This is a genomic window from Actinocorallia longicatena (assembly GCF_039534125.1).
Taxonomy (GTDB): Bacteria; Actinomycetota; Actinomycetes; order Streptosporangiales; family Streptosporangiaceae; genus Actinocorallia; species Actinocorallia longicatena.
Map to the genome: position 1 here is coordinate 55,581 of NZ_BAAAUV010000021.1, position 57,671 is coordinate 113,251.

The window sequence follows — 57,671 nt, forward strand, 5'->3', positions numbered from 1 at the left end:
GAGATCCGCGGGTTGGAGTAGAGGGTCTCGAGGATCTCCTCCAGCGTCTTGTTGAGCAGCGCCTCATGGGCCTCCATCGACTTGGAGACGTCGAGCACGACATAGGTCGGCAGGCCTTTGCCCCGCGAGACGGCGGGGGCTGCGTCGGAGGTGGACATGTCGCTCCAGGGTCGTCGGGGAAACGTCGTCAGGGGAACAGGGAAACAACCACGCCGCCGAGGGCGAGCAGCAGCAGGACCACCGCGCAGGCGGCGATGGCCGTGGGCACCCATTCGCCGTCGAGCGTCTCGGGGCCGTCCGGCTCGGGCTCGGGTTCCGGTTCGGGCGCGAACACCGGATCGGGCTCGATCCGGTGCGGAGCGGGCCGGGACGCCCGGCGCGGCTCGGGCACCACGGCGCGGGACGGGGCCGTGTCCGGGACCGGAACCGGGGTGACCGGCCGCCGCGGCGTGCGGGCCTCCTGCTCGGCGTCGAGGACGGCCAGCAGGTTCGCCGAGGACGGCCGCGCGGTGACGTCGCCCTCGGTCAGGGTCTGCCAGAGGGTCTTGCCGACCGGCCCGTCCCGCAGCGCGGCGGGCAGCGCGTCGAAGGCCGCGGGGAAGTCGCTCCCCCGCGTCCCGGACAGGCAGCGGAGCACGGCCACCGCGAGCTTGTACCGGTCGGTGTGGACGGTCAGCGGCGTCCCGGCGGGCGCGAAGGGGTCGTCCCAGGTGTTGCACTCCACCCAGGCGCGTTCGCCGAACCCGCAGGAGTCCATGTCGATCACGAACACCCGCCCGCTGCCCCGCGCCCACAGCGCGTTGGCGTAGGACCAGTCCCCGTAGACCACGCCGTGCCGTTCGAGCAGCGCGCCCGCGGCGGCGAGGTTCCGCGCCACCGCCAGCCGCTCCCGCGGGGCCGGGACCTCCCAGCCCCGCCGGGTGAAGAACCCGGGCTCGGTCTGGACGAGCTGGTCGATGTCGAGCAGCCGCGAACGGGTCTCCCCCGAGATCCCGCGCATGCCGACGGAGAAGTCGGCGGGTGCCATCGCCATCAGCACCCCGACCGTCCCGCCCGCCTTGACGATGCGCGCCGCCGGCCAGCAGAAGGCGGTGTCGACCAGGGCGCGGTCGGCGGGCGTCATCGCGGACGGCAGATCGATCAGCCGGTCGAGCTCCTCGATCGGCTGGAGGGGGAATCCCGGCCGGTAGCGCTTCACCAGCCAGCCCGGATGACCGGCGCTCTCGTAGATCATCTCGGACTCGCCGTTCTCGCCCGCGATCATCCGGCCGCGGGCGGCGACCTCGGAGAACGGCACGACCGGCGGGACGGGCCGATCCGACCACGCCCTCATGGCCCGCACCAGACCACGACGGCCGTGCGGTCGTCGAGATGACCGTTCGCCTCGAACCCGACCTCCTGGAGGAACAGGGAGATGTGCGGCGGCCGGGTCCAGCGTTCGGCGAACCAGGCCGAGGTGGCCTCGGCCTGGCCGAGCGCGTCGCCGACCCCGTCCGAGGTGAGCGCGACGACCGCGCCGGGCTCCAGCACGACGGTCGTCGCCGTGGCCCGGTCGGGATGGAACGGCAGGAACTCCGTCAGGGTCCCGGCGTCGAAGCCCGTCTTCTCCGCGCCCGCCAGCCGGCGCCAGCCGCGCGGCTCGCGCAGCCAGCCGCAGACGTCGGCGACCGAGGCCAGCCAGATCTCGCGCCGCCCCGAGCCGTCGGGGAGGACCGGGATGACGGCCGCCAGCGCCGCGGCCCTGACGTCGTTCTCCGTCACCCCGAACTGCTCGGCCGCGCCCGACATCTGCCGGGCCGCCTCCAGGAAGATCTCGGGCGCCCGCAGCGGCGCGTCACGGTTCAGGTCCGCGCGCAGCCTGCCGACCAGGGCGCTCACCGCGACGCTCGCCCCCAGGTGGGCGCGGCTGCTGTCGGACATCCCGTCGGCCACCGCGACGATCAGATACCGCCCCGCGGCGTCGCGGCCCAGCTTGTAGGCGTCCTGGCGGGGCCCCGCCGGTTCGGCGCACCGGTGCCCGGGACCGACCAGCGACGCCGCCCGCACCGTCAGCCCGCCCACGCTCGCGGCGTCGGCGGCGATGCCGGAAAGGGCGGGCTCGTCGGGCAGCCGCCAGGGCATCCTGGCGGCCGCCGGGGTCTGTCCGAACGGGCTCGGGAAGGCCATCTGGTCGCCGGTGAGCGTGTCGTCCTCGCCCCTCCGGAACGGCCACGGCATCACTGACCACCCCGCTGCCACGGCGGCGGACGCCAGTCGGCCACCCCGTCGACCGACCCGCCGATGACCCGGTCCGGCATGACGTCCTCCTCCTCGTCCTCGTCGTACGAGGCCGGCGGGGGCGGCGGGAGGGCCTGGCGCGCCTCGGACGGCCCCGGCTGGATCGGCACCTGCTCGGTGAAGAAGGCGCCGGTCGGGTTGTTGCCGACGAACCCCTCGATCGGAGTGATGATCATCTTGCGCAGCGGCTCGATGTCGGCGTCCTGGATGAGGTCGTTGTCGACGAGCTTGTTGAACAGCTCGATCCGCTGCTGCCGGTCCAGGGTGCCCCGGGTGCGGATGTCGCCGATGACCTCGCCGACCTGGTCGGGGTGGCGCTGGAGGAACAGGAACAGCAGATCCTCCTGGCCGCTGACCTGGTTCCTCAGGTCGGCGATGCCCTGGGCCGTCATCTCCGACTGGAACGTCGCGTTGACCCAGGCGGCGTTCCGCGCGGCGGCCCCGGCGTCGTGGTCGACCTGGGCGATCAGCCGGAACAGCGTGATGCCCTCGTCGAAGGTCACGTTCCCCCGGGACAGCACCTCACCGACCTTCTCCTCGAAGGCGGCGTCCCGGTCGATGGTGTAGCGGCGGGCGATCGGCTGGAGCAGCTCGATCAGCCGGGTCCTGACGAACTCGTTGCCGTCGGGCATCCGGGCCCTGACGATCCGCGCGGGATCCGTGACCCGCCAGCCGACGTGCACCGTGAGCTGGAACTTCGCCGCCATCGACGCGCTCGGCACCTCCAGCTGCGCCGACATCGAGTGGTCGCCGATGTCGACCTCGTAGCGGAACTTGTAGCGCACGGTCGTGAACGCCAGGGGCGGCCTGGCCAGCTCGACCAGGGCGCCGTTGCGGTCGAGGTACAGGACGGCACGGCCGGGGACGGCGGGGACCCGCCCGGCCGTCGCCATCGGCTGCTCGTTCAGGATGAGCGGCACGGGCGGGACGGGCGGCGGTGGCGGGGCCGGCATCACGGCCTGGATCGGCGGCATCCCCTGCGGCGGGCCTCCACCGCCCGGCATCCCCTGCATCCAGGGCTGCTGGAGTGCTCCCGTCCACGGCTGCTGCGGGGCGGCCTGCTGTTGTTGCTGCTGCTGCGGGTCCTGGCCGCCCTGGGGCTGCTGGTGCCGCCTGTCGTCGCGGTGCGGCTCCGACTCGTCCGGAAGCTGCTGCTGGTTCATCGGAACTGCCTTTCTGCGGTGAGGATCCGGAGCACCTCGGCCGAGCACTTCGGCGCTCCCCGCGCCCCCTCGGCCCAGCTCCTGGCTTCGTAAGCGATGACGTCCCAGGTCCTGCCGTCCCTGGCGGCGGCGACCGCCAGCAGGCGGGCCAGTGCCCGGCGCACCACGGGTTCCGGTTCGGCCGTGTGCGCCCACTCGGCCAGCACCTCCTTGGCGCTGCGGTGCAGGCCCGCGGCGTTCAGGGAGTCCGCCCACAGGGCCGCGATCCCCCGCTGCCTGATCGGGGCGACCGTGGCGATGTGCAGGAGCAGCGGCCACGTCGTGATCTCCCCGTCGAGCTTCGGAAGCTCACGGACCAGGTCCGCGGCGGCGTAGAGGAAGGCCAGGCGGGCGGTGTTGCGCTGGTCCTTCTTGCCCAGCCAGCCGAGCAGGAGGGCGGCGGCGTCGAGGCGCTCCCCCTCCACCTCCCACATCTCGGTGACGGTCTCGCAGACGGCCGCGGTCACCTCCTCCTCGTCGGAGGCGGAAAGGTCCTCGAGCGCCTCCAGCGCGGCGGCCGACCCGGACGCGTCGTGCTCCAGCCGCCAGGCCCGGGCGGCCGTGGCCTGGAGGGCGGGCGACACCTCGTCCACCGCCCACTCGCGGACCATGCCGCGGATCGTCTTGCGGAGCTCGGGATCCTGCTCGGCCGCGCCGCGCAGGGCCACGGCCGCAGCGTCGCGCAGCCGGGGATCCTCGTCCCTGGCCCACTGCACGATGACGTGCCGCCGGACGTGGTCGAAGGAGCGGGCGGTGAGGAATCCGACGGCGACCGCGGTCCGGACCCGGACGGTGTCCAGCTCGTGCCTGGCGTACTCGCGGAGCCAGCTCAGCAGCTTGGGACGGGCGTCGTCGTACTCGTTCCAGAAGTAGAACAGGTATCTGCGCTGGAGGTTCGGGTCCTTGAACCGCACCACTCCCGCGGCCGTCCCGCCGTGCCGGGTCTGCACCGTCGAGGGGACGACATGGGCGCGCAGCGCCTCCAGCCGCGCGGCCCGCTTACGGACGAGCGGGGCGTGGCGCGCCTGTTCGGCGCTCTCCAGCGCGTTCTCCGGTTCGAGGTAGGACTGGAGCAGGTCGGCGGAGGCCGAGGCGGTCTCGTAGGGCTCGCCGCCCAGCACCGCGATCGCCATGGCCATGCACTGGGTGGACAGGTCGGGCAGCGCGTCCGCCCAGCGCTCGAAGGCGGCCTGGTCCTGGAGCTCGATCCTGGCCCTGACGGCCGCCGCGAGCGGCTCGTCGCCTTCGAGCGCCTCGGCGAACAGGTCGGCGAGCGTCGCGGCGTGGACCGGCCGGACGTCCTTCTCCAGCTGCTCGGCGATCAGGGCCATGGCCTCGGCGTCGTCGAGGACGCGGTCGGCGCCCTCGAAACCGGAGCGCTGCTCGAGATGCCTGATCAGCATCTCCCGCCGGTCGCCGGCCGGGCCCTGCTCGTGGACCAGGGCGGAGAACTCCGAGCAGCCGAACCTCCGGCCGCGCGTCACGGTGATGACGAGCCGGGCGTCGCACTCCTCCAGGACGCCGACGAGGCTCTCCAGCTCGAACGAGGTCAGGGCGCGCGCCGCGGGCCCGGCCAGGTCGGTGAGGACGTAGCCCGCGCCCGCGGTCAGGTCCGCCGCGGTGAGCATGCCCAGCCGGGTCTCGGGCGCGAGCAGGAACACCCGCGGGAAGCCGGACAGCAGCCGCCGGGCGGTCATGTACCGTCCGGCGCCGTCGTCCGCGCACAGGACGGTCACCCGGTGCGAGGCGACGGCCTCGACCAGGGCGGTGAACCCCTGCGGCGGCACGAACACCCGGCCCAGCGCGTCCAGGTCGGTCAGCTCGCACAGCCTGACGGAGTCCTTGCCCGCGGAGGCGGCGTGGAAGTGGATGTCGCGGCCGGCCATCGCCCCGGCCTTGATGTCGTTGCCGGTGAAGCTCGACAGGGCGTCGGCCTCGGCGCCCAGCCGCTCGCCGACCGAACCGGCCTGGCCCGTCCTGGCCGAGAACCTCCGGCCCAGTTCCTGGTGCTTCGCCTTGGCCCCTTCGGCCCTTTCTCTGTCCTTCTCGCCGCCGGTGCCGCCCCCGCCGCCCTCGCCGTCGGGGGTGCTCTTGGCCGGTTGCTGCGGCTCGGCCGGGGAGTCGCTCATCCCTGGGCTCCGTGGATGTCGCCCACCGCGAAGTAGGTGGAGTTGATCGTGTTGCCGACGATGGAGACGGACGGGCCGCCCCCGGCCGGAGGCTTCGGCCGCTCCTGTCCGGCCCCCGCGGGACCCGGCCCGGCGGGTGGGGGTTCGGGCAGGGCGTGGCCCGGCAGCCAGAACCAGGCGTGGGAGCCGCGCACCTTCACCTCGCGCAGGTCACCGGGTTCGAGCGGGGTGAGCTGCCCGGCCACGGTGTCCTGGTACACCGGATCGGCCACGATCACGGCGAGGTCGGCGGCCGGGGCGGCGGCCAGCGCCGCGACCAGCTCGGGGCAGTCGCGCAGCCGCTCGGCGGTCACCGGGCCCGACCCGGAGAACCCGTGCGGGCCCTCGATGGTCTGACCGGAGTGGACGGCCACCCGCAACCGCACCCGGGCGGCCTCGGCCGCGGTCCGGTTCCGTTCGGTCAGCGCGGTCGCGAGCTTCTCGACGAACCGCCCGACGACCTCCGCCTCGTTCTCGGTCCCCGGCAGCACGGCCAGCTCCGACCCCGAGCTCCGCCGGATCCGCCAGGAGTCCCGGGCGAGCCCCGCCTCCCAGGCCGCGGCGTCCAGGACCCGGGCGAACCCCGCCAGCAGCTCCCCCTGCATCAGCGCGGTCCGCTCCGCGTAACCGTCGACGGCCGAGGCCACCAGCAGGAACCTCCCGTTCCACCGCTCGGCCATCACGCCCCCCTCGCCAGGAAGACGACCGTCAGGACGACGATCACCGTGGCGACCAGCGCGATCAAGCTCGCGTACCGGTCTACGAAGCCCGGAGGCTCCGGTTGCCCGTCCCGTCTCTCCCCTCTGTCGAGGAATCGTCGCGGTTGGGGCGCGGGCTGGACGACCAGCGGCGGCGCCACCGGATGGAAGGGAGCGGGCTTGTCCACCTGTACCGCCGTGCCCCTCCGGCCGAGCCACTCCAGCAGGGCGGGGAGCACCGCGGCCTCGAAGGCTTTGATGGACGATCCCGGCAACCGCCCGTAGAGCTCGCCCATCGCCAGATGCCAGCTCTCGGGGGCGTCCGGGCTCCGTGTCGTCTCGGCCAGCTTGGCGAACATCACGTCCTCGTTCTGCTGCCTGAGCACCATCGGGCCCAACAGGTCGGCGATGGAGCGTCCGGCGAGGTCCTCGTCCTGGCCGATGGTGCGCAGATCTTGATCGAACCACTGGTGCTCCATGGCCGTCGCCAGCGCCTGGAGGGCCGCCTGCTCCTGGAGGCGGACGCCGTGCCTGCCCGCGGCCGCGATCCACTTGGTCGCGACATGGATCGCCTTCTTGTCACCTTCGAGACGCCCCAGCTCCCGGTACAGGTCGGCCAGCGTGAACCCTCCCGCGGTGGCGGCGCCGTTGAAGGCGGTCGAGGTCCGCACGGGTTCGGCGACCCTGTAGTCCTCGTCCGCGCGGGACCGGACGGGCGGGTAGGAAGCCGAACGCGCCGGGGCGAGCTTGTCCGGCGCGAACCGCAGGAACTCGGCGTTGCTGAGGACCGCTTCCATTCGTGCGGTCAGGTCCTCCACGTAGGCGGTGGCCTCCATGAGGTTCTCGGCGAACTCCTTCGATGGAAGGGCCTCATAAGCCTTCACCAGGCACTGCGCGGTCCGATCCGCCAGGTCGCCCTGCTCGTCGCCCGGCGATTCGCTGAACGGCCTGAAAACCGCCTCGCGACGCTTGGAGTTCGGCGGCGTCTCCGGCATCTTCTCGCTCCGGAACATGATCCGCGGGGCTCCCTGGAGGCCTGCCCTGGAGTGCGGCTCGAAAGTCGAGAAGGACGGCCGCCATTCGTTGAGGAGGTCGCCCTTGGCACTGGTCAGCATCGGTCCGAGTACAGAGAACAGGCCACGGAGCAGCGGAAGCTGGGTCCCGTTCCGCAGGGGCATCCGGATCATGTCCTCGGGAAGCATGATGCCCAGCGGTATCTTCGGTTCCCGCAGCGCGGCGGCGACCATTCGCTGGATTCGAAGTTCTCCCCTGGTCTCCACCGCTCCGGAACGCGCGAACTCCGCCAGTTCGGCGGGGTTGATCCCCGGAAGGACGTCGTCGCGGGCGGCCTGACCGGGTTTCGCCCCCAGGAGGTCCAGGGGCGCACCCCGTGCCATCCAGGCCAGCGCGAGGTCCGTGGAGACCGCATCCATGCCGCCGACGATCGCCCGGGCGACCTGCACATTGCGATTTCCGTCCTCATGCGGCGCGTTCGTGTACAGCTTCCTGGCCTTCTCGTCGAAGCACCGGTAGATGATCGCCGCCTGGCGGGTCCCGGGGAAGACGAGGTAGACGAGGCTGTCGGCGCGCGTCTCCTCCGACAGAGGAGGGCTCGCGAACTCCGCGAGATGGACCCACCATCGCTGGAAGTACTGCGGATCCGCGGAGGCGGAGGTGGAGTAGGCGACGGGCCCGAAGTCGCTGTTCTGCCGCCAGCGGAGCTCGATCTGGTTGACCTTCGCGGTGCCCATTTCAGATCCCGATCTTCTTGGCTTCGGGCGTCGTGAGCACCCCGGTCATGGCCATCAGTGACAGCAGCGGCGCCAGCACCCGCTGCGGTTCCACCCCGCGCACGAACCGCCCGTCGGAGACGGCTCCCGAGCCGACCGCCGAGGCGAAGTGCAGGGTGGCGCGCTTGCACTCGCGGTACGGCCTGATCCAGGCGCCCGCGTCGCGCTCGTACAGGTAGGCGTAGACGTCGGCGCTCTCGGCCAGCGAGAGCTCCGCGTCGAGCTCGCGGCCCTCGTGGCGGAGCCAGAGGGCGGCCGGGTCCTCGAAGCGGAGCACGTCGGACTTGTTGAGGACCACCGCGGCGCTGACCTTCGACAGCCGCGGGGCGAGGAAGTTCAGGACGGTGTTGAAGGTCGGGTCGCCGAGCTTGGTCCGGTCGAGCCCCTGCGCGTCCACGACGAAGATCAGGCCGTCCGCGACGCTCAGGAAGCGCTTGGCCTTCCCGATCTCGGTCAGCTCGCCGCCCGAGACGTCGAACAGCGCGACCGGCCGCGGGGTCTTCCCGTTCTCCTGGATCAGGAAGGCGTCGACGAAGCCGTTCTCGCCGCGCTGGGTCGTGTCGAGCACCTTGCCGTCGTCGATGAGGGCCTTCACCTGGCCGTCGACGAGGCTCTGGTGCCGCACCAGGTCGATGGGCTCCTGGGTGAGGCCGTGGCCGAGGCCCCGCCGGACGAGCTGGGCGATCATCGCGGTGAGCAGGTGCGTCTTCCCCGACGAGGTGGCGCCCACGAACCCGAAGACGGCGGGCGGCCCGTACTCGCCGTAGGCGTACGGCAGGTAGTGGAACACCCCCTCGGACTCCTCGGTGCGGCAGCGCACGAAGGCCGTGCGGAGCTCCCGGTCGCGCAGCTCCTCCCCCGCGTCGGGGGGCAGCTTGAGCCGCACGTAGTCGTTGACGGTGTCGTCGAACTTGTAGAGCCTGGCGTCCTCCCAGCTCAGCGGGGTGAGGCACATGGGGCAGGTGACCTTCCCGCCCTTGGCGCCGCGTTCGGAATCCTTGGGCGGAGGGGCCATGTTCGCTCCGGTGAAGGTGGGCCAGATCTGGATGGGGGCCTGCGCCGGGAGCTGCGCCGGATCCCAGAAGTCCGCGACGCTCGGCACGGGCGGCGGCGGGGGTGGCGGCGGTTCGGCGGGCAGGGGCTGGAGCAGGCGTCCGAGCCGGGCGGACATGTCCCGCTCCCCGAGGACGCCCAGGTTCCGCAGCTCCGTGTCCAGCGAGCCCTCGACGTACCGCTCGGCGAGGCGCTGCGCGACCTGCGCGTAGTCCGGGTAGGGCACGGGATACGGCGCACCCGGCCGGAACCTCAGGAACAGCCCGGAATGGTCGACCGAGTTCCACCGGTCGTCGTAGGTCTCGAAGGCGAGGTTCCAGGTCCCCGTCCCCGTGAGGCCGACGGTCAGCGCCCCGAGGATCTCCTGGACGGCCCACAGGAGGCCGAGGGTGAACATCGACGACGGCAGGACGAGCGGAGCCGGGCCGTTGGCCAGGATGTGCGAGAGCGCCGGCCCGAGCCGTGCCATCACCTCCGCCGACCGTGTCTCGGCGGTCGGCGGGGTCCGCGAGCCGACGAACCACGCGGGCGACAGAGGGGTGAGGGTGCCGGGCAGCTGAGCCCACGACCAGCTGCTCAGTTCGAGGGCCAGCCGGGTGCTCAGCAGGGTGGACGAGCCGATGAGCGCATGGGCGTTCTCGCTGCCGGGACCGCCCGACTGGTCCCTGCGCACCAGGGCCGCCTGCTCCCCGAACGCTCCGTAGAACAGGCTCGGCTGGGCGGACTCGTTGGGATCGGTGCGCAGGAAGGGCTCGGTCCAGGTCTGCCACTTGGCGACGTCGTTGTAGTCGGTGAAGGTGTACTCGACCGGTCGGAAGACCCGGCCCTCCGACAGGCCGGTCGAGGCGTAGCGGATCTGGTGGAAGTCCACGTCAGGCACCGCCGCCGAACAGCCGGAAGGTCCTCGATCGCGGCGGGGCCGCGGGCGGGGTCGGCGGGGGTGGTGGCGGCGGCGCGGCGGGCGGCGGCTCGTCGTCGGGCCGTCCGCTTCCGGGATGCTTGGTCTCCCGGAAGCGGTAGAACTCGTCGAGGCCCTCCTGGAACCGCGGGCTCAGCCCCTGGCTCCGCGGGATGGGGTCGGTGCCGCCCAGCCGCCGCAGAAGCTCCCGGACGGCCGGACGGGCGTCGAACTCGCCGAAGATCCCGGCGAGCCGGACGGTGAGGTCCGGATCGTCGGCGAGCTGGGACCGGTGGTCGAGTTCCCTGCCGGTCAGCACGAAGTAGATCAGCCGCCCGGCGGCCCACACGTCGTCCTTGGCGGTCACCGCCCCGGTGGCCATCGCGGGCCGCTGCTCCGGCGGCTGCCAGGGCGGCGTCCCGAGGACCGCGCGGGGGGCTCCGACGACGGTCGCGCACGAGAAGTCGCCGATGCGGACCTGGTTGCCGTCCCAGGACACGCTGTAGGGCGAGATCGAACGGTGCGCGACGCCCGCCGCGCTCAGCCAGCGCAGCCCCGTCACGAGGCTGAGCTGGAACCGCTCCTTCTCGCTGTGCATCAGGTTCCCCGCCGCCTGGAGCACGGGGGCCGCGCTCTGGGGCTCGATCAGCGCGAACGCCTCGGAACCGTCGTCGGTGTCGCGGCCGATCAGCTTGGCGATCTCGGCGGGGTGACGTCCCTGCCCGCACAGCCGGCTGATCCTCAGCCGTGCGAGGATCTCGTTGTCGAGGGCCCGGTGACCGGCGCTCCCGTCGCGGGCGCCGGCGGGCACCTCCAGGCGGAGCACCTCCTCGTGCCGGCCGTTCGCGTACTCCAGCCGCAGCCGCCGGGCGCGCAGCGGGGACCCCTGGTAGACCGCGTCGTCCGGAAGCTCCTCGTACTTGGCCTCGACCTCGGTCCCGTACGGGTCGAGGAAACGGATCTCCTTCGTCATCGCCAGGCCTCCTTCTCATCCGTCCAGCTCGTCGAGGTCATGCCGGGACGGATCGGCACCAGGCGCAGGACCCCCGCGTGCTGCGCGGAGGAGATCCACACCATTTCGGCGGCCGACCTGCCCTCCGCCGCGGCGGCCAGCCCCGACCTCGGCGCGAAGCGCACGACGGGAACCTGGCCGTGGCCCGGATCGAGCAGCGCCAGGTCGTCGGCCGAGCACAGCTGCCACATGACGTCGTGGGGGTTCTGCGCGGCGGCCCTGAGGAGGTCCTCGGTGTGCGGGTTCGCCGCGACGGAAGGCTCGCGGTCCACCGCGAACGGCGGCGGCTCGATCGGGCCGTGCTCGCTGACGTGGTCGTCCCAGAGGCGCAGCAGATCCTCGGTGGCCCGCGCCGCCGCGTCGCCGTGCTCGCCGGGCGAACCCGACGACAGCTCCCTGAGGCGGGGCTCCAGCACGGCGAGGACGAGATCGCCGAGCTGCCGGCGGAGCGCGGGGTCGGGGTTCGGCGGGCCGGACAGCTCCCGCCGCAGGTCGGCGCCGCGCGCCTCCAGCTCCTGGGCGGCCCGGTCCAGCGCGACCCTGAGCCGGACGACGGCGTCCGAGGTGTTCAGCCGCGCCGTCGCCTGGGCCCACTCCCGGTCGGCCCGCCCGAGCACGGACAGCAGTTCCTCCAGCGACCTGCCCGCCTCGGCCAGGCCCGCCTCCGCGGCCCAGTGCGTGGCCCGCGAGCGCCACGACAGCAGCGTCCCGGTGATCGCCACGGCCAGCGCGCCCACCAGGGCGAGCGGCCAGAGCGCGGGAGAGGTGCCGGTGACGAGCACGCCCGCCGCGACGCCCCCGCCGACGGCGGCCGCCGCGTTCAGGCCGAGGCCGAGGTGCGCACGTCCCCCGCCCGGTCCGCGCACGACCGTCAGCGCGACGAGCAGCGTCCACAGGACGCCCATCACGGCGCCGCTGACCGGGCCGAACGGGGTCAGCCCCGCCAGCGCCCCCGCCACCAGGCCCACGCCGGGCAGCCAGGGTTCGGGGCCGGGGAACGGCTCGGGTGAGCGCAGCCGTTCGAGGAGGGAGTCGGGGCAGGCCTCGTCCAGGGCGGCCGTGTGCGCGCGGCTGCCGCGCGGCACCAGCTCGTCGGCGAGTCCGCTGAGGCGTTCCGACAGCTTCGGCAGCGGCGTCTCGCGGTCCAGCGCCTCCCGCAGGTAGCCGTCGAGGGCGGTCCTGGTCCTGGTGGCGTCGAAGTCCTCCGCGTCGAGCGGGACGATCCCCGCCCGGGTCAGGGTCTCGTACTGGGCCGCGGTCAGCCCGCTCGTGCTGTGCGCCTCGTCCAGCAGGATCCGCAGGTCCTCCCGGACGTTGAGCAGGTACTCGCCCGCCTCGACGACCAGCTCACGGACCGGCGAGGGCGAGCCGAGCAGCGCCGACGGCTCCGGCAGCGTCTCGGCCAGCTCGCCCGCCCCGGCGAGGGCCTCCGCGCAGCCGTTCACCCGCCGGGTGAAGGGGCCGGGCTGGAACTCCACCGGGCGGGACGCGCCCGAGCCCCGGCCGAAGCCGCCGAAGGCGGGGGCGGGTCCCGGACGCCGTTCCAGCGTCTGCTCGATCGCCGCGAGGAGGCCGAGCTGGAACTCCGACGGCCCCCCGCCCGCCCCGGCGAGCCGGTGACCGGGGTTCGCCACCCCGCCCGGGATCCGTTCGAGGAGCCGGTGCGCCTGGTCGAACACCTCCGGGATCGTGAGGACCTCGACCAGCCGGACCAGGCCGGTGTCGCGGTCCTCGCGGCTGTCGCGCCGGGTGGCGGGGGCGCCGGCGGCCAGCCGCCAGTTGACGCCGCCGGGGTTCAGCACCCACAGCACGCCCGCCCCCTGGGCGAGACTCCCCGGCAGCTCCAGCTTCGTCCCGTCGCCGTGGCCGACCGCCACGCTCACGATCGCGTCGGTGAAGCGCGACCTCAGCAGTTCCTCGTAGGCCTCCTGGTGGGCGTGGAGCGACCGCGCCTCGTCGAGGATGAGCAGCCGGGTGAGGTCGGGCTCCTCGGAGTTGGCCAGCAGGGCGCCCGCCCGTTCCAGCGCCTCGGCAGGCCCGATGCCGCGCAGCTGGAGCTGGACGACCCGGGCCCTCACGCGTAGCCGTCCTTGCGCTGGGCGGTGTAGGCCTCGAGACCGCGGAGGTTGTCCCGCGTGGCGGGGACCTCGAAGTGGTAGTCCAGGGCGGAGGGGAAGGTCTCCGCCCAGAAACTCCGCATCTGCCGGGCCCTGGCGCGGCTGGTCGCGTTGAGCTCGTCGAGCATCCAGTCGATGTGCCCGACCTGCTCCTTGGCCAGCTCCCGCACCACCTGGTAGAGCTTGGACGGCGGGTTCGCGCCCTGTTCCAGCCGGTGCGGGGTGATCTGCATCAGGTGCGTGCAGAACTCGCGGCGGGCGTCGTCGTTGTCGGAGAAGGTCCACAGCTCGTAGGCGTTCAGCAGGCTCCCCCACGACGACGCCTCCTCCAGGGGCGTCAGGTCGAGCGTCATCGACACCTCGTTGAGGGTGATCGTGACGCCGGCGGGCGACGTCTGGCTGCCCTCGACGGTCACGTCCCCGTTCCATAGCGCGCACAGCAGCCTGTGCAGGATCTTGATCCGGTGCTCCTCCCGGGTGGCGAGGTAGCCGAAGTCGTAGCCGGTCCGCTGCCGCCACGGCAGGAAGTCGGTCGGCCGCGGGTTCTGCAGCGCCTCCGACCAGCTCCGCAGGACGTCGCAGACCTCCCGCACCTCGGTGATCCCCATGGACGACCGGAACAGGACGACCGAGACCGACTCGGCGGTGCTGTTGGTGAACTCGAAGGTGACGCCCTTGCCGCTCGGCAGCCGCACCGACTCCTTGAGGTACTCGGCGATGGCCGGGTTGCGCGACCCCGGATAGGAGACGAGCACCTTCATCGGCCCGGTCCCCTGCGGGGTGAAGTTCGCCGGGACGAGGCCGGTGAGCTTGCTGCGGAACTCGTCCAGGACGTCGCCCGCCAGCCGGCCGATCGTCTGGCCCGAGGCCTCCGACAGCAGGTCGCGCAGCTTCGGCAGCAGGGTCGCCTTCCCCGGGACGTCCTCCTGGATGTAGGTCTTCACCTGCGCCTTGACCCGCTCGCGCATCTCGCTGATCGCCCGGTCCACGGTCGACTCGGCGGTGTGCAGGTACATCTCGCGCCAGCCGTCGCCGCCGATCAGCGCCTGGAGCAGGTCGGAGGGGGTCGCGGCCGGGTTGAGGTCGAGCCGGTCCAGCAGCCGGACGACGACGCTGCGGTAGAACTGCTCCAGATCGCCGCCCGGCGGCAGCAGGTAGGAGACGCCCACGCGGGAGCGGTAGAGGATCTCCGAGCGCTCCCGGAACTGGTCGGGATCCTGGAGGGCCAGATCGTTCAGCGCCTGGTTGAGCTTGATCAGGTTCTGTTCGACCTGCTCCAGGGGGCGCATCCACTTCGAGGCGAGCGTCGACCACGGCTCGGTCCACGCCACCCGGTTGCGCCAGCGGTACCAGACGTCCTGGTCCTCGCGGCAGGCGGTCGGCTCGTCCTCGGCCCACTTCACCTTGACGGTGCCGAGCACCCGGTCCTTCAGCAGCGGGACGGGCGGCGGCGCCTCGCTGAAGCCGTCCGGGGGCGCCGGGGGCTCCCTGCGCCGCTGCATCAGGCCCGCCGCGCCCTCCTTGTCCACGACGTCGTTGAGCGACCGGTGCCCGAAGAGCACGCGCTGGAGCCGCAGCGGATCCACCTGGGTCAGCAGCCGGTTCACCGCGTCGCCCGGGTGGAAGAGGCTGACCCGGTCGGGGATGTCATGGGCGAGGGCGGAGCGCAGGTCGCTCAGGGCGTCGCGCATCGCCTCCATCCGGTCGTTGAGGGTCGCCATGACCTCCCGCGCCCCCGTGGCGGGCTCCGGCTCGGCGAAGTCGAGCTGACGGCGGGCGAAGATCTCGTGGATGTTGGAGAGGGTGAAGAACTGCTCGATCAGCTCGCGGTTGGTCTCCACCCCGACGACCGGCAGCCGCAGTTCCTCGATGCCGCTGCGGATGATCCGGCCGGCGACGATGTCGGCGAGTTCCTCTACGGGGGTCGTCAGCGACGTCACCAGGGCGGTCGACACCCCCCGGTTGCCGATGCCGTTCTCGGCCGTGCTCTGCCGTTCGATCGCCGAGTTGATGAAGCTGTCGGCGAAGGACTGGCGCTCCTCGCCGTTGCCCTGGTTGCTCTGGTTGAGCTCCGTGCCCACCAGCGACATCACCAGCGAGACCACCGAGCGCCTCAGGTCGTCGGGCGCGGCGCCGACCGGCCGGGAGAACAGGAACGCCGTCTGCACGACCCCGGGCTTCAGGACGACCCGGCCGTCCTGCGGGTAGCGGACCGACACGTCGTCGGGGTCGGCCGGGCCGCCGTCGGGGCCGCGCAGGTCACGGACCGCGTCGCCGCCGTTCTGCTGGTCGACCAGGCGGAACAGGTCGAGGAGCGCGCGCCCGGCGTTCAGCTCCGCGGCCCGGCCCCCGCCCAGCCCGTCCGGGAACGCCGACGGCATGAGGACCAGCGGGTAGATCTTGGGTTTGACCTGGGTGTCCTGGAAGACCTTCCCGATGAGGTGCAGGTAGTCGTAGAAGATCCCGGCACCGGTTCCCCCGGCGATGGAGAACGCGACGAAGACGTCGACGGCCTTGGTGTTGATCCGGCTCCCGGTGTCGGCCAGCCGGTGCAGGTCGGCCGCGGCCTGCGCGCCGGCCAGGTTGCCCACCGCGTTCTGCAGGTCGCGGATGGCCGGGTTGATGCCCGAGCGGAACGTCTCGAACAGCGCCGCCCTGCCCACCGTCGGGAGCTGGCCCGCGCCCTTCTGCAGCGGCAGCACCCGGGGCTCGCCCTGCTTGGGCGGCAGCCATCCCTGGACGACCGGCAGCGCGGCGAGCCTGAGGTTCCGCGCGACCTCCGGATAGGTGTCGACCTGCGGCACCAGGTCGCGCACGTAGTGCGCGGTGGCCTGCGCGGCCGGGATGTGCTGGGCGCCCGGGACCACCCTGGCGGGCATCCGGTCCAGCTCGGCCTGGTTGACGTCGGCGTAGACGAACTGGAGGCAGTCCGGCAGCTGGTAGCGCAGGGCGCTCTCGCGCCTGTTCTGGAAGGCCGTCCCGTCGGGGCCGCAGATCTCCTCGCGGAGCCGGCGCTCGAACTCAGCGCCGATCAGGCATCCGGTGCCGCCCAGCCCGACGAACATCACGGGTTGATAGAGCTTCATCATGTCTCCCTGTAAGACCTAGAGCCAGGGGTCGTCGAGGTCGGGGGTCGTGCGGCCGGCACCGCCCGGCGGGGGCTGCTCGGTCCGGCCGCCGTCCTGCGGGCCGTCGCCGTGGCCGTGGCCGTCCCGGTGGCCGTCCCTCCTCGGGTCCGGCCGCCGCCGGGGCTGCTGCTTCTTCTTCTTTCTCTTCGCCAGGCCGATCGTTCGCCTGGGCCGCTCGTCGCGGAAGGCCAGCATCAGCCCGCCCTCGAGGGGCTGGCCGTCGGACCCGAAGGAGATCTCCATCTCGCCCTGCGGGGTCCGGACGACCACGCCGTCCCGGCCGCGGGAGGCGGTGTACCGGGGCGAGCCCGGCTGGTAGTGGCCGAGGGCCGCCTGCCTGCCGTCGGCGTTGTGGATGGTGAAGCGGAACTCCCTGGACCAGCGGGTGGGGGCCTTGAGCTCCCGGCCGACCCGTTCGCCGTCCCGGTTGAGCGACACGACGAGGCCGCGGGCGTTCACCCGGCTGCGCCAGGCCCGCCGGCGGAGCCAGAGACCGACGACCGTCGCGAGGAGCAGGACCAGCGCGCCGACGATCCACCAGCGGTGCCGCTGCGCCCAGGTCGGCGGCTCCTCGATCGTGACGGTCAGCAGGCCGTTGGCGTAGACGGACGCCGGGTCGCTCTCGCCCACGAGCCTGAGCGTCAGCGAGGTCCCGCCGAGTTTCGCGTCGGCCCCGAACGTCACGGAGAAGTCGTGGGCGGAGTCGCCGGGCGGCAGCTCCACCGCGGTGCCGGGCGCGACCGCCGCCCGGGCGGGCCCCGCGCCGTCCAGGGTGAGCACGGCGCGCTGTGCGGAGCCCGTGGCGTTCCTGGTCGTGATCTTGCCCTTCACGGTGGCGCCCGGGTTCACGTGCCCGTCGGTGACGAAGGCGACGTGCCCTTCGACGCCCGCCTTCTCGCTGGTCACCTGGACGGTGACCGGAACCTGCTCGGCGTGCAGCCCGACCCCCGACACCTCGCCGGTGAAGGAGAGGGTGCCGACCTCGTTCGGCGCCGTGAACTCCCCGGCGAACCTGCCGTCGTTCTTGACGTCGTCGGGTGCCTTCCCGTCGTCGTGCACCGGCACCTTCCGCGGCGCGGTGAGCCCGACTCCGGAGGCGACGACGTTGAAGTCGAGCCCGCGCAGGGCGTTGGCGTCGGTGAGAGCGCCCGTCCGGGTGATCAGCGACAGCCGGACGACGAGGTTCTGGCCGATCTGCGCGCTCGGCGGGTCGACGAGGATCGAGGCCCGCACCGCCCCCTGCCAGAGCGCGGTGGCGCTGACGAGCTGCTTGCCCATCGCCTCGGGCGCGCTCAGCCTGACCGTCCAGACGCCGTTCACCGGATTGACGATCCGCAGGCTCTCGGTCGCGGTGTTCTCACCGCTGCGGGTGAAGGTGGACTCCCCCGAGGAGGCGCCGACCGCCGTGCCGCTCGGGTCGAGGTAGTCGACGCGGATCTTCGGATCGCCCTTGGTCACCGTGATCGTCCCGTCGGTGGCTATCACCGGGATGGCGATCTTCAGATCGCGCTGCTGGCCCTTCTCGAGGGTCGTCGAGTCGGTCTGGCTCAGCCCGGAGCAGGTCGCCAGCGCGTACACCTCCGAAAGGGAGCGCAGCACGTCGCGCGAATCGCGGACGACCCTGGCCTTGGGCCGGGATTCGCTGCGCGGATCGCAGCCGTCCTGGGAACCGCCTTCGGAGAACTTGTCCAGCGCGCTCTGCTGCACACCGGAGCCGAAACCGAGCGGCCAGATCTGCACCTTGGTGTCCTTCGCCCGCTTCAGCCCGAGTGCGAGCTGGGTGCGCGCCTCGGCGTTGCGGTCGCCGTCGCCGTAGTTCGGGCTGTTCGGGACGTCGAGTTTCCCGTCGGTCAGCAGGAATACGACCTTGAGCGCGCCCACCGGTGAATCGTCGTACAGCGCCGAAAGCGACTTCGAGAGCGCCGCGACATGATCGGTATCGGCGCCTTCGGCGGCCGTCCTGAGGTGGAGGTCCTTTACACAGGAGGCCAGATACTGCCGGTTCATCTCGCTGTCGACGAGCGTCGGACGGCATACCTGGCGGGCGGCCACCTGATTCGGCCCGCCGTTGTTGCTGCCGAATCCGATAACGGTGACCCGGCTCTTCGGATTCAGCACGGCCTGCGCGATCGTGGACGTCGCCGCGATCTCCTGAACCACGTCCTCGCTGCTCAGACTGGCCGACTCGTCGACCGCGATGACCATGTCGAGAGGTGTGGTCTGCACTTCGGGATCGGCCGCGGCGGACACCGGAAGGAGAAACAGACCCCCCAGCATGATCGCCGTTACGGCATGCCTGATAGAACCTCGTTCGGTACCCATGGATCCCCTGCTAGCCCGATTAATTCGATCTTGACTCGTTCTCGAATTCGTGAATGTTGCCCCGCCGGGCAGGGTTTCCTGGGTTGCCCTGCAATATCCAACAAAGCCCTTAATGGTTACCCTAGTGTGACCTTGACGACTTTCGGGATGTTCGTTCGCAGCGCCAGAGATGTCCGTATCCCCGGCGTTCAAAGTCGTGACCAGGCCCCTCGTTTTCCCCAGGGACACATGGGCATAATGCTCGGCTTGGCACCCTCGGCAACCCGTATAGATGCGGGTAAGCGAAAAGATCCCCTTTAGCTCGCAAATTGCCCGTTCCCGAGACCCTTACGATCAAATGACATAAAGCCGTGAAAGCCACTGCTTCATGCCATACCGCCAGAATTCCGGCATGGCGGGCGTCAAGGCCGCGCGTGCCTGAACGGGTGCGGAGGGAGGGTCAGCGGGACAGTTCGGCCGCCGCCGCTTCGAAGATCTCGTGATGGAGGTCGACGTCGGCCTCGGTCGTGGCGGGGCACATCAGGGCCATGTTGTGGAAGGGGGTGAGCAGGATGCCCCGGTTGGCCAGGTAGAGGTGCAGGTAGTCGTCGAGGGCCGGGTCGGAGGCGGCGTGCGACTCCCCGCCGGTGCGCGGCGGCGACGGCGTGAAGCGGTACTCGGCGCGGGCGCCCAGGGTGGTGATCGACCAGGGCAGGGCGTAGCGGGTGATGACGTCCTGGACGCCGTCGGCGAAGCGGGCCGCGAGGGCGTGCATCCGCGCGAAGGCCTCGTCGGTGAGGACCTCCTCCAGGGTGGCGCGCATCGCGGCGACCGAGAGGGCGTTGCCCGCCAGGGTGCCGCCGACCCCGCCCATGTCGACCAGGTCCAGGCCTTCGAGGGCCTCGATCCGGGCGGCGAGGCCGGCGGAGAGCCCGTACCCTCCGGACGGGACGCCCCCGCCGATGGCCTTGCCGATCGTGAGGACGTCGGGGTCGAGGTTCCAGGCGGCGGTGCAGCCGCCGGGGCCCGCCGAGAACGTGTGGGTCTCGTCGATGATCAGCAGGGTGCCGTGCTCGCGGGTGAGGGCGCGGACGCCGTCCAGGTAGCCCGGTTCGGGCAGGACGATGCCGATGTTGGTGAGCGCGGGCTCCATCAGGACCGCCGCCACGTCGCCGTGGGAGAGCTCACGGGCCAGGGCGCCGAGGTCGTTGAACTCCACGACCCGCGAGGTGAGGACCGGATCGACGGGCGCGCCCACGTTCCCCTCGCGGGAGACCGCCCTCCCGGACGGATCGACGACCAGGAGGACCTCGTCGACGCTGCCGTGGTAGCAGTAGCTGTTCACGAGGATCTTCGGACGCCCCGTGACGGCCCTGGCCAGGCGGATCGCCCAGCGGTTGGCGTCGGTGGCCGTCAGGGAGAAGCTCCACAGCGGCAGGCCGAACCGGCGCGACAGCTCCGCGCCGACGCGGGCGGCGTCGGTCGTCGGGAGCATGACGGTCGCGCCGCCCTGCTCGCCGAACCGGCGCCGGACGGCCGCGACGACCGGCTCCGGCGAGTGCCCCGCCATCGCCCCGGTGTCGCCGAGGCACAGGTCGACGTACTCGTGGCCGTCGATGTCGGTGACGCGTGCGCCGTGTGCGCCGTCCAGGTAGAGGGGGAAGCCCCCGGCGGTCTTGTTCATCCAGGTCATCGGGACCCCGCCGAACAGATGGCGTCCCGCCTCCCGGTAGGCCGCGGCCGACAGCGGATGGCTCTGGAGGAACAGGGCCCGCTCACGCCGGAGCAGGCCGTCGAGCGAGACCGGCATCCGGCCTTTATACCCCGCCCGAGGCCGTCACGGTGGACCTGGAAGACCGCGCGGGGCGGAAGGCGGGCGCGGCCTGCGAGGAGGCCGTGCCCGCCGGGGAGGGAGGCTAGGGGCTGTTTCAAAGTCGGCGCCCGTGGCGAGCGGCGTCCAGGTGCGTGCCTCGCGGGGGCGGAGGAGGGAGTCGACCTGGTTGGGTCGGCGACCGACGACAACCTCGCGAGGTGCGTGCCTGGGCGCCGCGCAGTAGGGCAGTTGACTTTGAAACAGCCCCTAGGCGCGGAAGAGCTTCTTGGCCTGGCCCAGGGAGCGGAGGACGGTCTCGCCGGTGGCGTCGGTGAGGCCGTCGTTGTCGGTGGCGAACCAGACGGTGCCGTCGCCGAGGATGGTGAGGCTCTCGACCTTCTCCTGGGTCCAGCCGTTGGTGAGGCGGAGGTCGGGGAGGAGGTCGCGGACCAGGGTCTTCGGGACGACCGGGAGGCCGGACGGGGCGGCCGGGGTCAGGTGGAAGGAGTAGATCTTCTTGTGGGCGGCGGCGGGGCCGGAGGCCTTGTCGCGCTCGACGACCGCGAACGCGTCGCCGGAGACGTGGACGATCTCCGACAGGCCGTTCCAGTTGGCGGCCGAGGCCGACGGCTCCAGCTTGTAGCCCCAGAAGGCGAACGCGCCGGTGGCGGGGGTGTAGCGGCCGATCCGGACGGTGTCGGCCGGGTCGGCCGGCAGGGGGCGCTGGAGGGTGAAGTACACCTGCTCGGACGCGCCGGAGCCGGTGACCGTCACGCCTTCGAGGCCCTGCTTGCCGATCACCGAGGAGACCTCGGCCGGCAGCGGAACCTCCTGGGTGACCGCGCCCGAGGCGTCGACCGCGACGAGGAGGTTCTGCTTGGCCAGCGGCAGCTTCGAGGCGGTGTCGCCCTCGGAGGCGATCCACCAGCCGCCGCCCTGGCGGGCCGCGACGCCCTCGGCGTCGTACCCGGCGGGCTGGCCGTTCTTGGTGACGGTCAGCGCCGACTCCACCAGCGCGGGCGCCTGGCCGGTGTCGATCGTGTAGATGCTCGTCCGGTTGAAGGCCGCGTCACTGACGGCGTACAGCTTCTCCGGCTGCCCCGGCACCGGCGAGAAGCCCGACAGGGCCGCCCAGCCGAGCGCGTTCTGAGACCTGACCTGGGGGAACTCGGCCCGCTCGTCGTAGTCGAGGCGGAAGAGCTGGACGGTCGCCCGCAGCCCGACCGCGGCGTTGTCGGTCTCGGCGGAGACCGCGAACAGGCTCTTGCCGGGGATCGGGAGCAGCCCTTCGGGGCCGGCGTTGGTCGGCAGAAGCTGCTTGAACACCGGGTTCGCCGGGTTCTCGACGTCGTAGACGGCGACGAAGTTCGACCGCTCGGAGCCGACGAAGGCGTAGCGGCGTCCGTTGAAGGTGCCGACGGCCAGGCCCTCGGGCTCGCTGCCCTTCTTGGCGGCCCGGTCCTCGTTGTGCAGGCCGTGCTCGATGGCGAGGTGCTCGAAGGTGTTGCCGGCGTCCCAGACGACCGTGCCGGTGTCGCTGAAGACCGTCCAGCCGCGGCTGCCGCCCTTCCAGTCGCCCTCGTTGGCGGTGGCCAGGTGGTGGTCGTCGATCCAGCCGACCGCGTCGGGCTCGCGCGGCACGTCGGTGATGGAGCCGGTCGGGTTGATGAAGCCGTCCTTGGCGGAGTCGATCCCCGTCAGGGAGACCTTGCCCGCGGAGAAGACCTCGTCGATCGTGCCGGACGGACCGTCGACGATCACGACGCCGTTGTTCTCCTGGAGGGTGACGGCGATCTTGCCCTTGCCGTTGACGGAGACGTACTCGACCTCGGGGTCGGCCGGTGCGGCGATCCCGGCGGCGGTGAACGACGGGAGCGCCGCGCCGCCGGGCTGGGTGAAGGGGACGGCCCGCACGGCCCACGAGGCCGGGTTCGCCGTCGGCAGGTCGAGGATCTGGAGGAAGCCGCCGGGCGCCTGCGGCAGGTCGCCCGCCTTGCCGCCGGCCGGGGTGAACTCCTCGTCGCGCTGGTTCTCGATCGCGATGGCGGCGAACCTCCCGTTCTTGCTCAGCGCGATCGAGTCGGGCTGGCCGCCGAGGTCGATGCTGCGGACCACGGTCCGGTCGCTGATCCGGATGACGTCGACCCGCCCGGACGGAGCCGTGAACGACGGGCTGCTGTCGATGACGGCCAGCGCGTACCCGCCGACCACGGCGACCGAGGTGGGCGAGTCGCCGGGGCCCAGCGGGAGGACGCCGAGTCCCTGCGGGGCCTTCGGCCGCGAGATGTCCAGGAAGCCGATGTTCCGCCCGATCGCGTCGGTGTAGATGAGGGTCTCGCCGTCCTCGGTGACCGCCGAGATCTCCGCGACGGTCGCGGTGTCGGCGGGCAGGTTCTGGACCACGGGGTAGGTCGCGAGCCGCTCGAAGAACGGCTGGTCCTTCCCGGCCTGCGCCCCCGGGGCGAAGATCATCGGCAGGGCGACGGCCACGGCGGCCGCGGCCAGGCCTCGGCGCGGAATGCGGAACGGCATGCGAACTCCAGGAAGAACAGGCAGATCGGGGTGTGTCCGCCGAAATCTGCCACGTTCCAACGCTCACCAGATGAACAGCGGGCGAACGGGGATCGACACTGTCCCGCCGGAACGGATCACTTCTTCCGGGCCTGGGCGAAGACCTTCCGGTGCTCGGCCGCGCGGACGTTCTGGATGGCCGCCACGACCGCGACCCGGTCGACCGGCTTGCCGCCGCGCAGGGCGTCGTCCAGCCGGGCGGATTCCTTCTCCAGGGCTGCCGCGGCGGCGGTGGCCGCCGCCTTGAGCGCCGGATAGGAGTGCCAGCCGGCGGGCGCGTCGGGGTCCTTCTCCGCCGCGAGGGTGGTCCGCAGCACCTGGGCCGCCGTCGCCAGGCTCCCGGCCGTCGCGGCCAGGCGGGTGGGTTTGAGCTCGTCCGCCTTCTGCAGGGCGGCGGCCCGCAGCGAGGCCTTGTCGAAGACGTCGTTCAGCTTGCCGTCGCGGCGCTCGCCGTGGCCGCCGCGGTCCCCGGCGTCGACCGTCGCGTAGGGCAGCAGGTTGCGGAAGGCCAGGTAGGAGGAGACGGCGTCCTCGGGAGACTCGGCCTCCAGCACCTGCTGGGCCGCGTCGAAGACATCGCCGAGCTGGCCCGCCTCGAGCTGCTCGGCGGGGAGCTGGGAGGCGAGCTTCTTCATCAGGTCGCCGCGCAGGTCGTCGGCGACCTCGATGCGCAGCCGGTCGGCGATGCCGTCCTTGCCCACCCGGGCGACCATCTTCTCCACCGCCTGCACCTCGGTCAGCCAGGCGGTGGTGTGCGAGCCCATCCCCGCGACCCCGGACGGCGCCGCGGCCCGTCCCTGGATGGAGACCGAGCCCGTCGTGGGGAAGGAGACGACGACGTCGGCGGTCCGGGCGGCCCTGACCCACGCGCCGGACCCGTCCTTCGCCGTCACCGCGCCGAGCCCCCGGTGCACCCCGGCGACCTCGTCGAGGAGCCGTGCGACGGCCGCGGGCTCGGCGCCCGGGACCTTGTCCAGCAGCGTCTTCAGCCGTGCCACCGCGGTGGCGGTCGCGTCGGTGCCCAGGAAGCCGGACCTGCGGACGCCCACGGGATAGGTCCTGGCCATCCGCTCCTGGTGTTCGTGCAGGAGCCGTCCGAGCAGGTTCGCGGAGTCCTCGGCCGGGCTCCGCCGCAGGTGCGACAGGAGCGAGTCCGTCCCCGCCTGGAGCCGGGTGATGGCCGCGCCCTGCGCCCGCACGTCGCGGGCGGCCTGCACGCGCAGCTTCTCCGACCGGGCGCCGCGCACGGCCAGGACGGCCTCGCGGATCTGCACCACGAGCCGGTCCGCCGCCTCGTAGCCGAACTTGCCGAGCTCCTCGCAGCCCTCCAGCAGCGCGGCGATCTCCTCGTCGACCTCCTTCGAGGTCTTGTCCGTGCTCCATTTCACCTTGGCCGGCGCGCGGCGCCTGCCGGGCGTGGGGGCGGCCTCGGTGATCCGGGCCAGCGCGGTCAGGTCCCAGGCCCGGTGGCTCAGGGCCTGGAGCTTCTCGACCCGCTCGGTGAGCGCCGCGTGCGCGGACGGCGCGACGATCTGGTCGACGCACGCCTCGCGCACGGCGGCGTCCAGGGAGAGCAACCCCCACATCCCCTCGGACGCCTTCTGCAGGACAGGCGGCGGGACGTCCTCCGGTGCCTGCCCGCCGACCACGACGGCCAGGTCGGGGGCCAGGGCGCGGGCCCGCGCGGTGCCCTCTCCCGATCCCTTCGACCCGCGTTCGCTCGCCGCGGGGACGGTCGCGTACGGCAGGAAGTTCAGGAACGCGAGATGGTTCGCCATCGCCGAGCCGATCAGCTGCGGGGTCAGCGGCCGCACCGACAGCAGCGCCCGCGTGGAGGCGGCGTAGGTCTCCAGGACGTCCTGCCGGTGGTCCCTGTCCTGCTGTTCGAGGGAGTTCCAGGCCTTCATCCCGGCCGAGTCCGGCTGCCCCGTCCAGGCCTCGGACTCGTCCTGCCGCTCCAGGAGCGCCTCGGCCGCCTCCGCCAGGGTCTTGCCGAAGACGAGGGCGTGGACGTCGTCGACGACCGTCGCCCAGGCGGCGGTGTGGTCGCCCATCTTGGCCCCGAACGGCGACGGCGTCCGCATCCGTCCCACGGCCACCCCGGCGATCACGTCGTTCTTGAGCCGGACGTGCGGGGCCAGCTTGACCTTCTCGCCCTCCCGCAGCGTCCGCGCCTGCATCGCCCAGACGGGCCTGGCCTTGCGGGCGGGCGGCTCCTCGCCGCCGGCGGGATCGTCGACGACCATCGGGACGGACTCGCCGGTCGCAGGGGCGAGATCGGCGAAACGCACCCGCTTGGCGGTGTCCGCCTTGGTCTTGGGCGCGATCCCCGCCGGGCCCGCCATGATCTCCCCGACGCCGCGCGCGCCGGCGTCCCGGTGCTGCTTGGCCGCGGCCCTGCGCTGAGCGACCACGTCTCCGGCCGACTTGCGCCGGATCAGAGCCGCGCCCTTGGCGGCGACGGCCCCCTTCTTGGGCTTGCCCGCCTTCTTCGGATGGATCCTCGGGGTGGCCATCGTGCCCCCCTCAGGGCTTCGTCTGGGAGAGGTCGAAGACCCGCCCGTGCTCGGTCCTGCGCACCTTGATGATCCGGTTGGCCACGTCGGCGACGGGGTAGGCGGACTTGTTCTTGACGGCCTTCTTCATCTGGGCGGCGTCCTTCTCCAGGGCGCTGATGGTCCGGGTGACCGCCCGCTCGAGCCTCTTGTCGGCGTTCCAGCCCGGGACGTCGTCCGCACCGCCCGGCTGGGCGATCGCCGCGGCGAGGGTCGTCCGGAGGACCTCCGCCGCGGACGTCAGCGCACCGGCGGTGGCACCGAGCCGGTCCGGGGCGAGCTCGGCGGCCTTCAGGTCGACGGTGGCGGCGAGGGAGCCGAGGTCGAACAGGTCGTTCTTGGTGCCGTCGCGCCGCTCGCCGTGGCCGCCGCGGTCGCCGGAGTCGACCGTCGCGTACGGGAGCAGGTTGCGGAACTCCAGATAGGCCCGGACGGTGTCCGCGGGGTCCTCGGCCGTGAGGACCTCCAGCGCGGCGTCGAAGATGTCCCCGAGTTGGCCGCCGTCGAGCTGGTCGGCCGGGAGCGCGGTGGCGAGCTGGGTCATCAGGTCGCTCTCGAGCTCCTTGAGCGTCTCCTCCTTGAGGACGGCCTGGATGCCGTCCTTCTTGTGCTTCGCGACCAGCTTCTCGACGGCCTGCACCTCGGTCACCCAGGCGGTGGTGTGCGAGCCCATCCCCTCGACCCCGGACGGCGCCGCCGCGCGTCCCTGGATCGAGACGGCCTTGCCGCCGTCCTTGAAGGACACGACGAGACTGTCGGTGCGGGCACCGGCGACCCACCGTCCCGGGTCCTTCGACGGGGTGACGGGGCCGAGGTCCTGGTGGACCTTCTCGACCATGCCGAGCAGCCGGCCGATCGCCGCGTCGTCGTGGTCCGGGATGAGCTGGAGCCGCCCGGCGAGATGCTCGATCGCCGCCTTGGCCGCCTTGGCCGCATCGGCGCCGAGGAACCCGGTCTCAGCGGCGGCCAGGGGATAGGCGCGGGAGGCCATCGCCTGGTGGTCGTGGAGGAGATAGCCGAGGATCAGCGCCGCCTCCTTCTCCACGTCGGCGGGGTCCCCCTCGAGATCGTCGAGCAGGTCGTCCGCCGCATCGTTCCGCTCGCCGATCCTCGTGTTGAGCTTGGTGGCCTCGGCCCGGCCCTTCGTCGCGTCCATGATGCGGCTCTGCACGGACTGGACCACCTCGCCGAGGTAGGCGGCGTCGGTCATCAGAAGCTTGATCTCCGGATGACCCGTGTCGGGGCGCGCGGCGAGATCGTCGGCCTGCTTCCTGAGCTCGGCGGCGAGGATCCCGATCCCGACGCGCTCCTTGGCCGCCTCCTTTCTCAGCTTCGCGCTGCTGCTCGCGGCCTTCTTCTCGTTGGCCAGGAACGCCTCGCCGAGCGTCCGCGCCGTCCCGCCGAGCTTTCTGACCCGCTGGACGGTCTCCACGAGCTCGCGGTGCCTGGCGGGGGCCACGACCCGGTCGGCACGCGCCTCGCGCAGCGCCGCGTCGAGGGAGAACAGCTTCCACAGACCGGCCTCGGCCCTGGGCATGACGTTCTGCTCCCGCTCCAGCCTGGCCTGCTCCTGCGCCTCGTGCCGCAGCAGCGTCTCCTCCTTGGTCTCCTCCTCCTGCGTCCAGGCCTCGATCTGGTCGGCCAGCACCTGCTCGGCCTGCTCCCGCTTCTTCCGGCGCAGCCGCTGGGCCTCGGTCTCCTCGTCGATCTGCCGACGGCGTTCCCGTTCGAGGTCGGGGGCGAGGGCGGCGGCGCGGGCGGCGCTCTCCCCCGACCCCTTCGATCCGATCTTGCCCTTGGCGGGGACCGTCGCGAACGGCAGGAAGTTGCGGAACGCGAGATGGTGGGCGACGGCCTTGGCCAGGCCCTCCGCCGTCAGCGGGTTCTTCAGCGCGTCCCGCACCTCGTAGGCGTAGGTCTCCAGGACGGGTTGGCGCTGCTTCAGGTCGTTCTCGCCGTACAGGTCCCAGACCTGCCTGCCGATCGACCGCGGCTGCCCGATCCACGCCTCGGACTCCAGCTGCCGCGCCATGAGGTCCCCTGCCGCCTCTGCGAGGGTCTTGCCGTGGACGAGCGCGTGGACGTCGTCGACGGCGACCGTCCAGGCGGAGGTGTGGTCGCCCATCTTCGCCCCGAACGGCGACGGCGTCCGCATCCGCCCGACCGCGAGGCGCGCGATCCGGTCGCCCTTCATCCGGACGTGCGGGGACAGCTTGACCTTCTGCCCCTCCTTCAGCGTGTGGCGCTTGAGCGTCCACTTCAGCGGCTTGGGCGGGGCGGCGGCCTTCGGCGGGGCCGCGACGGGGGTGGTCGTGGTGATCGTGGGGGTCGCGTTGGTCACCGCGGCCAGGAACGCCGCGGCCGACTTGGCCGGGGGCGTGGTCTTGATCTGGCCCTTCGTCTTCGGTTTGGTGATGCCCTTGGTCGTCGGGACCGTGTTCGACACCGGCTTGACGAACCGGGTCGGCTTCTTCGGCTGCTCCTTGGCCCGCCGCGCGCTCGTCGTCCGGGTCACGACCGGCGTGTGCGACGCGGCGCGTTTCCGCTGCGACGCGTCCTCGTAGTCGGAGCCGTCGTCCTCCTCCGAGGAGGACGAGGACTCGTCCCAGTTCTTCTTGCGCTTGGGAGGTGGCGAGTCGCTGGCCCGCCGCTTCTTTCTGCCGACGCCGTGCGACATGATCCCTCCTCAGCTCCGGGCGGCCTTGAAGACCCGGGTGTGCTCCCTGTAGCGGACGTCGAACATGCCGTTTCCGATCGTCCGGCCGTCGAGGGTGCCGTTCTCCCCCGCGGTCCTCATGCTGTCGGCCGTGCCGTTCAGCGAGGCGATGGCGGCCTCGACCGCCGCCTTGAGCTCCGGGTGGCTGTTCCAGTTCGGCTCGGGAGGCCCTGCCTGCGGCGGGGGCGCTCCGCCCAGGACGAGGTCGGCGGGGAAGGCGAGGACGAGGGGCTTGGGGGCCGTCGCGTCCAGGGTGGTCCTGAGCACGGTCGCGGCGTCCGTCATGGATTTCAGGGTGCCGGTCAGGGCCGGTTGCACGAGCTCGTCGATCTTCTGCTGGAGGGCGGCGTTGAGCGAATCCTTGTCGAAGACCTCGTCGATGGTCCCGTCGCGGCTCTCGCCGTGCCCGCCGCGATCGCCCGCGTCCACCGTGGCGTAGGGCATCAGGTTGCGGAAGGCCAGGTAGTTCCGGACGGTGTCCTCGGGCGCCTCGGACTCCAGCACCGCGAGAGCCGCGTCGAAGAGCTCGCCGAGCTGGCCGGCGTCGAGCTGGTCCGCCGGCAGCAGGGCCGCCAGGCCGGTCATCAGCTCACCGCCGAGCTCCTCGCGCGTCTGCTGTTTGAGCACCGCGCCGACCTTCGCCTTGCCGTGGGCCGCCACGGCCTTCTCGATCGCCTGCACCTCGGTCAGCCAGGCCGTGGTGTGCGAGCCCATGCCCTCCACCCCGGACGGCGCCGCCGCGCGGCCCTGAATGTTGATCTTCGACGCGTTGGGGAAGGTGACGACGATGTCGGCGGTCTTGGCGGTGGCCACCCATCGGTTGGGCTCGGCCGGCGGGGCGATCTTGCCGAGGTCCCTGTGGACCTTCTCGACCTTCTCGACCAGGCGGTCGAGCGCCTCCTTCTCCACCCTGTCGAACACCCTGACGTCCTTGCCCAGCTCGTTCCTGTAGGTGGCCGACCTGATGAACTCCCTCAGCTGGGCGGTGGCGGTGGTGGCCGGGTCCTTGCCGAGGAAGCCCGTTTTGTCGACGGCGACCGGATAGTTCCGGACCATCCTGGACTGGTGCTCGTGCAGGAGCTGCCCGAGCATCAGCGCCGCCTCGTCCTCCAGGACTCCGGGGTCGGTGTTCAGATCGGTGTACAGCGACTTCAGGTCGTCGCCCTCCTCCTTGAGCTGCCCGGCGAGGCGCAGCACCTCCTTGGTCGCGCCCACCGTCTTGGTCTTGGCGCCCGCGACCTCGGCCATCTTCTGGTAGATCGCCGCGCCGTCCGTCGAGGTGTCGGCCAGGACCTGGTAGCCCGAGTACCGCATGTCGCCGAGGTCGTCGCCGAGCGTCTTGAGGTCCGCGAGGCCCTTGTTGAACGCGGGGAGGCCCAGGACCGGCTTGAACAAGGCGGTGGACTTGCGGCGTTCGAGCGGGGCCGGGGTCCTCTTCTTGTCCGTCTTCGCGCTCTTGCGGCGGTTCTTGTCCTTCGACTCCTGCAAGGCGGCCTTGACCATCTCCTCGCTGATCGAGAACTGGTTGCTCAGCTCGAGGGCCTTGGCCGACACCTCCCGGGCCTTGTCGACCTTCTTCACCAGGTCCTGGTGCTTCGTGGGCATGACGACCCGTTCGAGGCGCGCCTCACGGACCACGGCCTCGAGGGAGAAGAGCTTCCACAGCCCCTCATGGGCTCTGGGCAGGAAGGTCCTCTCACGTTCGGCGGCGGCCTCCTCCTCCCGCTTGTGCCGGGCGAGGGTCTCCTCCTTCGTCTCGAGCTTCTGCATCCGCCTCTCGATGTCGGCGGCCAGGTCGCTCGCCTCCTTCTCCCGCTTCTCCCTGGCCTCCTTCTTTGCCTTGTTCTGCGGGAGCTTCTCGGCCTCGAGCATCTCCGCGCGTTGTCTCTCCGCCTCCAGCCGCATGTCGACGGCCAGGACGGCGGCGCGTGCGGAGCCCTCCCCCGACCCCTTCGAGCCCGTCTTGCCCTTGGCGGGGACGGTCGCGTACGGCAGGAAGTTCAGGTAGGCGAGATGGTGGGCGATCGCCTTGGCCAGGCCCTCGGCGGTCTGCGGATTCTGGAGGGCGCTCCGGACCTCGGAGGCGTAGGTCTCCAGGACGGGCTTGCGGGCGTCCCGGTCCCTCTCCTCCAGCGAGTTCCACAGCCTCATGCCGACGGAGTCGGGCTTGCCCGTCCACTCCTCGGCGTGGAGCTGCCGCTCCGCGAGCGCCGCGCAGGCCTCCGCCACGGTCTTGCCGTGGACGAGCGCCTGCATGTCGTCGACCACGGTCGTCCACGCGGCGGTGTGGTCACCCATCTTCGACCCGAACGGCGACGGCGTCCGCATCCGCCCGACCGCCAGCGCGCTGATCCTGCCCTCCTTGACCCGGACGAAGGGCGACAGCTTGACCTTCTGCCCGTCCGTGAGGGGGTGCTGCGCCACCTGCCAGGGGGTACGGGAAGGGGGCACCACGACGGGTCCCGGGTCCAGGAGCATCGGAAGCTCGGGCGCGACATTGGTCAGCAGCGGGAGGACGACCGGTGCCGTCGTGCCCTTGACCTTGGGGATCAGGTCCCCGCCGACGGAGCCGGGGGTCGAATCGGTCACGAGGACGTCGGTGCTCCGCGACTTCTTGATCGCGTCCATCCGGCCGCCCAGCCCGCTGCCCTTCTTCTTCTTGAGATCCTTCTTGGGCTTCTTCTTGTACTCCGCCGACCGGTCCTTCTTCGGCTTGAGTTTTCCCGACATGGTCCGGCCTCCTTAGGGGATCGCCCGGTAGAGGATGACCAGGGACAGGCCCGTGAGGTCGGCGGGATCGCCGTCCAGGGTGAGCCGCCACGGCTGCGGCCCCGCGGCCAGGCCCGGGGTGCTCACCGGGCGGCCGGCCTCCAGGGCGAGACGGGCGTCGCCGTTGAGCCGGAACCGTGCCGGGCCCGAGCCGTCGCCGTACAGGGCGGCGACCGAGGTGACCTGGCGGCCGGAGATTCCCGGCAGGTGGTCGGCGGTGATCGGCAGCTCGAGCTCGCCGGACTCCGCCAGGGCCTCCCACGCGTCGGGGAACTCGGCGGCGACGTCCAGGAACGTCGCGGTCGGGTAGGGCTTGAGCAGGCCCCGGACGGCCGTGGCGAACGTGTCGCCGCCGTCCTCCGCGGTGTACTTGACGGTGAGGACGACATCGACGATCCCGGCGGGCACCCGCCGGGCCGACAGCCGCCAGCGGGAGATCGCTCCGCTGCCCTCGAACGGCAGGTAGCGCTGGTCGTCGTAGCGCAGCTCGAACAGGCCCGAGTTCTCGGTCCCGTCGGCGACCTCCGACAGCGCTATGGTCTGGCCCGCCCGCCACTCGACGCGCAGCGATCCCGGCGGGCTGCCCTTCGGGTCGAGCAGGTACCGGACGGCCTTCGGATCGGGCTCCTGGACGGTCTTGCCCTCCAGCTGAGTCAGGGTCGCGTTGACGGTCTCCTGGCCGTCGGCGGTCAGGAACGCGACGCTGACGGTCTTCACCCGCCGCTGGTAGTGGCCGGGGAAGTCGCGGTCGAAGAGGGTCTCGGTGAGCGCGAACTCGCAGCGTCCCTCGTTCTTGAACGCCAGCAGCGCGAGCCCGTCGAGCTCCAGCAGCGACACCCGCTTGGTGATCTCCAGCCCGCGGGCGTCGGCGCCGGAGTAGGCGTGGCCGAGACGGTCGAGGTCGAGGGCGAGCTGGTCCCCGGCGAGCAGCCCCTTGCGGCGGCTGTCCCAGTAGGTGGCCTTGACGATGCCGGGCGCGCTCCCGCGGTCGGCCTCGAAGGCCCGTTCGGCGGCGCGGGCGGTGTCGAAGGCGAGCTGGTAGGTCTGGAAGTACAGCCCGGAGATCTGGCCGACCATCCAGCCGTACAGCTCGGGCCCGGCGAACTTGGACGTCAGGAACTCGGTGACGGCCTTGGCGTTCGAGGTCTCCCGGTCGTGGATCTCCAGTTCCCGCCGGGCGACGGCCAGCTGCAGCTCGGCGGAGTGGATCTGGTGGCCGATCTGGATCAGGTCGTTGCGGCCGGTCGCCAGCTCCAGGGTCCAGTCCTGCTCCTGGCGCTGCTGGTCGGCGCGGACCCCGAGGACCTCGCCGAGCATGCTGAAGCCCTCGGCGAGGGTGGAGGAGACGTCGGCGCCGATGTTGAGGGCGTCGCCGATCTGGTCGCCGCCCATCGAGGTGCCCATGATGAACGGCCCGAGGTGGGCCTGGGGCGCGCCGGACGCGATCGCGGCGCCGATCTTCAGCCCGCCCGCGACCATGTGCCCGGCCGCGCCGATGGACATCATCGCGAGCTGGGCCTCCTGGAGCGGGCTGAGGCCCTCGGCCAGCAGCCTGGTGAAGTGCTCCACCCGGTGCTGGGCGCCGGCCAGCGAGGCCTTCATCTCGGCGAGCTGGGTCTCGGCGACCGCGACCTGGGTCTCCTTGATCTGCCGGCCCATCGAGTGGATCTCGTAGTCCTGGCGGTTGCGGAGCATCGCGAGCTGCTCGTCGTCGCGGGAGTCGATCGCGGACAGCAGGTCGCCGCCGAGCTGGCGGAGCCGGTCGGTCAGCTCCCTGGCGCGCTGGAACACCACGTCGAAGCGGTGCACGGGCGCGGGGCCCGCGGCGGCCGCGACGACCTGGTCGGCGGTCAGGCCGGCCGCCGCGCCCCGCACCAGCGCCATGACGTCGGCGGGCGGGTCGAACAGCGGCAGCGGGCGGCTGATCCCCATGATGTCGAGCGACGCTCTGATCTTGGAGAGCCGGTCCTCGACCCGGTTCCAGTACTCCAGGAACACCTCGTTGCCCGGCACGTAGAAGTAGGGGTTGGCGACGCCCGCGTGGGCCTCGCCCGCCTTCTCCAGCAGGGTGCCGTCGGCGGTGAGGTGGCCGGTCTCGCCGGGGCCCTCACCGGGATCGAGCTCGTAGGGCGCGGCGTCCGGCAGGGCGGCGGGGCCGAGCGTCACCGGGCGCTTGCCGAGCAGGTCGTAGGCGAAGATGTAGAGCATCCGCGCCTCGTCGACGGTCTCCGCGGTGTACTGGCGGAACAGCAGGTCGCCCCAGTCGAGCAGGTTGTCGATGGTGGCCATCACCACGGCCCTGCGGTAGGCCTCGGGGCGCAGCTCGGCGATGGTGTGCGGGTCGAAGGGGTCGTCCAGGTAGGCCTGGATGAGGGCCCGGCGGTCGCCCATCAGGTCGTACTGGCGGCGCAGCCGGCCGAGCATCGCGACCCGCTCGCCCAGCGCGGCGGTGCGGGCGTCCTGCGGCCGGGCGGCGAGGGCGGCGCGGACCCCGTCGAGCCCCCCGTTGGGCAGGCCGCCCTCGGCGAGGCCCTTGAGGTAGGTGAGCTCGTCGGCGGTCAGGTCGCGGGCCCGCCGGAACGCCGGGACCATCGGCTCGACCCGGTCGAGGATCGGGACCAGCAGGTCGGCGACCGGTGGCGCGCCGAGGTCGGCGAGGTCCCGCCGGGACGCCGTGACGAGCGCGGCCACGTCGACGGCGAGGAACGGCAGGAACCGCCAGTAGCGGATCCGCTGGGTCGGGTCGAAGACGTACTCGTACCACCGGCGCGCGTCGGAGAAGCGCTGCGCGCCGTTCAGCGCCTGGGCGATGAGCAGCGGCGCGTGGAAGAAGATCTCCCAGTAGTAGAGGCCGTTGGAGCTGTCGAAGTCCAGGTGCGAGCTGACCGGGACGGCGGTGGACTTCTGTACCGCGATGGTCGTGGGCCCCGACGTGACGGTCTCCGGGGTGGCGACGGCGAATCCGGGCAGCTCGTCCAGCTCCTGGGTGGAGGGGTCGAGCAGGGCGTCGACGCCGCCGACGAGCAGCCGCCGGTTCAGCTCGTAGGCCGTGCTGGTGGTCAGCCGGATGATCTCGCTCGGCAGCGCGGTGATCTCGTACGGCCGGGGCACCGCCTCCGCCTCGGCGTACTCGGCGTAGCGGCCGCCGGAGGTACCGGAGAAGAAGAAGACCAGGCGTCCCTCGTCCTCCAGCGCCCCGGTGAGCTCGCCGGGCAGGACCGGGGGCAGCGCCCGCCAGTTGCCCTGGTAGGGCAGGAAGGTCAGGACCGCGTCGGGTTCGGCGTCCGCGGGGAGCACGGCGTAGCCGGACGCGGTGAACACGTACCGCTGCTCGTTGCGGACGAACGTCGCGGTGATCGCCGAGCCGGTCTTCTTCGGGTAGCCGTCGTCGACGTAGTCGGGGACCGGCTGGCCCTGGGTGAGGGAGTACCGGACGTACTCCTGCGGCCCGACCAGGTAGAGCTTCCTGGCGTTCGCCGGCCCCCGCACGAAGGCGGCCGTGACGTTGCCGGTCCTGGTCAGCTCCGTGGAGACGCGGCCGAGGTCGCGGATCTTCCTGTTCGCCTCGTCGGCGCCGCCGCCCTTCATCGTGTAGGTGCCGCGGACGTTGTCGAAGGCGATCGTGATCGAGTCGACCTTGACCACCGGTCCCGGCGGGCCCTGGTCGGGGACCTCGTCGGAGTTCGGGACGAGGCGGGCCGGCGCGCCGTCCCCCGTGAAGTCGGCCTTCAGCTTCACGAAGAAGCCGCCGCCGATCGCGAAGATCTTGTTGCCGGACACATGGAGCCGCTCGAAGCCGGTTTCGGGCAGCCGCCAGTCGCGGGTCTGCCGGATGGTGCCCAGCGAGCCGGTGACGGCGATCCCGGTCTGGGCCTTGGAGTAGAAGATCTCGATCCCCGACGCGCTGCCCGCCCAGTCGATCTTCGACCACTGCGGCAGGGCCGGGGACTCGGTGTTGGTCAGGATCTTCTTGGGGTAGCCGTCGTCGAGGGTCAGGCCCGCGGCGGTGACGCCGTAGCGGTAGTAGTCCTCGCCGCTGAACAGGAGCAGCTTCTTGTCGCGGACCAGGGCGGCGTCGACCGTCCCTCCCTTGAGCAGGCCGGTGCCGATGGTCCCGAAGACCTCACCGGTGGTCCTGCGGCTGGCCGCCTTGCCCCCGCTGATCGTGATGAACTTACCGATCTTGGTGGTGGCGGCGTTGGACTCGAAGAAGTACAGCGTGCCGTCGAGGTGGCGGAAGGAGGCGTCGATCCGGTCCCAGTTGGTGGGCAGCCGGGGGTCGGTGTTGCCGCGCAGCGCCTGGAGCTCCGCCGCGGCGGTGGGCGCCGCGGCCGGGCGGCACAGGAAGCTGCCGCCCTTGTGGTCGATGCTGAACCACGGACCGTCCTGGGAGTCGGCCGGGGCGTTGAACGGCACGATCTGCGCCTTGGTGATCGGCGTGTGCGGCGGCTCCGCGAAGATCCGGGTCAGGTCGGCCTCCTTCGGCGGGGTGACCGTGGTGCCGGTGACGGCGGGCAGCCCGTACAGCTCGGGCGTCAGCGTGAACGCCGTGGTGATCTCGGTGCCCGCGGCCTTGTAGGTGCTGTGCACGACGATGGCGTCGTGGGCGTCGCCGGCGGAGCCCGGCACCACCCGGGAGGCCTGCACGTACAGGCGGATGTCGGTGACGGGCCCGGCGCGCTCGGTGTCGGCCGCCAGCACCTGGGCGGGCATCCACTCGCCGTTCAGGTTGAGGAAGGAGTAGCAGATCTTGACCTGGTACCTCGGCGCGGGCGCCGTGATGTTCTGGGTGCTCCCGGAGGTGGTCGTGGTGATGGCGGTCTTGGACGGGTCCTGCTGGGGCACCACGTCGACGACCGGCCAGAACACGAACACCCGGCCGAAGGCGTGCACCGGATCGACCCGTTCGGCGGAGATCTGGGTGTCGACCTTCAGCCACGGGTCCCAGGTCGCCGACAGCTTCTGGCCGTCCCGGAACTCGGCGGTCCGGTAGTAGTAACGGCGCGGCTCGGTGCGGGTGCGGCCGAACAGCACCAGCCGGCGCAGGCCCTCGGGGGCGCCGTCCGGCGGGTAGACGTAGCCGCCCGCGATCGCCAGCCGCGACACCTCGGTGTACTCGTCCAGGTAACGCTTGTAGGCCGCCTGGACGTTCTCGACCGTGATCTCGCCCTGGAGCAGGTCGTCCTCCAGCGCCGAGAACGCCGGGGTCTTGCGGGTGCGCAGCTCGGGCCGCAGGTAGTTCTCCGGGTAGAGGAAGACCTTCCGGTTCGCCTCCCAGGTGCGGTAGGCCCGCATCCAGGTCCACCAGGTGCGCAGCCGGTCCTTGACGGCGTCGGGATCGACCCCGGCGGGCAGCGCGGGCGTCTCCAGGTCGAGCAGGTAGCGCTGCACGTAGAGCTGGGTGGCGGCGATGGCCTCACGGACCCGGGAGGTCGTGCCCGCCGGGCCCATGTCGACGTCGATCAGGTACTGCTCGTACAGGTCGCGGGAGCTGCCGTGCAGGGGGACGAGCGCGGCGACGAGGGCGTCCCTCTTCCTCGTGTTCAGCTCGTTGTGGATCTTCGTCCGGAGCAGCGGCCACTGGACGGCCCCGGTGCGGCGCTCCAGGAACCACTCGACGGCCCCCGCGGCGGCGTCGAGGTCGGGCACGAATCCCGGCTCCAGGGCGGGGTCCTGGACGAACAGCTTCGCCCAGACCTTCCCGTGCAGCTCCGACGGCCGCGTCCCGGCCCGGTCCGCGATCGCGAACAGGTCGACCAGGGCCAGCAGGAACTCGATCTCGAACAGGAACTCCTCGCGGGTGCCGGGGCGCAGCAGGCCGAGATTGCGGCGGGCCCAGCGCACCTCGTCGAGCTCCCAGCCGAACAGGTCGGCGAGCGTGGAGTAGGGGTCCTCGGCGCCGTTCACGAAGAACGACGCCAGGCCGCCGGGGTGGCTGCGGCACAGCCCGGCGAAGCGCACGGTGGCGTGCACGTCGGTGAGGCGGTAGTCGGCGGTCCCCGACCAGCGGTGCCGGAACTCCTGCGGGAAGGTGCGGTCCACCCGGTTGTAGGGGCCCGAGTAGCGGACGTACTGGTCGCGCTTGAGCAGGTAGGTGCGGCCGTCGAGGACGAACGCGCCGTCGGGGCCCTCCTCCTCGAAGGCCTCCGGCAGGTCGCCCCAGTCGTCGCGGACGGTCCGCGGGTAGCCCTCGTCGGCGTACTCGAGGGTGCTGCCGGGCGCGTAGCGGACGTACTGGTCGCCCGCGAAGGCGTACAGCTCGCCGGTGGGCGCGGCGAACACCGCGCCGAGCGCGCCGGAGCCGAAGGCGTTGCGGACCTTCCCCCACAGGCTCGTGATCGGCTGGGGGGCTCCGGTCGACAGGAACTCCCTGCCCTTGAACAGGTAGACCTGGCCGCCGGGGGCCCGGAAGGCGGCGTCGAGGCCGTCCTGGAAGGCGGGGGGCAGGGCCGGGAGGCGGGCCAGGTCGGGCTCGCCGGGCAGCTCGGAGATCGCCCGCGGATAGCCGTCGTCCACGTAGGTGCGGTCGTAGGTCGAGTAGCGGAAGTACTGGTCGCCGGAGAACAGGTAGATCCGCTCGCCGGCGACGATCGAGGCGTCGACCTTGCCGGTGGCGGCGAGGGTGTTGCGGATCCCGCCGAGGCTGCGCAGGCTGAACGACGCGGCCGGCTCGGGCGAGACGGTGTGAACGGAGCCGGAGACCAGCAGGTGGATGGTGCGGTCGTTGCCGATGACGGCCTCGATGCGTCCGGTGAGGGCGTCGTCGAAGGTCTCGGGGAGCTTGGCGAACGGCGGCTCCTTGCGCAGGTTCGCCGCGATCGGCTTGGGGTACCCGGGATCGATCGCCCGGTAGGACGGGCCGGTGTAGCGGACGTACCGGTCGCCGGAGAACAGGTAGGTGTGCTCGCCGCGCCAGACGAACGCCGCGTCGATCACCGCTCCGGGGACGACGAACGGGTTGCGGGAGATCCCCCACCTGTCGCGGACGGGCAGCAGCGGCCCGACGGCGTCGTCGGCGAAGACCGCGTAGGTGTCGTCGAAGAAGAAGGTGAGGACACCGGCGGAGTCGCGGAACGCCGAGCGCAGGGCGTCGGGGGCGTCCAGGTCGTGGCCGAAGCCCGGGTACAGGCGCTCGATCGGGCGGACGATCGACCACTGGCCTCTGCGCTCGTCGACCGAGACGCACTCCTCCCCCGCGAGCAGGATCAGGGTGTCGCCCTCGACGAGGACGGCGTCGGGGAACGGGAAGCCCTCGGGGGCGCCGAAGTGGTCGAGGGTGGTGGTGACCGGGTAGCCCTCGTCGGGGACGGCGTGGCCGCGGCCGGAGTAGACGACATGGGTGATCCGCCCGTCGTCGTCGGGCTTGGAGAACAGGTGGGTCCTGCCGTCCTTGACGTAGGCGAGGCCGACGCTCGTCAGCCCGGCCCAGTGCTCCTCGATGGGCAGCGGGTCGCCCTCGACGGCCGCCGAGGCGTCCGCGACGGCCGCCGGGTCGGGGTAGACCACGAACTGGTCGTCGCTGAACAGGTAGGTCCTGCCGTCGCGGCCGACGAGGGCGGCGTCCACGGCGCCCGTCTCGTAGATCGAGTTGCGGGGGCGGCCCCACTCCTCGGCGAGCGGGTAGTCGCGGCGGAGCCCCACGTTGTAGCAGGAGCCGCCCTTGAACAGGTAGGAGTTGCCGTCGGCGCCGAACAGCACCGAGTCGAGGTCGTAGGTGAACCGCGCCGGCACGTCGCGCAGCACGCGCGGCCGGAACTCCATCTCGGTGACCGCGCGTCCCTCCAGCGCCGACAGGTGCGACCAGGTGCCCGATCCGCCGCCCGGGCCCTCCTCGGAGGTGAAGCCCCGGCGCTCGGCCATGATCGCGCCGTCCTCGATGAAGGCGCAGGACACCCCGGCCACCGGGATGTCGTCGTACTTGCGGGCCGGGACGGAGGAGACGGCGTGGACGAGCCCGCCGCGCACCAGGTAGGCGGTGCGGCGGTCGGAGAAGGCCGCGTCGACGCCGTCCAGGGTGACGGGCAGGCCGGTCAGGCCCGGCTCGGACGCCAGGGTGGCGATCCTGCGGGGATAACCCGCGTCCACGACGTCGAGGCCGGAACCGGTGTAGCGGACGTACTGGTCGCCGGAGAACAGGTAGGTGCGGGTGAACGCGGTGTCCACGCCGTCGACCTTCTCGACGACCTCGAGGACGAGCGCGGCGTCCACCTTGCCGGTGCGCGCCAGGTTGTTGGAGACCCGGCCCCACAGGCCGGAGACCGAGGCCGGGTAGCGGTCGTCGACCTGGGTGTAGTCGTCGGTGGAGTAGCGGACGTAGCTCGTGCCGGAGAACAGGTAGGTGCGGCCGTCGACGCCGACGAACGCGGCGTCGACCTGGGTGAAGGGCAGGGAGTCCCACTGCTCGCGCAGGGACATGGGCTCCGACCACCAGCGGTGGCGGGCGTCGAACCGGACGAACCGCTCGCCGGCGAACAGGTAGGTGTGGTTGTCGCGGCCGGTGAAGACCGCGTCGACCGGGCCGAGGCGCATGCCGTCGGGCATGTTCCACCAGTTGTCCGACAGCGGCTTGGGGAAGCCCTCGTCCGGGACGCGGTAGTCGCGGTCGGAGTAACGGACGTAGAAGCGCGAGCCGTCGCCGAAGACCTTCAGCCGCAGGCCCTCGCGGCGGACGGTCAGGGTGATTCCCTCGCCGGTGGTGAGCGTCCAGTGCGGGGCGGTGCCGCTGATCTTGGCGAGGGTCAGGCCGTGCTCCTGGAACCGGTTGCGCAGCGCCGGGGTGACGCGTGCGGCCTCCAGGTCCTGCTGCTGGTCGGGGAGCAGGTCGAACAGCAGGCCGCCGAGGCCGAACAGGTAGGTGCGGCCGTCCATGACGAACGAGGCGTCGACCTGGGTGAGGCCGCCCCAGTCCTGGTCGATCGCCCGCGGGTAGCCCGAGTCGGCCGTGGTGTAGTCGGCCGTCGAGTAGCGCAGGTAGGTGGTGCCGGAGAACAGGTAGGTCTTGCCGTCGAGCCCGGCGAACGCGGCGTCCACGGCGCCCTCGGTCAGCGGCGGGCGCAGGACGCCCCAGCGGGCGGCCGTCTCGGTGATCTCGGGGCTGCCGTCGAGGGCGACGGTCTTGCCGTCGCGGAACAGGTGGACGATCCCCGAGGCGTCGGTGAACGCCGCCTCGACACCCGTCTCGAACTGGGGCGGCACCCCGCTGAAACGGCGCGGCACGCCCTCGTCGGCGAGCACGCCCGCGTTCTCGACGCTGTCGGAGTAGCGCAGCCGCTCCCCGCCGGAGGTCAGGTGCACGGCCGAGGCGGTGGTGTAGGCGGCGTCGAGCGCCTTCAGGCCGGTGAAGGTCGGGCGGACCACGCCCCAGGTCGCGGCGGCGGGGCCCTGCGCGCCGGGGGTCAGCCACTGGTCGCCGGAGAACATGTGGACGACGCCGTCGGGGTCGGTGAAGCAGGCGTCGACCGGCTCGGTGGCCGCGGGGACCTCCAGGCCCTCGCGCTCCCACCACTCGGTCACGTCGCGCGGGTAGCCCTCGTCGGCGGTCCCGTAGCCACCGGAATAACGGATGTACTGGTCGCCCGCGAACAGGTAGGTGCGGCCGTCGCCGTCCACGAAGGCACTGTCGATCTTCGCGGGGTCGGCCAGGTTGTTCCTGATCTTCCCCCAGGTCTGGGTCTTCGCCGCCCAGCGGGTGCCGCCGGGCTCCCGGGTGAAGGTCCACAGGGTGTCGTAGTAGTCGTGGCCGATGAGCCACTCGACGCCGCTGGGGTGCACGAACGCCGCGTCGATTCCGGTCAGCGGGCCGAACTTGGCCGACAGGTCGGTCAACGGCTTGCGCGCGGGGCTGGTGAGGGCGTAGGTGGTTCCCGAGTAGGTCCAGTAGCCGCCGTCGCCGAACAGGTAGATGGTGCCGTCGCCGCTGTCGAGCAGCGCCTCGATCCGGGTCAGGCCCGGGGGCAGGGCGAGCGGCTCGGGGAATTTTCCGACCAGGTCCTGGTCGTGGAAGACCGCACGGACCTCGGTGGCGTCCAGGCCGAGCTTGGCCGCGAGCAGCGCGAACCGCCTGATCCGGCGGTGGCCGAGGCGCAGCCGGGGATCGTCGGGCGGCCCCTCCAGGTCGAGGGCCGGCTGCGCCAGCAGGACCCGCGCCTCCCGTGCCCCGCCCGCCGCGCACTCCGCGATCGCCGACGCCACCTCGGCGGTGAGGCCGAGCACGTCGGCGAGGCAGGTCGCCAGAACCTCCTGCTGGCGGGCGGCCAGACCGGTCACCCGGTCGAACACCTCGGTGACCGCGGCCGCGACCTCGCCGGCGGCGTCGTGCAGCAGGAAGAAGACGTCGCGGGCGTAGTCCTCCATGCCGGGGAGGTCGAAGTCGAGGGAGTTGTCGGCGTTGCCGAAGTAGGTCAGCCAGGGGGCGGCGACCACGAGGCGCCCGGTGATGCGGCCCGTCTCGACGAGGTGGGCGAACAGGGCGTCCGACTCCTCCTCGGTGAAGTCGAGGCCGGTGAGCGCGGACGGCGACAGGCGGTAGGGGTCCTGGTCGGCGATGACCTCGACGATCCGGTCGAAGACCAGGTTGTGCTCGGTGTCGTCGAAGCCGGAGCCGAGGTCGATGGCGGCCTCGGGATCGGCGAAACCGGCCTCGTCGATGACGCGGCCGTCCTCCAGGTGGACGCCGTCGAGGGCGGCGTGGACCCGGCGGGCGGCGAGCTCGTCGGCCAGATCGGCGAAATCATCGGCGGCGAAGGTGGTGAGCTCGGCGCGGAACGCCGCGATCCGGGTCTGCAAGGCGGCGAGGATCTGCCCGCGCAGCACGGTGAACTCGGCGGCCAGCCCGAAGTCGGCCTCGGTCAGCGCGGCCAGGGCCGTCTTGTCGGCGAAGTCGTCGTCGGCGTCGAGATGGCCGTTGAAGCGCAGGCTCTCGACCAGCCGGGAGAGCTGGGCGTCGGTGAGGCGGAGCGGGGCGAAGGCCTCGAGGTCGACGGCCAGGGCGCCGTAGGCGAAGGCGTCCAGCCTGTCCTCGATCAGCTCCGCGACGTTCTCGGTCGCGTCGGCCAGATCCACGTTCACCGTGAACGAGGCGATGTTCTCCGGGTCGTAGAAGAAGTCCGGATCGGTGATCTGGCCGTCGTCGTCGAGGTAGCCGTTGAAGACGAGGTTGTCGTACAGCTCGGTGCGCAGGTCGGCGCCGAGTTCGCCGTACTTCTCCAGGTCGGACGGGTAGAACGCGGCGACGCCGTTGATCGTCGCGCCGATGCCCTTGAAGAGGATCTCGGTGTAGTCCGTGAAGTCCCCGGCGAGTTCGAGCTCGTCGGCGTTCGGGACCGCGAGGGTGCCGTCGGCCAGCAGGTAGCCCCGGTACACGAGGTTGCGGAAGATCTTCTCTTTGAAGCGGTCACCGAGCCCGAGCCCGGTGAAGTCGGAGGGGAAGACCACGCCCAGGTCGGTGACGGCCTGGTAGGCGGCCTTCTCCAGCACGGCGGGGTCGAGGTCGAGCAGGCGGCTGCCCTCGGCGGCGACGACCCCGTCGTCATAGGCCATCAGCACGTCGTGGACGGCGAGCGCGGCCCGGTCGCCGAACCGGTCGGAGACCAGGGCGGCCGGTTCGAACGCGGTCGGCTCCAGCTCCTCCTGGAGGTGGGCGAACAGCTCCGCCAGCTCGGTGCCCTCCGGTTCCGGCCGTCCGCCGAGGACGCTCGCGAGCTCGGCGCCGTCGAACCCGGCGGTGCGCATCCAGCCGGCCACGGCGAACAGCGTCTGCGCCAGCCACAGCGACGCGCCGGCCGGCCCGGCCTCCAGGACCTTGTGCAGGTCCTGGGTCTGCGGGCCCTCGCCGAGCACCACGAAGGTGGTGTGGCGCTGGAGCGCGGGATCGCCCTCCAGCGCCACGAGCACGTCGAACAGCTCGCCCGCCGACAGGCCGAGCGAGCGGGCCAGCAGCCCGGCCCTGCGGATCAGGGAGATCTCGGGGAGGCCGACCTCGCCCCGGTCGAACGGGCTGGGCTCGCGGGCGGCGTACCGCTCCCGGTAACGGGTGACGATCTCCACGATCTCGGACTCGGCGAGGTCGATGAGGTGGGCCAGCCGGAACCGGTAGTCGCGGTTGGCGGGGGTCAGGATGTCGCCCGCGGCGACCTCGACCTCGACGTCCTCCTCCGGTTCCCACGGCAGGACGAGGCCGAGGACGTCGGCGACGGTGAGGACGTTCAGCCGGACCAGCCGGACGACGGCCGCGACCGTGCGCAGGCCGGCGGCGTCCAGCCTGTTGCCCGCCAGGGTGGTCAGGACGTCGCTGATCTCGGTGAGGGTGAGGCGGGTCCGGCGGGCGAGGCGGATCAGGCGGTGGGCCCGCTCGAACCAGGCCGTCGCGGGAGATCCGGTGCCGCCGGGCCCGAGCAGCCGGGTCTCGTCGGCGTTGAGGGTGGCCCCGCCGAGCTCGACCAGCTCCCGCACCTCGGCGTCGGACAGGCCGGTGGCCTCGACGAACCTGGCGGTGCCGTGCAGGACGTCGAGCGTCTCGCCGGTCAGGCCGTAACGCTTCTTGAGCTGGTCGTCGGCGCCGGCCTCCGTGGTGATCACGCTGACGTCCTCGGCGGTGAGCGCGAGGTACTCGCGGGCCGCCAGGTCGTGGTCGACGTGCGCGGCGAAAAGCCGGTAGAGCTCCTCCGGGCTCACTTTGAGCTCGCCGAGGCCGATGCGCAGCCGCTCGGAGTGCAGGGAGAACGGCAGGCCGAACGGGTGGAGCCGCTCCAGCAGGTCCGTGTAGGGACGGGGGGCGAGCAGATGCTCCAGGACCTCGTTGACGATGTCGAGGTAGGCCGTCTCGGTGAAGGTGTTCTCGGCGTCGAGGACGATCCGTTTCAGGTCCGGCCGCCGTTCCAGCAGCTCAGGGGTGTCGAAGGTGCCTTCCAGTAGCCCGATCAGCTCGACCAGGTAGGCGGCCGGTGAGTACACCGACCGCGCGTCGTCCTTCTCCGGAAACCTGAGCTCCCCGAAAAGCTGGGCGTAGTCGGGCGACGATCCATCCATCAGCATGCGCATCTCCCCCATGCGGCCCCGAAACGGCGCCTCATGGTCCCGAAGATGCCCAGCGCGGAATACTTACCTCAAAGATAGAAAACCCAGCCCGCAATTTCCACGGGCCGAAACCTCGATAATTGACAATTAATTACAAAAGCCATCAAGCGGTCATCCGGCGAGGCCGGTGAGGGCGGCGCTGGTCACCCACAGCTCGGCGGCCTTGGCCCGGTCGTAGGACTCCTCGGACGAGCGCCGTTCACGCGTCCCCTCGAAGTACCGTCCGGTCGTGGCCGCCAGGGCGGGATCGGTGACGAGCCGGGCCAGCGCCCGGCCCGAGGTGCGCCGGCTGTGGATGTTCAGCGGCAGGAGGGTCAGCGCGGGGAGGAGATGGTTCCAGGCGAACCGCTGGACGGCGCCGTAGTCCCTCGCCAGGCCCGAGCCGGGCATCATGCCGGGGTCGAAGGCGTTGACCGTGACGCCCTCGCCGCAGCGCCGGGCCAGCTCGTAGGCGGTCAGCACGTTGCAGAGCTTGGACGTGGTGTAGCGGCGGCGTCCGTGCAGCGGGCCCGGCCCGGTCTCGGCCGGGCGGGCGAGATCGTGGGCGTCGGCGTAGACGGGTGCGGGCATGCCCGTCCGGCGGCGCGGGTCGTGGGTGTCGCTGGCCACGAAGATGATCCGGCCGGGCCTGGCCAGTGCGGGGAGCATCAGGCGGGCCAGCAGGAGGTGCGCCAGGTGGTTGACCGCGAAGGTCTCCTCCAGGCCGTCGCCGGTGTAGCGGATCTCGTTCACGCACTGCACTCCGGCGTTGCAGACCAGGGCCTCCACCGGCGGGAGCGGCCGTTCCGGCAGGTCGCGGGCGAACCGCCGGACGTCGTCGAGGGAGGCCAGGTCGAGTGCGAGCGGGACGACCGTCCCGCCCGTCTCGCCGGACAGCCGCCGGGCGGCCTCAGCGGTGCGGGCGGCGTTCCGGCCCGCGAGCCCGACGCACCAGGCGGGATCCGCGGCGACCGCCCGCGCCGTCTCGTAGCCGAGCCCCTGGCCGCCGCCGGTGATGATCACTGAGCGGTGCGCGGTCATTCCGGACCCTCCTTCCGGCCGGGCTCGGCGGCCCTGGCGATCACGATCGGGGCGAGCGCGAGCAGTGCCGTGCCCAGGTCGGCGAACATCCGCCGGACGTCCGCCTCGCCGGGTTCGAGCTGCAGGGCGAAGAAGCAGCCGTCGGAGAAGGCCACGGCGAACCGGGCGAGCTCCTCCGCCGCCGATGCCACGACCTCCGGCGGATGATCGGCCGCCAGGACCCGGGCGACACCGTCCCGGAACCGCTCGAACGCGGTGCTCCGCACCTGCCGGACGAGCTCGGCCGCGGCCTCGTCGCCGTCCAGCGCGAGCATGTAGAACAGCCGCAGGAACAGCGGATGCCCGGCCAGCGCGTCGGCCCCCGCCGCCAGGAGCGCCGTGACGCGTTCCCCCGGCTCGCCGGCCAGATCGTCCCAGGACGGCATCCCGGCGAACCACCGCCGCGCCCCCCGCTCCATGACCGCGGCGAGCAATCCTTTCTTGCTGCCGAAATGCCAGTAGACCGACGGTGGCGGCAGCCCCGAATCCCGGCAGATCGCCGAGATCGACGTCGCCGCGTATCCCCGCGTGGCCATCAACCGCTCGGCGACGTCGAGGATCGCCCCTCGCGATCCGGCGTCCCGTTCCTGACCCTGTATCCGCACATCGGGCATGATCGCTACTATAGTGAACGCTACATACATGGTCCAGGCCCGCCGGGATCCCGGTACGGGTGACGGCAATAGAGAATTGACAACCTGGAAACAACCTCCACACCGCCGCCACGTAGCTTCCGCTCATGGCGGCTCTGGAACGACGGCGGGACGGGCGGCGGGGACGGTGGATCGAGCACTGGGATCCCGACGACGAGCAGTTCTGGGCGACGACCGGGAGAAAGGTCGCCCGGCGCAACCTGGTGTGGTCGATCGTGACCGAGCATCTGGGCTTCTGTGTCTGGCTGTTGTGGAGCATCGCGGTCATCAACCTCGACACGGTCGGGGTCGCACTGAGCGTGAACGAGAAACTGTGGCTGACGACCCTGCCGAATCTGGTGGGAGCGGCACTGCGCATTCCGTACACGTTCGGGCCCGCCCGGTTCGGCGGACGGAACTTCACGATCATCAGTGCGGGATTGCTGTTCATCCCGTGCGGGCTGTTCGTCTATGCGATCGAGAATCCGTCGATACCGTTCTGGGCGTTGCTCCTGATCGCCGCGACGACGGGTCTCGGCGGGGGCAACTTCGCGTCGTCGATGTCGAACATCACGCACTTCTATCCGACGGCCAGGCAGGGTCTGCCGTTGGGCCTGAACGCGGCCGGCGGGAACGTGGGGGTGAGCGTCACCCAGGTGACGATGCCGCCGTTGATCGTGGCGTTCGGCCTGGTCGCGGTCGGCTGGGTGTGGATGCCCCTGATCCTGGTGGCGGCCGCCGGGACGTACCTGTTCATGAACAACCTGATGCACGCGACCTCGGCGTACACCGTCCGTGAGATGGCGGGGATCTCGCGGAAACCCCACACGATCGTCATGTCGGTGCTCTATGTCGGCACGTTCGGCTCGTTCATCGGCTACTCCTTCTCCTTCGGGATTCTGATCAAGAACCAGTTCCCCGACATCAAGGCCGTCGACTTCATCTGGCTCGGCGCGCTCGTCGGCTCGGCGGCGCGGCCGGTCGGCGGCTGGCTCGCCGACCGGCTCGGCGGGGCGCGGGTGACGTTCTGGACGTTCCTCGCGATGGGGTCCGGCATCATCGCGGTGTGGTCGGCGGTCGAGGCCCGGCGGTGGCCCTATTTCCTCGCCGCGTTCCTCTGGGTGTTCGCCACCACCGGGATCGGCAACGGGTCGGCTTACAAGATGATCCCCGCGGTCTTCCGGACGAAGGCCCTGGACGGCGTGGACGGGGATGACCCCGCCGCGGTGGCGGCGGCCCTGGCCGCCGCCCGGCGGAAGGCGGCGGCGGCGATCGGCATCACCTCGGCGATCGGCGCGTTCGGCGGGGTGCTGATCCAGCAGACGTTCCGGATCTCGCTGGAGCAGACCGCCTCGATCAGCGCCGCCCTGATCGTCCTGGCGGTCTTCTACGGCCTCTGCACCGCCCTCACCTGGGTCGTCTACCTGCGCAGGAGGCCGTCACCGCGGGTCGGCGAGCCGCTGCGGAGCCTCGCCGACGCCGGGGTCTGAAACCCGGAGGGTGATGACGAGGTTCCCGTCCGGGTCCGTGCGGGCGTCGTAGGTTCGGAGCGGGGGCAGGCCGGTGAGGGAGCAGCCGGTGGCGAGGTCGAAGGTGTGCTGGTGCAGCGGGCAGATCACGACGCTGCCGTCGATCTGCCCGTCGGCGATCGGGCCACCGGCGTGGGTGCACACGGCCGAGACCGCGCGCAGGCCGCCGTCGCGCAGCCGGAACACCGCCACCTGCTGTCCGTCCACGACGTAGGCGCGGCCCTCGCCGACGGGGATGTCGTCGGCCCGGCCGAGGGCGAGTGTGGTCTCGGTCATCGTGTCGGCACCTTGGGGAGGGCGATCAGGGGCAGGGAGGGACGGAACTGTCCGGGAGTCACGGGTTCCCGGCGTTCCTTCCACGGGTCCTGGTAGGAGTCCACGGAGGCCTGGACGGCTGCGTCCAGGGCCGCGGCCAGGCCGTCGGAGTCGTCGACCACCACGGCCCGGATCCGGTCGACGCCGACCCTGGGGACGAAGGCGTAGGTGCGTTCCAGCCAGTTGGCGTTCTCGCGGTAGTACTGGAGGAAGCGCCCGGTCAGGGCGATGACTTCCGCCGCGCTGTCCACGGTGGCGAGCAGGTCGCCCTTGCGCACGTGCGCACCGGCAGCCCCGCCCACGTAGATCTCCCAGCGGCCGCCCTCGACGGCGACCACGCCGAGGTCCTTGACATAGGCCTCGGCGCAGTTGCGCGGGCAGCCGGTGACCGCGAGCTTCATCTTCGCCGGTCCCTCCAGGCCCTGGAAACGCGTCTCGAGCGCGATGCCCAGGGCGGTGGAGTCGCCGAGGCCGTACCGGCAGAACTCCAGGCCGACACAGGTCTTGACCGTTCTGAAGCTCTTGCCGTAGGCGTGCCCGGAGGGCATGTCGAGGTCGGCCCAGACCTCGGGCAGATCCTCCTTGCGGATGCCGAGCAGGTCGATGCGCTGGCCACCGGTGACCTTGAGCAGCGGAACCCGGTACTTGTCGGCGACGTCGGCGATGCGGCGGAGCTGGTCGGGTGTGGTGCAGCCGCCCTTCATCTGGGGGACGACGGAGAAGGTGCCGTCCTTCTGGATGTTGGCGTGGACCCGGTCGTTGATGAACCGGGCGTCGCGTTCGTCGACGTAGTCGTCCGCCCACATCATGCGCAGCAGGGACGCCAGGCCCATCTTGCTCTTGGCGTCCTCTTCCCCGCCGGTGGCGAGGGCGGCGAAGACCGATGAGACCGATCTCAGGCCACGGGCGCGGATCTCGGCCATGAGCTCGGGCTTGGCGAACGGGATGCCGGGCACGTACCAGTCGGCCGAGGGGTCGGCCTCGGCGTCGCCTCCGGTCGCCCACTCGACGATCTGGGTGACCAGGGACTTGCAGGAGCCGCAGCCCTTGCCCGCCCTGGTCGCGTTCATGACGCCGTTCACCGACCGGGTGCCCGCCTGGACCGAGGCGACCAGGTCCGCCTTGCTGACGCCGTTGCAGTTGCACACCTGGGCGTCGTCGGACAGTTCCGCGGCACTGGTCTCGGTGGCGGGCCCGCCCAGGTCGAACAGGAGCCGGATGCGTTCCTCGGGCAGCGGCAGCCCCCGGTCGAAGGCCTGCATCAGGAAGGCGACCTTGGCGGTGTCCCCGAGCAACGTCGCGCCGATGAGCCGGCCGTCCCGGACCACGACGCTCTTGTAGGTGCCGCGCCCGGGTTCGGAGAACACGACGAACTCGTCGTCGTCGCGCTCCGGGGCCATGACGCCCATCGACGCCACGTTCACGCCCGCCACCTTGAGCTTCGTGGCGATCCGCGAACCGTGGTAGGCGGCGGCGGGGTCGGTCCCGGTGATGTGGTCGGCGAGGACCTTGGCCTGCTCCCACAGCGGGGCGACCACTCCGTACACCTGGCCGCGGTGCTGGGCGCACTCGCCGACCGCGTAGATGTCGCGCTCCTCCTCCACCCGCATCTGGTCGTCGACGACGATGCCGCGTTCGACGGTCAGGCCGCTGGCCCTGGCCATCTCGGTGTTCGGCCGGATCCCCGCCGCCACGACGACCACGTCGCACGGCAGGACGCGCCCGTCGGCGAGGCCGACCCCGGTGACCCGGTCGGCGCCGTGCACGGCCGTGGTCATGGCCTCGAGCTCGATAGTGATGCCGAGCTTCTCGACGCTGCGCCGCAGGACCGCGCCCGCTTGCGCGTCGAGCTGCTGGTTCATCAGATGGGACGCCGCGTGCACCAGCGTGATCTCCAGGCCGTGGGCCTGGAGCCCGCGGGCGGCCTCCAGGCCCAGCAGGCCGCCGCCGATCACGACCGCCCGGCGGTGACCGCGCGCGTACCGGAGCATGTTGCGGGTGTCGTCCAGGGTCCGGAAGGCGAACACTCCCTGGTGGAAGCCCCGGTCGGCATTGCGCATGCCCGCGATGTCGGGGACGAACGCGTAGCTGCCCGTCGCGACGATCAGCTTGTCGTACCGGGTGACGGTGCGGTCCTCGGCGTAGACCTTCCGGGCGAACCGGTTGATCCGGTTGACGCGGGTGCCGGTGTGCAGGGTGATGCCCTTGTCGGCGTACCAGGGCAGGCTGTTCAGGAAGATCTCGGACTCGTCGTCGGCGCCGGACAGGACGTTCGACAGCATGATCCGGTTGTAGTTGCCGTACGGCTCGTCCCCGAACATCGTGATCTCGAACTTCTCGGCGCCGCCACGGGCGAGGATCTCCTCGACCGTCCGCGCGCCGGCCATGCCGTTCCCGATGACCACCAGACGCTGCATGCCGCGTTCCCCTCAGACCTCGACCATGCCGAGATCGACGATCGCCGACCCGGTCGCACCGTCCGGGGCCGCCACGAAGAGCTCGATCGTGGTTCCGGCCTCCAGGTCCTCGATCACCCTCAGCGAGACGTGCACTCCGGCCTTGGCTCCGACGGGGAAGTACCGCATCGGCGCACCGTCCTTCATCAGGACGATGCAGATCAGCTCCTCGGAGCTGTTGCCGCCGCGCAGGTACACCGGCTGGGCCACCGACCCGTCGGGGACCACGTAACTCAGCTCGGAGGCCAGCAGGTGCGGGGCGTCGAGGCCCTTGCCTGTGAACGGAAAGACCCCCTGCAGGAACCGGGCCGTCGAGTCCATCGATGTCCTTTCTTGGCACTGTGGATGAGCGGTCAGCTGGGACTGATCCTGGTGATGGCGAGTGCGCAGGCCTTGAAGGCGGGCATCCGCGAGCGCGGATCGAGGGCGCGGCCGGTGAGGGCGTTCGCACTCGACGCGCCGCCCCAGTGGAAGGGCGCGAACACGGTGTCGGGCCTGATCGCGTCGGTCAGCCGTGCGGCGAACACGGCCTTGCCCCGGCGGGTGCGCAGCTCGACCCGGTCGCCCTCTCCGATGCCGTGCTCCCTGGCCAGGTCGGGATGCATCTCGGCCCCCGGTAGGGCGTCGCCGTCGCCGTCACCGAGCGAGGCGATCCTGCGGGTCTGGTTGCCGCTCTGGTACTGCCGCATGAGCCGTCCGGTGGTCAGGACGTAGGGGAACTCGGGATCGGGCTGCTCCGCGGCCTCCCGGAACTCGACCCGGACGAACCTGGCCCGGCCGTCCGGGGTGGGGAACCGGTCGGTGAACAGGCGGGGTGTTCCCTGTTCCCCCTCGGCTGCGGGCCAGAAGACGCCGTCCTCGGCCTCGATCCGCGCGTAGCCGATGCCGGAGTAGTCGGCGGCACCGCCGGCGCTCGCCCGCCGCAGCTCCTCGAACACCTCCTGCGGGTCGGAGCTGAAGAACCCGCCCCGGCCCAGGCGCGTCGCCAGGTCGGTGATGATCTGAAGGTCGTCGCGGACCCCGGCCGGCGGCGCGAGCGCGCGCCTGCGCCGGATGACCCGGCCTTCGAGGTTGGTCATGGTGCCCTCCTCCTCGGCCCACTGGGCCGTGGGGAAGACCACGTCGGCCTCGCCCGCGGTCTCCGACAGGAACATGTCCGACACCGCGAGGAAATCGAGAGCCCGCAGCCGCGAGATCACATGGTCGCGGTCGGGCGCCGAGACCACGACGTTGGAGGCGAACACCAGCAGGGTGCGCACGCCACCGTCGGTGCCCAGCGCGCTCAGCATCTCGTAGGCCGACGGGCCCGCCCCCGGCAGCTCTCCGGGGTCGATCCCCCAGACCCCCGCGACGTGAGCGCGGGCCTCCGGGTCGTCGATCCTGCGGTACCCCGGCAGCTGGTCGGCCTTCTGACCGTGCTCCCTGCCGCCCTGACCATTGCCCTGGCCGGTGATCGTGCCGTACCCGCTGTGCTCACGGCCGGGCAGTCCGAACGCCAGCGCCAGGTTGATGAACGCCTGCGCGGTGTCGGTGCCGTCGCTGTGCTGCTCGGCCCCGCGCGCGGTGAGGATCATCGCGGTCGCGGCCGAGCCGAGGATCTCGACCGCACGCTCCAGCGCGCCGACGGGGACACCGGTGATGCGCTCGACCCGGTCCGGCCAGTAGGCGGAGATCCCCGCCTTCACCTCCTCGAAGCCCGACGTGCGGGTGGCGACGTAGGCTTCGTCGACGTGACCGGCGCGCAGCGCCAGGTAGAGCAGGCCGTTGGCCAGCGCGAGATCCGTCCCGGGCAACGGCTGCAGATGCACGTCAGCGGCTCTCGCCGTCGCCGATGCCCTCGGATCGACCACGATGAGCCGGCCGCCGCGCTCTTTGAGCTCGTCGAGATGGCGCATCGCCGGAGGCATGGTGTCGGCGAGGTTGCTGCCGGCCAGGAGCAGCGCCCGGGTGCCCGCCACGTCCGCCAGGGGGAAGGGCAGACCCCGGTCCACACCGAAGGCCACGTTGGCCGCGGTCGCCGCCGACGACATGCAGAAGCGCCCGTTGTAATCGATCGAAGCCGACCGCAGCGCGACCCGGGCGAACTTCCCCAGAAGATAGGACTTCTCATTGGTCAGCCCGCCGCCGCCGAAACAGCCGACGCTGTCGCGTCCGAACCGAGCCTGGCTCCGCGAGGTCGCCGACACCGTGCGGTCCAGTGCCTCATCCCAGCCCGCGGCGCGCAGTGGGCTACGACGGTCGCCATCGACCGTCCTGACCAGCGGGCCGAGCAGCCGGTCGGGATGATCCAGCAATTCGGCGGCGGTCCATCCCTTCACGCAGAGACCACCGCGATTGGTCGGAAAATCAGTGGGAGAAAGGGAAATCGCATCCCCTTCGACCGTCAATGAAATTCCGCACTGCAAGGAACAATACGGGCAATGAGTTCTCGCTGAGTCCCGCCCCACACAGAGAGACTCATCCTGGCGAATTACGCCGGAACACGAACCGTGTGACCGATTCGTTAAACAGTCCTCACCCGGACCTCCCGGAGAACTCTTGTTCCGCGATCCCGATGACGGCCTGCTGGGCGCTCTCTTCGATGCCCTCCATAATGGCCTGCTCGTGAGCGTTCACGACGCACCGAATGGCCTCCTCCGGGTCTCGTCCGTGAGATGAAGCGGATCAGGGCCGCGTTCTCGGCCCCCTGGTCGCGGCGGCCGGCCGGGAACGCGGTGTGGACGGCGTCCCGAACCCTGACAGGCGTCGCAACGGGGCCGCTGGATAAGCTGGGGGCAATGCGTGCCTGAGGGTGGCGCGGGGTGTGCCGGGAAGTCTGGTCGGCGATTGTTCTGGTGTCCGCTGATCAAGGAGTGTTCCGTGAACCCCGCCGATGCGTCGTCTTCCGCTGAGTCCTCGACGCGGGTGGGGGCGTTGGCGGAGTTCTTGCGTCAGGAGGCGACGGGCGGGAAGTTGCTGCTGGTCGCGACCGTGGTGGCGTTGGTGTGGGCGAATGTGCTGCCGGATCTGTATTCCGGGGTGTGGGACGCGCGGTTCGGTCCGTCGGGCTTTCATCTGGATCTGTCGGTGGCGGGGTGGGTGTCGGACGGTCTGCTGGCGGTGTTCTTCTTCGTCGCCGGTATGGAGGTCAAGCGGGAGCTGACCATCGGGGAGCTGTCGGGGTTGCGGGCGGGTGCGTTGCCGTTCCTGGCGGCGGCGGGCGGGATGCTGGTGCCCGCGCTGGTCGCTCTGGCGGTGTCGCGGGGTGCGGCCGCTGAGGGCGGGGCATGGGCGATTCCGACGGCCACCGATATCGCGTTCGCGCTCGGGGTGCTGGCGGTGGTGGGCGGCTCGTTGCCGTCGGGCGCGCGGGTGCTGCTGCTGTCGTTGGCGGTGATCGACGATCTGGGTGCGATCGCGTTGATCGCGCTGCTGTTCACGCATGGGCTGGCGTGGGGCTGGCTGGCCGCGGGTCTCGCGTTGTGCGGGGTGTACTGGCTGGCGCAGCGTGCTCGGCGTGCTCCGTGGTGGCTGGTGATGCCGTTGGCGGTGGCGGCATGGGTGTGCGTGCATTCCAGCGGGATCCACGCGACGGTGACCGGGGTTCTGCTGGGGCTGCTGACCCCGGTGGTCGCGAGGCGGGGCGAACAGCAGTCGCCGGCGGAGCGGCTGGAGCACCGGTTGCATCAGCTGTCGGCGGGGTTGATCGTGCCGTTGTTCGCGTTGTCGGCGGCGGGGATCTCCTTGTCGGGGTTCGGGGAGGCCGTTGGTGATCCCCTGGCTCAGGGGGTGTTCGCCGGGCTGTTGCTCGGCAAGGTGATCGGGATCTTCGGTGGTGCGTGGCTGGCGGTCCGGCTGCGGCTCGCCGTTCTTCCGGAGGGCCTCACCTGGCCCGACGTGCTGCCGATCGCGGTCCTCGGCGGGATCGGTTACACGGTCAGTCTCCTGGTCACCGAGCTTTCCACCGACGGCAGGACCGGTGAAGCGGCCGCGACCGCCGTCCTGGCGGCCTCACTCCTGGCCTCGCTGCTGGCCCTGCTCCTCCTGCGTCTCCGCGCCCGTCGCTGAACTGACGCTCCTGGTGACCGGCGGCGTCGATCTTGCGGCCGGATTCGGGATGTCCCAGCAGGTCATCGGTTTCACGCCGGTGGCGTTCGGCACGTCCCTCTCGCCTGGGCGCTGTCGCCCTCCTTCGCCGGGACGGTGCGGGCGAGGCGGCCGCGCACCCTGCCGTACCAGGCGGGAACCTCGTGTTCGTCGTCGAACCAGCGGGCCACCACGATGTCGGTCGAGGAATGCGCCAGGATCGACAGCACGATCGTGACCGCCACCAGCGCGAAGATGTCCTGCGCGTGGAGGATGCCCGATTCCAGGACGAGCAGCCCGTAGACCACGGACGCGAACCCCTTGGGCCCGAACCACATGACCGCCGCCTGCTCCCGGCCCGACAAGCCCGACCGCAGGAATGAGATCCAGACCGCGACCGGACGCGCCACCAGCAGCGCGAGGATCGCGAACGCCCAGCCCGTCCAGCCGATCCCACCCAGCATGGCCGGGGTGATGAGGGCTCCGAACACCAGCAGCGCCGCGAGCTTGAGGATCTCGGCGACCAGCTCACCGAAATGCTCGAACGACTCCCGCTGCCGCTCCCCGAACGTCGCCACCGTGATCCCCGCCGCGAACGCCGCGAGGAACAGATTGCCGTGCGTGGCCTTCCCCAACGCCAGGACGAGCAGGCCGATCGCGACGGCGTTCAGCGGCTCGTACTGGGTCGAGGCGGAGAAGAGGCGGGTGCGTTCCAGCATGAGCGCCGCCCACGGCACCGCCACCCCGATCACGATCCCGACCAGCAGCTCCGTGCCCAGCTCACCCAGATGCAGATCATCCGACCCCGCGGCGACGGCCAGGAACAGCACCACGAACGGCAGCGCCAGGCCGTCGTTCACCCCCGACTCCACGTTCAGCAGCTGCCGCAACCTCGGCGGCACCCGGTCGTTTCCCACCAGCGCGGCCGCGAACACCGGATCCGTCGGCGCCAGAATCGCACCGATCAGCAGCGACTCCACCCACCCCAGACCGACCAGATAGTGAGCCGCCAGCGCGGTGATGCCCAGCGTGAGCGGCAGACCCCAGCCCAGCGCCCGGCCCGGCAGCCGCCACGCCCCCCGCAGCTCCGCCCACCCGACCCGCATGCCATCGGTGAACAGCACCGCGAACAGCGCCAGCTCGGCCAGCCCCGAAACGAGCTCGTCGCCCGCCCGCACCTCGAGCAGACCGCTCACACCGTCGCCGAGGACGAACCCGGCGACCAGGAACACCACCGCCGTCGACAGAACGGTCCGATGAGCCAGGCTGGACAACAACACAGCCAGCAGAAGAACAGCCGCGAACGCGACCAGCAACGTCGTCACTTGGGGCCTTTCGGGAACGCCTGAATCGGACCTTGCCGACCAGACTTCCCGGCGCACCAGCACGGACGATATCCGCCCAACACCATCCAGCGCCAGCCCGCGGCCCGTGAACCGGAGCGGGACCTCGCTCCGGCGCGTTCGAGCTCGTCTCAGCTCAACGCCCCGCGAGGTCACGCTGCCCGTCGCGACGTTCGGGACTCGTAAGGTTCGGTGGCCTGGTCGGGCGGGGTGCCGGTCCTAGTGTCGCTGGGAGGAATCGAGGCTTGATCGGGAGGAGCCGGAATGGTCGAGATCGCTGTCATCGGGGGGTCCGGGCTTTATTCGCTGCTGGACGAGGTGAAGGAGGAGGTCGTCGTGGCGACGCCCTACGGGGCGCCGAGCGACACGGTCGTCCTGGGCGAGGCCGGCGGGCGGGAGGTGGCCTTCCTTCCTCGGCACGGCCGGGGTCATCGGGTGCCGCCGCACCGGATCAACTACCGGGCCAATCTGTGGGCGCTGCGGTCGCTGGGAGTGACCCAGGTCCTCGCGCCGGGTGCGGTGGGCGGGCTGCGCGCCGAGTACGGGCCGGGGACCTTGCTGGTGCCGGACCAGATGGTGGACCGGACGTCCGGCCGGGTGCAGACCTTCTACGACGGAGAGCCGCTGCCCGACGGGTCGGTTCCGCCGGTCGCGCACGTGTCGATGGCCGATCCCTACTGCCCGGCGGGGCGGGAGGCCGCCCTGTCGGCCGCGCGTGAGTGCGGGTGGGAGCCGGTGGACGGCGGAGCCCTGGTCGTGATCGAGGGACCGCGGTTCTCGACCCGGGCGGAGTCGCAGTGGTTCGCCGCCAACGGCTGGTCGGTGGTGGGGATGACCGGGCATCCGGAGGCTGTTCTCGCCCGTGAGCTGGCGCTCTGCTACACCCCGGTCAGTCTGGTCACCGATCTGGACGCCGGTGTCGCCCGTGGCGAGGGGGTGACGCAGGCGGAGGTGTTCGAGGCCTTCGGCCGGAACGTCGACCGCCTGCGGTCGGTGCTGTTCAACGCCGTGGAGCGCCTGCCTTCGGTGCGGGAGTGCGTCTGTTCGCACGCGCTCGACGGGCTCGAAGGCGTCTGAACGTCCAGGCCGCTCCGGTGCCCAGTGCGACGCAGGCGAGCAGGATCAGCAGGTTGCGCTGGTAGTGCAGCGGGAGCAGGGTCGGGTTGCCCTGGTCGTCGTCCTCACGCAGGACGGCGGGCAGGGCGACCACGGTCAGCGAGGCCGCGATGATGAGTCCGCCCCTCAGCACGGGGCCGCGGACCGCGAAGGCTCCTACCAGGCAGACCAGCGGCAGCCACAGGCCGTCGTGGATCACCACTCCGGAGCCCGCCCAGATCGCGATGTCCAGCGGATCCCCGATATAGGGGTCGTCCAGCAGCCCGTAGAGGCCGTAGCCGATCACTGCCACGCCGGCGAGCGCCATCAGCGTCCGGTAGGTCCTCATCACAGCGCCTCCACCTTGGCGACCCACTTCGTCTGCAGGACCCCGGGACGGTTCGGCGCGATGATCCGCACCGGATATCCGTGGTCGGGGGCGAGGATCTCGCCGTTCACCCGGAGCGCGAGCAGGGTCAGCTCGTCCCGCGCGTAGGTCGAGGCCATCTCGGTCACCCGGTAGGGCCCCTCCCGCTGCAACGAGGTGATCCGGACCGTGGCGTCCGGTGGCGCTCCGACCCGGTCGAGGAGGTCGCGCAGCCGTACCCCGGTCCAGGTGGCGGAAGCGCTCCATCCTTCGACGCAGGCGATCGGCAGTTCCGCGGTGTGCTGTGGCATCGCCCCCAGCTCCGCCAGCGTCAGCTCCACCGGACGGGGCCCGCCGACCGACAACCGCCAGTCCGCAGGGACCGCGGCGACGCCCGCCTGCGCGGCGGTCCGGTTGACCGGCAGCCCCTGCGGCCCCAGGTCGGGACGGCGCGGGCCGAGCAGGTCGGCCCGGCGCAGCCATGGCACGGTCTGCCCCGCGGTCGTCAACGTGACCAGGCCGACGGAGGCGGTGACGGCGGCGAGAAAGCCCCTCCGTCCCGCCACTGGAGCGGCGGCCCGACGGCTCCGGTGCTCGGCGATCAGCGGGGCCTTCGCGCTCAGATGGAGCAGGAGTCCGCCGAGGGCGAGCCAGGCGGTCCAGTAGTG

At 71.5% G+C, this 57,671-nt stretch carries 30 protein-coding genes (2 of these 30 cut by a window edge); 3 read left to right on the forward strand and 27 right to left on the reverse strand.

Annotation, left to right across the window (positions count from 1 at the left end; genetic code table 11):
- The 20 genes from ABD785_RS30845 to ABD785_RS30940 form a co-directional block, all read right to left on the reverse strand.
- Positions 1 to 158, reverse strand: partial view of a vWA domain-containing protein gene (locus ABD785_RS30845; protein ID WP_344835388.1) — the 5' portion only. Its footprint begins 538 nt before the window's first position; the window shows 158 of its 696 coding nt (coding positions 1-158); it begins with the start codon at positions 156 to 158; its stop codon lies off the left edge, out of view.
- A gap of 29 nt (positions 159 to 187) precedes the next feature.
- A complete protein-coding gene (locus tag ABD785_RS30850; RefSeq protein ID WP_344835389.1) occupies positions 188 to 1,333 on the reverse strand; it encodes a hypothetical protein in 1,146 nt (381 codons plus the stop codon).
- Complete coding sequence (locus ABD785_RS30855; protein ID WP_344835390.1) at positions 1,330 to 2,217, reverse strand: protein phosphatase 2C domain-containing protein; 888 nt, start codon at positions 2,215 to 2,217, stop codon at positions 1,330 to 1,332. Before ABD785_RS30855 ends, ABD785_RS30850 begins: the two co-directional genes overlap by 4 nt.
- The gene (locus ABD785_RS30860) at positions 2,217 to 3,440 is read right to left on the reverse strand and encodes a hypothetical protein (protein WP_344835391.1); all 1,224 of its coding nucleotides are present in this window, start codon (positions 3,438 to 3,440) and stop codon (positions 2,217 to 2,219) included. Before ABD785_RS30860 ends, ABD785_RS30855 begins: the two co-directional genes overlap by 1 nt.
- Positions 3,437 to 5,608 (reverse strand): hypothetical protein, encoded by a 2,172-nt coding sequence (locus tag ABD785_RS30865; RefSeq protein ID WP_344835392.1) that lies wholly within the window; start codon positions 5,606 to 5,608, stop codon positions 3,437 to 3,439. The genes ABD785_RS30860 and ABD785_RS30865 overlap by 4 nt, the downstream gene beginning before the upstream one ends.
- Positions 5,605 to 6,327 (reverse strand): hypothetical protein, encoded by a 723-nt coding sequence (locus ABD785_RS30870; RefSeq protein ID WP_344835393.1) that lies wholly within the window; start codon positions 6,325 to 6,327, stop codon positions 5,605 to 5,607. Before ABD785_RS30870 ends, ABD785_RS30865 begins: the two co-directional genes overlap by 4 nt.
- Positions 6,327 to 8,096, reverse strand: coding sequence for a hypothetical protein (locus tag ABD785_RS30875; protein WP_344835395.1), 1,770 nt, complete (start codon positions 8,094 to 8,096; stop codon positions 6,327 to 6,329). The genes ABD785_RS30870 and ABD785_RS30875 overlap by 1 nt, the downstream gene beginning before the upstream one ends.
- 1 nt (position 8,097) lies before the next feature.
- The gene (locus ABD785_RS30880) at positions 8,098 to 10,059 is read right to left on the reverse strand and encodes a P-loop NTPase family protein (RefSeq protein ID WP_344835396.1); all 1,962 of its coding nucleotides are present in this window, start codon (positions 10,057 to 10,059) and stop codon (positions 8,098 to 8,100) included.
- A gap of 1 nt (position 10,060) precedes the next feature.
- Positions 10,061 to 11,059 (reverse strand): protein kinase domain-containing protein, encoded by a 999-nt coding sequence (locus ABD785_RS30885; protein WP_344835397.1) that lies wholly within the window; start codon positions 11,057 to 11,059, stop codon positions 10,061 to 10,063.
- A complete protein-coding gene (locus tag ABD785_RS30890; RefSeq protein ID WP_344835399.1) occupies positions 11,056 to 13,176 on the reverse strand; it encodes a hypothetical protein in 2,121 nt (706 codons plus the stop codon). Before ABD785_RS30890 ends, ABD785_RS30885 begins: the two co-directional genes overlap by 4 nt.
- Positions 13,173 to 16,304, reverse strand: coding sequence for a tubulin-like doman-containing protein (locus ABD785_RS30895; protein ID WP_344835400.1), 3,132 nt, complete (start codon positions 16,302 to 16,304; stop codon positions 13,173 to 13,175). Before ABD785_RS30895 ends, ABD785_RS30890 begins: the two co-directional genes overlap by 4 nt.
- A gap of 15 nt (positions 16,305 to 16,319) precedes the next feature.
- Positions 16,320 to 18,569 (reverse strand): VWA domain-containing protein, encoded by a 2,250-nt coding sequence (locus tag ABD785_RS30900; protein ID WP_344835401.1) that lies wholly within the window; start codon positions 18,567 to 18,569, stop codon positions 16,320 to 16,322.
- A gap of 535 nt (positions 18,570 to 19,104) precedes the next feature.
- Positions 19,105 to 20,454 carry a transaminase gene (locus ABD785_RS30905; RefSeq protein ID WP_344835402.1) on the reverse strand — a complete coding sequence of 450 codons (1,350 nt, stop codon included), beginning with the start codon at positions 20,452 to 20,454 and terminating at the stop codon, positions 19,105 to 19,107.
- Positions 20,455 to 20,724: 270 nt separating this feature from the next.
- On the reverse strand, positions 20,725 to 22,989 hold the full coding sequence (locus ABD785_RS30910) for an esterase-like activity of phytase family protein (protein WP_344835404.1): 2,265 nt from the start codon (positions 22,987 to 22,989) through the stop codon (positions 20,725 to 20,727).
- 116 nt (positions 22,990 to 23,105) lie between these two features.
- On the reverse strand, positions 23,106 to 25,544 hold the full coding sequence (locus ABD785_RS30915) for a hypothetical protein (protein ID WP_344835406.1): 2,439 nt from the start codon (positions 25,542 to 25,544) through the stop codon (positions 23,106 to 23,108).
- Positions 25,545 to 25,554: 10 nt separating this feature from the next.
- Entirely contained in the window at positions 25,555 to 28,260 is a 2,706-nt protein-coding gene (locus tag ABD785_RS30920; protein WP_344835408.1) for a hypothetical protein, read from the reverse strand.
- Between the two features lie 9 nt (positions 28,261 to 28,269).
- A complete protein-coding gene (locus ABD785_RS30925; RefSeq protein ID WP_344835410.1) occupies positions 28,270 to 31,029 on the reverse strand; it encodes a hypothetical protein in 2,760 nt (919 codons plus the stop codon).
- A 12-nt stretch (positions 31,030 to 31,041) separates the two neighbouring features.
- Complete coding sequence (locus ABD785_RS30930) at positions 31,042 to 44,100, reverse strand: Tc toxin subunit A-related protein (protein WP_344835411.1); 13,059 nt, start codon at positions 44,098 to 44,100, stop codon at positions 31,042 to 31,044.
- Positions 44,101 to 44,253: 153 nt separating this feature from the next.
- A complete protein-coding gene (locus ABD785_RS30935; RefSeq protein WP_344835412.1) occupies positions 44,254 to 45,162 on the reverse strand; it encodes an SDR family NAD(P)-dependent oxidoreductase in 909 nt (302 codons plus the stop codon).
- Positions 45,159 to 45,815 (reverse strand): TetR/AcrR family transcriptional regulator, encoded by a 657-nt coding sequence (locus tag ABD785_RS30940; RefSeq protein WP_344835413.1) that lies wholly within the window; start codon positions 45,813 to 45,815, stop codon positions 45,159 to 45,161. Before ABD785_RS30940 ends, ABD785_RS30935 begins: the two co-directional genes overlap by 4 nt.
- 125 nt (positions 45,816 to 45,940) lie before the next feature.
- On the opposite strand from ABD785_RS30940, the gene ABD785_RS30945 reads away from it, so the two are divergent.
- Positions 45,941 to 47,323 carry an MFS transporter gene (locus ABD785_RS30945; protein ID WP_344835415.1) on the forward strand — a complete coding sequence of 461 codons (1,383 nt, stop codon included), beginning with the start codon at positions 45,941 to 45,943 and terminating at the stop codon, positions 47,321 to 47,323.
- Here ABD785_RS30945 and ABD785_RS30950 read toward each other — a convergent pair.
- From ABD785_RS30950 to ABD785_RS30965, 4 genes are read right to left on the reverse strand one after another with little or no spacing between them, the layout of a single operon-like run.
- The gene (locus ABD785_RS30950) at positions 47,273 to 47,638 is read right to left on the reverse strand and encodes a Rieske (2Fe-2S) protein (protein WP_344835417.1); all 366 of its coding nucleotides are present in this window, start codon (positions 47,636 to 47,638) and stop codon (positions 47,273 to 47,275) included. The genes ABD785_RS30945 and ABD785_RS30950 overlap by 51 nt on opposite strands.
- On the reverse strand, positions 47,635 to 50,094 hold the full coding sequence (gene nirB, locus ABD785_RS30955; protein ID WP_344835419.1) for a nitrite reductase large subunit NirB: 2,460 nt from the start codon (positions 50,092 to 50,094) through the stop codon (positions 47,635 to 47,637). Before nirB ends, ABD785_RS30950 begins: the two co-directional genes overlap by 4 nt.
- 12 nt (positions 50,095 to 50,106) lie before the next feature.
- Positions 50,107 to 50,454: a hypothetical protein gene (locus tag ABD785_RS30960; RefSeq protein WP_344835421.1), complete on the reverse strand. Its 348-nt coding sequence runs from the start codon at positions 50,452 to 50,454 to the stop codon at positions 50,107 to 50,109.
- 32 nt (positions 50,455 to 50,486) lie between these two features.
- Positions 50,487 to 52,580, reverse strand: coding sequence for a molybdopterin oxidoreductase family protein (locus ABD785_RS30965; protein ID WP_344835423.1), 2,094 nt, complete (start codon positions 52,578 to 52,580; stop codon positions 50,487 to 50,489).
- A 412-nt stretch (positions 52,581 to 52,992) separates the two neighbouring features.
- Between ABD785_RS30965 and nhaA the strand changes: the two genes are divergently transcribed.
- Positions 52,993 to 54,180 carry a Na+/H+ antiporter NhaA gene (gene nhaA / locus ABD785_RS30970; RefSeq protein WP_344835425.1) on the forward strand — a complete coding sequence of 396 codons (1,188 nt, stop codon included), beginning with the start codon at positions 52,993 to 52,995 and terminating at the stop codon, positions 54,178 to 54,180.
- A gap of 71 nt (positions 54,181 to 54,251) precedes the next feature.
- Here the strand turns inward: nhaA and ABD785_RS30975 are convergent, their stop codons facing one another.
- A complete protein-coding gene (locus ABD785_RS30975) occupies positions 54,252 to 55,523 on the reverse strand; it encodes a cation:proton antiporter (RefSeq protein ID WP_344835427.1) in 1,272 nt (423 codons plus the stop codon).
- A 282-nt stretch (positions 55,524 to 55,805) separates the two neighbouring features.
- Between ABD785_RS30975 and ABD785_RS30980 the strand changes: the two genes are divergently transcribed.
- Positions 55,806 to 56,618: an S-methyl-5'-thioadenosine phosphorylase gene (locus tag ABD785_RS30980; protein WP_344835429.1), complete on the forward strand. Its 813-nt coding sequence runs from the start codon at positions 55,806 to 55,808 to the stop codon at positions 56,616 to 56,618.
- Here the strand turns inward: ABD785_RS30980 and ABD785_RS30985 are convergent.
- Positions 56,542 to 56,985, reverse strand: a complete 444-nt coding sequence (locus ABD785_RS30985; RefSeq protein ID WP_344835431.1) for a hypothetical protein — start codon at positions 56,983 to 56,985, stop codon at positions 56,542 to 56,544. The two genes, ABD785_RS30980 and ABD785_RS30985, sit on opposite strands and share 77 nt — an antisense overlap.
- On the reverse strand, positions 56,985 to 57,671 hold the 3' portion of the coding sequence (locus ABD785_RS30990; protein WP_344835432.1) for a molybdopterin-dependent oxidoreductase. The gene runs 429 nt beyond the window's last position; the window shows 687 of its 1,116 coding nt (coding positions 430-1,116); its start codon lies beyond the right edge, outside the window — the gene reads right to left on this strand; it ends in the stop codon at positions 56,985 to 56,987. Before ABD785_RS30990 ends, ABD785_RS30985 begins: the two co-directional genes overlap by 1 nt.

What these genes read in the sequence shown, in the direction of transcription:
- ABD785_RS30850 (WP_344835389.1), bottom strand. Translation starts at nt 1,333, where the DNA reads ATGAGGGCGTGGTCGGATCGGCCCGTCCCGCCGGTCGTGCCGTTCTCC.
- ABD785_RS30855 (WP_344835390.1), bottom strand. Translation starts at nt 2,217, where the DNA reads ATGCCGTGGCCGTTCCGGAGGGGCGAGGACGACACGCTCACCGGCGAC.
- ABD785_RS30860 (WP_344835391.1), bottom strand. Translation starts at nt 3,440, where the DNA reads ATGAACCAGCAGCAGCTTCCGGACGAGTCGGAGCCGCACCGCGACGAC.
- ABD785_RS30865 (WP_344835392.1), bottom strand. Translation starts at nt 5,608, where the DNA reads ATGAGCGACTCCCCGGCCGAGCCGCAGCAACCGGCCAAGAGCACCCCC.
- ABD785_RS30870 (WP_344835393.1), bottom strand. Translation starts at nt 6,327, where the DNA reads ATGGCCGAGCGGTGGAACGGGAGGTTCCTGCTGGTGGCCTCGGCCGTC.
- ABD785_RS30875 (WP_344835395.1), bottom strand. Translation starts at nt 8,096, where the DNA reads ATGGGCACCGCGAAGGTCAACCAGATCGAGCTCCGCTGGCGGCAGAAC.
- ABD785_RS30885 (WP_344835397.1), bottom strand. Translation starts at nt 11,059, where the DNA reads ATGACGAAGGAGATCCGTTTCCTCGACCCGTACGGGACCGAGGTCGAG.
- ABD785_RS30895 (WP_344835400.1), bottom strand. Translation starts at nt 16,304, where the DNA reads ATGATGAAGCTCTATCAACCCGTGATGTTCGTCGGGCTGGGCGGCACC.
- ABD785_RS30905 (WP_344835402.1), bottom strand. Translation starts at nt 20,454, where the DNA reads ATGCCGGTCTCGCTCGACGGCCTGCTCCGGCGTGAGCGGGCCCTGTTC.
- ABD785_RS30910 (WP_344835404.1), bottom strand. Translation starts at nt 22,989, where the DNA reads ATGCCGTTCCGCATTCCGCGCCGAGGCCTGGCCGCGGCCGCCGTGGCC.
- ABD785_RS30915 (WP_344835406.1), bottom strand. Translation starts at nt 25,544, where the DNA reads ATGGCCACCCCGAGGATCCATCCGAAGAAGGCGGGCAAGCCCAAGAAG.
- ABD785_RS30920 (WP_344835408.1), bottom strand. Translation starts at nt 28,260, where the DNA reads ATGTCGCACGGCGTCGGCAGAAAGAAGCGGCGGGCCAGCGACTCGCCA.
- ABD785_RS30925 (WP_344835410.1), bottom strand. Translation starts at nt 31,029, where the DNA reads ATGTCGGGAAAACTCAAGCCGAAGAAGGACCGGTCGGCGGAGTACAAG.
- ABD785_RS30930 (WP_344835411.1), bottom strand. Translation starts at nt 44,100, where the DNA reads ATGCTGATGGATGGATCGTCGCCCGACTACGCCCAGCTTTTCGGGGAG.
- ABD785_RS30935 (WP_344835412.1), bottom strand. Translation starts at nt 45,162, where the DNA reads ATGACCGCGCACCGCTCAGTGATCATCACCGGCGGCGGCCAGGGGCTC.
- ABD785_RS30940 (WP_344835413.1), bottom strand. Translation starts at nt 45,815, where the DNA reads ATGCCCGATGTGCGGATACAGGGTCAGGAACGGGACGCCGGATCGCGA.
- ABD785_RS30945 (WP_344835415.1), top strand. Translation starts at nt 45,941, where the DNA reads ATGGCGGCTCTGGAACGACGGCGGGACGGGCGGCGGGGACGGTGGATC.
- ABD785_RS30950 (WP_344835417.1), bottom strand. Translation starts at nt 47,638, where the DNA reads ATGACCGAGACCACACTCGCCCTCGGCCGGGCCGACGACATCCCCGTC.
- nirB (WP_344835419.1), bottom strand. Translation starts at nt 50,094, where the DNA reads ATGCAGCGTCTGGTGGTCATCGGGAACGGCATGGCCGGCGCGCGGACG.
- ABD785_RS30960 (WP_344835421.1), bottom strand. Translation starts at nt 50,454, where the DNA reads ATGGACTCGACGGCCCGGTTCCTGCAGGGGGTCTTTCCGTTCACAGGC.
- ABD785_RS30980 (WP_344835429.1), top strand. Translation starts at nt 55,806, where the DNA reads ATGGTCGAGATCGCTGTCATCGGGGGGTCCGGGCTTTATTCGCTGCTG.
- ABD785_RS30985 (WP_344835431.1), bottom strand. Translation starts at nt 56,985, where the DNA reads ATGAGGACCTACCGGACGCTGATGGCGCTCGCCGGCGTGGCAGTGATC.